The 43,414-nt window shown below is 61.7% G+C and carries 34 protein-coding genes and 1 pseudogene; 18 read left to right on the top strand and 17 right to left on the bottom strand.

Annotated features, from left to right (window positions below):
* From AC1ECN_RS28630 to AC1ECN_RS28600, 7 genes and pseudogenes are all read left to right on the top strand, one after another.
* Positions 1–701: amidohydrolase family protein (locus AC1ECN_RS28630; RefSeq protein WP_477954851.1), on the top strand; the 701-nt coding region annotated here is incomplete at its 5' end.
* A gap of 349 nt (positions 702–1,050) precedes the next feature.
* Positions 1,051–2,529, top strand: coding sequence for an alginate export family protein (locus tag AC1ECN_RS28625; RefSeq protein WP_130674122.1), 1,479 nt, complete (start codon positions 1,051–1,053; stop codon positions 2,527–2,529).
* Positions 2,530–2,784: 255 nt separating this feature from the next.
* Positions 2,785–3,081 (top strand): hypothetical protein, encoded by a 297-nt coding sequence (locus tag AC1ECN_RS28620; RefSeq protein ID WP_130673868.1) that lies wholly within the window; start codon positions 2,785–2,787, stop codon positions 3,079–3,081.
* Positions 3,082–3,290: 209 nt separating this feature from the next.
* Positions 3,291–4,330, top strand: a pseudogene (locus tag AC1ECN_RS28615) (LacI family DNA-binding transcriptional regulator).
* Between the two features lie 81 nt (positions 4,331–4,411).
* A complete protein-coding gene (locus AC1ECN_RS28610) occupies positions 4,412–5,461 on the top strand; it encodes a LacI family DNA-binding transcriptional regulator (RefSeq protein ID WP_130673869.1) in 1,050 nt (349 codons plus the stop codon).
* Between the two features lie 271 nt (positions 5,462–5,732).
* A complete protein-coding gene (gene fdxA, locus AC1ECN_RS28605) occupies positions 5,733–6,059 on the top strand; it encodes a ferredoxin (protein ID WP_003548346.1) in 327 nt (108 codons plus the stop codon).
* Between the two features lie 36 nt (positions 6,060–6,095).
* The gene (locus tag AC1ECN_RS28600; protein WP_130673870.1) at positions 6,096–6,986 is read left to right on the top strand and encodes a dihydrodipicolinate synthase family protein; all 891 of its coding nucleotides are present in this window, start codon (positions 6,096–6,098) and stop codon (positions 6,984–6,986) included.
* A 13-nt stretch (positions 6,987–6,999) separates the two neighbouring features.
* On the opposite strand, the gene AC1ECN_RS28595 is transcribed toward AC1ECN_RS28600, so the two are convergent.
* Genes AC1ECN_RS28595 through AC1ECN_RS28560 form a run of 8 tightly spaced genes read right to left on the bottom strand, consistent with a single transcriptional unit; the run spans position 7,000 to position 15,351 of the window.
* Positions 7,000–8,388, bottom strand: coding sequence for an amidohydrolase family protein (locus AC1ECN_RS28595; protein ID WP_130673871.1), 1,389 nt, complete (start codon positions 8,386–8,388; stop codon positions 7,000–7,002).
* A 5-nt stretch (positions 8,389–8,393) separates the two neighbouring features.
* Positions 8,394–9,317, bottom strand: a complete 924-nt coding sequence (locus tag AC1ECN_RS28590) for a LysR family transcriptional regulator (protein ID WP_130673872.1) — start codon at positions 9,315–9,317, stop codon at positions 8,394–8,396.
* 35 nt (positions 9,318–9,352) lie between these two features.
* On the bottom strand, positions 9,353–10,129 hold the full coding sequence (locus AC1ECN_RS28585; protein ID WP_130673873.1) for an enoyl-CoA hydratase-related protein: 777 nt from the start codon (positions 10,127–10,129) through the stop codon (positions 9,353–9,355).
* Complete coding sequence (locus tag AC1ECN_RS28580; RefSeq protein WP_130673874.1) at positions 10,126–11,283, bottom strand: CaiB/BaiF CoA transferase family protein; 1,158 nt, start codon at positions 11,281–11,283, stop codon at positions 10,126–10,128. The genes AC1ECN_RS28585 and AC1ECN_RS28580 overlap by 4 nt, the downstream gene beginning before the upstream one ends.
* A complete protein-coding gene (locus tag AC1ECN_RS28575; RefSeq protein ID WP_477954848.1) occupies positions 11,280–12,638 on the bottom strand; it encodes an FAD-dependent oxidoreductase in 1,359 nt (452 codons plus the stop codon). Before AC1ECN_RS28575 ends, AC1ECN_RS28580 begins: the two co-directional genes overlap by 4 nt.
* 26 nt (positions 12,639–12,664) lie before the next feature.
* Complete coding sequence (locus tag AC1ECN_RS28570) at positions 12,665–13,501, bottom strand: ABC transporter permease (RefSeq protein WP_130663568.1); 837 nt, start codon at positions 13,499–13,501, stop codon at positions 12,665–12,667.
* Positions 13,498–14,310 (bottom strand): ABC transporter ATP-binding protein, encoded by an 813-nt coding sequence (locus AC1ECN_RS28565; protein WP_017991931.1) that lies wholly within the window; start codon positions 14,308–14,310, stop codon positions 13,498–13,500. Before AC1ECN_RS28565 ends, AC1ECN_RS28570 begins: the two co-directional genes overlap by 4 nt.
* 6 nt (positions 14,311–14,316) lie before the next feature.
* Positions 14,317–15,351 carry an ABC transporter substrate-binding protein gene (locus AC1ECN_RS28560; protein WP_130663566.1) on the bottom strand — a complete coding sequence of 345 codons (1,035 nt, stop codon included), beginning with the start codon at positions 15,349–15,351 and terminating at the stop codon, positions 14,317–14,319.
* Positions 15,352–15,985: 634 nt separating this feature from the next.
* Between AC1ECN_RS28560 and AC1ECN_RS28555 the strand changes: the two genes are divergently transcribed.
* The gene (locus tag AC1ECN_RS28555) at positions 15,986–16,810 is read left to right on the top strand and encodes a type IV toxin-antitoxin system AbiEi family antitoxin domain-containing protein (RefSeq protein ID WP_130673876.1); all 825 of its coding nucleotides are present in this window, start codon (positions 15,986–15,988) and stop codon (positions 16,808–16,810) included.
* Position 16,811: 1 nt separating this feature from the next.
* A complete protein-coding gene (locus AC1ECN_RS28550) occupies positions 16,812–17,693 on the top strand; it encodes a nucleotidyl transferase AbiEii/AbiGii toxin family protein (protein ID WP_477954846.1) in 882 nt (293 codons plus the stop codon).
* Positions 17,694–17,726: 33 nt separating this feature from the next.
* Here AC1ECN_RS28550 and AC1ECN_RS28545 read toward each other — a convergent pair whose 3' ends face one another.
* Together AC1ECN_RS28545 and AC1ECN_RS28540 are read right to left on the bottom strand one after the other, a co-directional pair.
* On the bottom strand, positions 17,727–19,019 hold the full coding sequence (locus AC1ECN_RS28545; protein WP_477954845.1) for an MFS transporter: 1,293 nt from the start codon (positions 19,017–19,019) through the stop codon (positions 17,727–17,729).
* 141 nt (positions 19,020–19,160) lie between these two features.
* Entirely contained in the window at positions 19,161–20,360 is a 1,200-nt protein-coding gene (locus AC1ECN_RS28540; RefSeq protein ID WP_130673878.1) for a multidrug effflux MFS transporter, read from the bottom strand.
* A 272-nt stretch (positions 20,361–20,632) separates the two neighbouring features.
* Here AC1ECN_RS28540 and AC1ECN_RS28535 point away from each other — a divergent pair, with 272 nt between their 5' ends.
* Positions 20,633–21,373 (top strand): TetR/AcrR family transcriptional regulator, encoded by a 741-nt coding sequence (locus AC1ECN_RS28535; RefSeq protein ID WP_130673879.1) that lies wholly within the window; start codon positions 20,633–20,635, stop codon positions 21,371–21,373.
* 53 nt (positions 21,374–21,426) lie between these two features.
* Here AC1ECN_RS28535 and AC1ECN_RS28530 read toward each other — a convergent pair whose 3' ends face one another.
* Together AC1ECN_RS28530 and msrA are read right to left on the bottom strand one after the other, a co-directional pair.
* On the bottom strand, positions 21,427–21,867 hold the full coding sequence (locus tag AC1ECN_RS28530) for a response regulator (protein ID WP_018071572.1): 441 nt from the start codon (positions 21,865–21,867) through the stop codon (positions 21,427–21,429).
* 229 nt (positions 21,868–22,096) lie between these two features.
* Positions 22,097–22,801, bottom strand: a complete 705-nt coding sequence (msrA, locus tag AC1ECN_RS28525; RefSeq protein WP_130673880.1) for a peptide-methionine (S)-S-oxide reductase MsrA — start codon at positions 22,799–22,801, stop codon at positions 22,097–22,099.
* Positions 22,802–22,999: 198 nt separating this feature from the next.
* On the opposite strand from msrA, the gene AC1ECN_RS28520 reads away from it, so the two are divergent.
* From AC1ECN_RS28520 to cueR, 5 genes are all read left to right on the top strand, one after another.
* Positions 23,000–28,465, top strand: a complete 5,466-nt coding sequence (locus AC1ECN_RS28520; RefSeq protein WP_477954842.1) for an MG2 domain-containing protein — start codon at positions 23,000–23,002, stop codon at positions 28,463–28,465.
* Positions 28,465–30,543: a penicillin-binding protein 1C gene (pbpC, locus tag AC1ECN_RS28515; protein ID WP_130673882.1), complete on the top strand. Its 2,079-nt coding sequence runs from the start codon at positions 28,465–28,467 to the stop codon at positions 30,541–30,543. Before AC1ECN_RS28520 ends, pbpC begins: the two co-directional genes overlap by 1 nt.
* Positions 30,544–30,647: 104 nt before the next feature.
* Positions 30,648–33,287 (top strand): malto-oligosyltrehalose synthase, encoded by a 2,640-nt coding sequence (treY, locus tag AC1ECN_RS28510; protein WP_130673883.1) that lies wholly within the window; start codon positions 30,648–30,650, stop codon positions 33,285–33,287.
* A 75-nt stretch (positions 33,288–33,362) separates the two neighbouring features.
* Positions 33,363–35,888: a heavy metal translocating P-type ATPase gene (locus AC1ECN_RS28505; protein ID WP_477954840.1), complete on the top strand. Its 2,526-nt coding sequence runs from the start codon at positions 33,363–33,365 to the stop codon at positions 35,886–35,888.
* 9 nt (positions 35,889–35,897) lie between these two features.
* On the top strand, positions 35,898–36,287 hold the full coding sequence (cueR, locus tag AC1ECN_RS28500) for a Cu(I)-responsive transcriptional regulator (protein WP_018494455.1): 390 nt from the start codon (positions 35,898–35,900) through the stop codon (positions 36,285–36,287).
* Between the two features lie 19 nt (positions 36,288–36,306).
* Here the strand turns inward: cueR and AC1ECN_RS28495 are convergent, their stop codons facing one another.
* Entirely contained in the window at positions 36,307–36,615 is a 309-nt protein-coding gene (locus AC1ECN_RS28495; protein ID WP_018482561.1) for a hypothetical protein, read from the bottom strand.
* A gap of 188 nt (positions 36,616–36,803) precedes the next feature.
* Between AC1ECN_RS28495 and AC1ECN_RS28490 the strand changes: the two genes are divergently transcribed.
* From AC1ECN_RS28490 to AC1ECN_RS28480, 3 genes are read left to right on the top strand one after another with little or no spacing between them, the layout of a single operon-like run.
* A complete protein-coding gene (locus AC1ECN_RS28490; protein WP_130673885.1) occupies positions 36,804–37,343 on the top strand; it encodes a sigma-70 family RNA polymerase sigma factor in 540 nt (179 codons plus the stop codon).
* Positions 37,330–38,097 (top strand): anti-sigma factor family protein, encoded by a 768-nt coding sequence (locus AC1ECN_RS28485; RefSeq protein ID WP_130673886.1) that lies wholly within the window; start codon positions 37,330–37,332, stop codon positions 38,095–38,097. The genes AC1ECN_RS28490 and AC1ECN_RS28485 overlap by 14 nt, the downstream gene beginning before the upstream one ends.
* Positions 38,098–38,117: 20 nt before the next feature.
* On the top strand, positions 38,118–38,828 hold the full coding sequence (locus tag AC1ECN_RS28480) for a Bax inhibitor-1/YccA family protein (protein ID WP_018494459.1): 711 nt from the start codon (positions 38,118–38,120) through the stop codon (positions 38,826–38,828).
* 220 nt (positions 38,829–39,048) lie between these two features.
* Here AC1ECN_RS28480 and AC1ECN_RS28475 read toward each other — a convergent pair whose 3' ends face one another.
* The 4 genes from AC1ECN_RS28475 to repA all read right to left on the bottom strand — a co-directional run.
* Positions 39,049–40,182 (bottom strand): RHE_PE00001 family protein, encoded by a 1,134-nt coding sequence (locus AC1ECN_RS28475; protein ID WP_024321711.1) that lies wholly within the window; start codon positions 40,180–40,182, stop codon positions 39,049–39,051.
* A gap of 180 nt (positions 40,183–40,362) precedes the next feature.
* Positions 40,363–41,577 carry a plasmid replication protein RepC gene (gene repC / locus AC1ECN_RS28470; RefSeq protein ID WP_477954837.1) on the bottom strand — a complete coding sequence of 405 codons (1,215 nt, stop codon included), beginning with the start codon at positions 41,575–41,577 and terminating at the stop codon, positions 40,363–40,365.
* Positions 41,578–41,731: 154 nt separating this feature from the next.
* The gene (gene repB / locus AC1ECN_RS28465; RefSeq protein WP_018071585.1) at positions 41,732–42,727 is read right to left on the bottom strand and encodes a plasmid partitioning protein RepB; all 996 of its coding nucleotides are present in this window, start codon (positions 42,725–42,727) and stop codon (positions 41,732–41,734) included.
* The coding region (gene repA, locus AC1ECN_RS28460; RefSeq protein WP_477954836.1) for a plasmid partitioning protein RepA at positions 42,724–43,414 on the bottom strand (691 nt) is incomplete at its 5' end. The genes repA and repB, both read right to left, overlap by 4 nt.

Genomic DNA, 43,414 nt, shown 5'->3' with positions numbered 1-43,414 from the left:
GGCGTATCCCGTTTCGCATGCACGTCAGCTACAACGAGAACATCTCCCCCTTTCTCGACGCTCTGGAGAAGGTGAACGAAACGACCCCGCTCGATGGCCWGAAATGGAGTCTCGAGCACGCTGAGACCATTAGCCCGCAGAACATTGAGCGGGTGAAAAAGCTGGGTGGCGGAATTGCCCTGGACGCCAAAATGGCGCTGCACGGCGATGGTTTCATCAGGACATACGGCCGCGAGAAGGCGTTGGAGACGCCGCGTCTGCGCATGCTCGTCGATAGCGGCATGCCGCTGGCCATGACCACCGACGCCTTCCGGGCGGCCACGTTCAACCCTTGGGTGGCTGTAAGTTGGATGGTATCTGGCAAGTCTGTGTCCGGATCCGAAATTCTTGCCGAGGACAATCGCCTATCCCGCACCGAGGCGCTGAAACTTTTTACCAATGGTGCAGCGTGGTTCATGAATACAGAATCCGAAATGGGCGTAATCGCCCCCGGATACCTGGCGGACTTTGTTGTGCTCGACAGGGATTACTTCACCGTGTCGGAAGATCAGATCAAATCCATCTCTTCTGTGCTCACTATCATGGACGGAGAGGTCGTGTTTGGTGCGCAGGACTATAGCGCTCTATCGCCAAAACTGCCCGAGATCCTTCCGGCTTGGTCACCCATAAAATACTTCGGCAGCTATCATGGGGAAAAATGAACCCAGCTGACAGGTTCTCCCCGCTTTCCCAACAGTTCCGTTGCAGAAGCCCGTTGGACTCCGGTTTCGCCGCCTGGCCGTACCCTGCTGCGGCGGAAGCACCATCGCCTATATGTGGGAACAGCAGCTGCTCAACACCCGAGTGCCGACGATCACGAGCGCGCACTGATTAAAAGTAGGGTTGATGAGACCTCGGACGAGGCATCTCGAAGAGCCACGTTGGTTCCAGCCTCGTCATCTCGTCTCAAACGCCTCGTGCTTCGCCGTGCCAGTGGCGGACGGCGGCGATCACCCATGAAAAAAAATAACACAGGATGTGGCTATGGGCCGAAGGCTGAATGGCAAGCAGATGATCGACCGACAAAGATGCGTCACCTCGCGTCTTTCAATAGCGCTCAGTCTTCGGTCCGTATCCAAGGCGCGGTCACTCCTGCTTTCGCTTGCCGCTCTTGCCTTTGCTCAATGGGACGACCGGTCAGCCCTGGCAGCGGATGATTTTCTCTTGGAGCAGGAGAGGCCCTCGATAAAAGCCGACCGGTCGCAGGAGGACTGGTCGCTTCTTGCGGATCCGAAACTGCGGACTCAGCCACTGGATAGTCTCAAATACATTCCGTTGTTTCCCTCCAATCCCGACAGCTACATCTCGTTAGGGCTCAATCTACGCGAAATCTTCGAAGTCAGTGATGCGCCGGCTTTCGGAACCGTGCCGGCGAACCCCAGAGATTCCTATTGGTTACAGCGCGCGCAGTTCCACATCGACGCTCACCTGAATGAAAACTGGCAACTGTTCACGCAGTTCGAGGATGTGCGTGCCTTCGACAAGACGGTGGTCGGCCCCAACGACGCAAACCGATTTGACCTTCGGCTGGCATTCATCGGCTACACGCAGGAGACTGACGCGGGAACGTTCAGGGCAAGGGTCGGTCGCCAAGACTTCGCGTTCGACCTGGAGCGGTTCGTATCGGTGCGCGATGGGCCGAATGTCCGCCAGTCTTTCGATGCGGTCTGGGCCGGGTGGGAGACGGATGCATGGCGCTTCTACGGTCTTGCCAGCCAGCCTGTTCAGTATCGGGATGACCACCCTTTCGACGATCGATCAAACGGCGACGTGCTGTTCAGCGGGGTCCGCGTCGAGCGGCAGCTCTCGCCGACGATCGAGGCATCCGCCTATTACGCACTTTATCAGCGCAAGGATGCCACTTTTCTCACCGCGTCGGGGGAGGAGGACAGGCACGTGCTTGATATCCGATCGGCCGGCAAATATGCCGGTTTCGACTGGGATGCGGAAGCGATGGGACAGGTCGGGAAGGTCGGTTCGGCCGATATCTTGGCCTGGGCGCTGGGAGCGAGAACCGGCTATACCTTCCAGAATGTAAGCTGGTCGCCGCGGATCGGTCTGCAGTTCGACGTGGCGTCGGGCGACCGTGATGCGGGCGACGGCACGCTTGGCACCTTCAATCCACTGTTTCCAAACGGGTTCTATTTCTCACTCGGCGGTCATACCGGATACGTCAACCTCATTCACCTCAAACCGTCGATTACCGTTCAGCCGACAGAAGACCTGATCCTGATGGCCGGGGTCGGACTGCTCTGGAGACAGACGACACAGGACGCCGTCTACACCCTGCCAAGCGTTCCCGTCGCTGGCACGGCGGGTAACGGGCCGGCATGGACCGGAGCTTATGGGCAGGTCAAGGCGGACTACCGCTTCAATCCCAATCTCACGGGGTCGCTGGAGGCTGTCCATTACCAGGTCGGCTCGGCGCTTCGCAACGCCGGAGGCCGTGACAGCAACTACTTTCGAGCGGAATTGAAATTCTCATGGTAGCAGATGCACCAATGCCGGCCTTTCGCCTTGCGAAAGAGTCCTGATCCCAGCGCATCGGCCCGAAAATCGGAATCGATGTTCGGAAAGCACGATGCGCGGATTGAAAGTGTTGGAGCGTCCTTTGTGCGTCCAAAAGGACGCACCACGCTCTAATCTCGGGCGTGCATTAATGCCTGTCGCAAAGTTTGAACGAACAAACGCGTTGCTGCCGCATTTCTCTCTTATCCGGGGCGAGTGCCACCTGAGGAGAATGCCATGAAGAGAGTTATTAGCAGCCTGTTGATCGCGACGGCCCTTGTTGGATCGGCTATTCAGCCTGCTGCCGCCCGCGATCACCATCATCACGATAATACCGGCCGAGCCATCGCCGGCGGCGTTGCCGCAGGCGTCGTCGGCGGGCTGATTGGAGGCGCAATCGCCAATAGCGGTCCTCGCTATGTCGATGGCCCTCGCTATGTCGAACCCGCGCCGAGATGCTGGTATGAAGACCGCGATGTCCGTAATCGCTACGACGGCGGTTATCATACCGAAACCGTGCGGGTCTGCGAGTAGCGGGTTCAAACCGGGACCATTTGTGGTCGCCGCTGATTTTCGTCCTTCCACCGAGGCTCCATCCGGCAGCCTCGGTTTTTCTTTGTGACGACCATTGTCCCGCCTCGGGCCATTGCGGTTCGTTCGCAGTCATTCTGCGTAGCAAAATTTCTGACTGCCATGCGGCTGCCTGTCATCCGGCTGTTAGAGACGACCAATAGCTGAAGCCGATGAATGATGGTCCAGTGAATGGCGGCAAGACGCCAAAGAAAGAACGCATGCGCTTCGTCAGCGCCGAGCAGGTGGCGCAATTGGCGGGGTTTCGCGCTCCGCCGTGTCGCGCACCTTCACGCCGGGTGCCAGCGTGGCGCCTGCAACGCGCGAAAAGGTGCTGCAGGCGGCGCAAGAACTCGGCTACCACGTCAACGACCTGGCGCGCGGCGTGCTTGCCAATCAGAGCCGCCTGGTCGGCATCGTCGCGACCCGGCCGGAGGTGGGTTTTCGCGCGCATCTGGCGGCAGCGCTTGCCAAATGCCTGATCAAACGCGGCAGCATCCCGATCCTCATCAATACCGGCCAGACGGAAGCCGAGCTGCTCGCCGCCCAGAAAATGCTGATCGGCCACCGTGCCGAGGCGATCATCATCCTGTCCGGCTCGCCGCCGGCAAGTTTCTTCGAACTCGCGCAGCGAAATGGCCAGCCGCTCGTCGTGATCGGCCGTTCGGAACCCGACGCCGACCATGTGCGCGCCGGCAACTCCGAGGCCTCCCGCAAGGCGGCGACGGCCTTTTACGAAAGCGGCAGACGGCGGCTGGCGGTCATCGGCTCCAACACGGGAACGCCCAGCATCGTCGAGCGCGAAAGCGCCTTCCTGTCGACGGCCGAGTCGCTCGGTGTATCCGTCGTCGTCGGGCGCGGCGGCGATTCCGACTATGATGGCGGCGTTACCGCCGCACGCGCGCTCTTCTCGGAGGCAATAAAGCCCGACGCCGTTTTCTGCGCCAACGACCAGATCGCCTTCGGACTGATGGATGTCTTGCGCCTGGAAACGCAGCTGCGCATCCCTGAGGATGTCGCCGTCATCGGCTTTGACGACGTGCCGGAATCCTCCTGGCTGAGCTACCGGCTGACAACCTTCCGCCAGGATCCGCTGACCATGGCGCAGCGCGCCGTCGAGCTGATGGAACGGCGGCTTGAAAATCCTGATGCGCCTCCAGGTTACGAACGCGTCATTCCGGAGCTCGTCATCCGCCAGAGCTTCAGACCCTAATCCCTCCCCCGGCTTTTCGCAGGCGCCATCCTGTGGCAAGAAAGGATAAACGCGATCCGGTGGGGAGGAAAATCGTCGAACATGAAGGGCATCCGCCAGCTCGCCGAGCATCTCGACATTTCGATCGGAACGGTGTCCCGTGCGCTGAACGGCAAGCCCGACGTCAACGAGGAAACGCGCCGGCGCGTGCTCGCCGCCGCCGAGGAGCTCGGTTACGTCGCCAACCAGTCGGGCCGCAGCCTTCGCCAGGGCACGACCAACGTCATCGGGCTGATGCTCGAGGTGAGCCGCGAGACGGTCGAAAACAGCGACGATTTCTTCCTTGGCGTCACCGACGGGCTGCAGAGGGTCTTTTCCCGCCACAAGCTCGATCTCGTCATGCTGCCCTGCCCCGATGACGAGGACCCGCACGAATATCTGAAGCGCATGGTGGCGCGCCGGCTTGTCGACGCGCTGATCATCTCTGCGACACGACGCACCGATAGGCGCATCGAGCTTCTGGAAAAGGCCCGCATCCCCTTTGTGGCGCTTGGCCGCAGCGCGTCGGGCGGCAGCTACACCTGGATGGATCTCGATTTCGAGGGCGTGGCGACGCGCGGCGTCGACCGGCTGGTCGCCAAAGGCCATCGGCGGATCGCCGTGGCTGTCCCCTCCTCCGACATCAATCTCGGCTACCTCTTCCTCGACGCCTACCGCCAGGCACTGCAACGGCACGGCATCCCCTTCGACCCGGCCCTCGTCATCCGTGTCAAGTCGAGCGAACAGGGCGGTTATCAGGCCGGCCATGAATTGCTGATGATCGAAGAGCGGCCGACCGCGATCATCCTGATCCACGAACTGATGGCGATCGGGCTTTACCGCCGGCTTGCCGAGGCCGGCGTCGTGCCCGGCCGTGACCTCGCCGTCGTCGGTTTCCGCGAGGAGCCGCGCACGCTTTTCCTGCAGCCGACGCTGACCTCCTTCCGCATGTCGCTGCGCGATCTCGGCGCGCAGCTCGGCGAAACCCTGCTCGCCACCATGCCGGCCTATGCCGATCATTATCCGCAGGGCGCCCGCAATAGGATCTGGCCGCTGGAACTCGTTCCAGGCGAAAGCGACGCTTTCACGCTCAATCAAAGAAATCGAGCATGATATCGTCCGAAAACCGTCAAGCATGATCAGCACCGGCGCTACTTACCAGATCCCAATGGATGTATCGCATCCTGCTACCTACGCCGGATACTTAGCCATCACCCCAGCTGCGGCTTGCTGCAAAGGCGACTTCAGCTTCGGGGCGTGCGGCGCTGCTGGTCGCAAGGCTGTCGCGTTGCCTTTTCGGCAATCAAAACATCGAAAATCAGCGCTTTTTCGCAACGCCGTCCTTTGCCATATTCGTCTCAAGCGAAGAGTGAGGTACCGCCGGATGGCCTATGTCATTACCGATCCCTGTATCGACGTTAAGGATGGCGATTGCACGGTCGCCTGTCCCGTGGACTGCATCTACGAAGGCGGACGGATGTTCTACATACACCCAGGCGAGTGCATCAATTGCGGTCTCTGCCTGTCGGTCTGTCCGGTCGATGCAATTTCATGGGACGAGGAAATTCCGCAGGGCCGAGTTCAGTTCAAAGCCGTCAATCAGGACTTTTTCGGCCCCGACGTCACCAACTGGGGCTCGCCCGGCGGATGGGACAAAAACCATACGACCAATCGCGATCACCCGCTCGTCGCCGCCTATGAAAGAGCCTGATCAAGACGGGCCTCGTAATCGAGAACGGAAGTCGACATGACAGCAGCAAAGATCGGTGGCGTCGTCGCAGCCGTACCGACCCCCTTCACCGAAAACAGAACCGTCGACGTGGATGCTTTCCTTGAGCACGGCCGCTGGTGCCTGGCGGAAGGATGCGATCTTCTCAATGTGCTGGGAACGACGGGCGAGGCCAACGCGCTCTCCTCCGTGCAAAGAAGCGCGCTCATGGTCGCCGCCGCAAAGGGCCTCGACGGCGGCAGGATGATGGTGGGCACCGGAACGCCCGATCTTGAAACGACGATCGCCTTGACACGGCAGGCTTATGAGCTGGGTTATGCCGCCGCGCTCGTCCTGCCGCCTTACTACTACAAGCCGGTCCCGGATGAAGGGCTTTTTGCCTGGTTCGATCAGCTCATTCGAGGGACAGCCGAAACGCCTGTTGGCCTCTATCTCTACAATTTCCCGCAGCTGACAGGCATCGAGTTCTCCCCTGCCCTGGCAGCAAAACTCATCCAAATGTTTCCCGAGCGCATCTGCGGCGCAAAGGATAGTTCAGGCAATCTGGACTATGCCCGCAAGCTCGCACGAATTCCCGGCTTTGCCGTCTTCCCGAGCAACGAGGCAGCTCTTGCCGAGGCGGAAAAGGATAATTTCGCCGGCTGCATTTCGGCAACCGTCAATATCGACCCGCAATCCTCGGCACGGCTTTGGAAGAACCAGAGCGATCAGGCGACCCTCGATAGGGTCAGAAACCTCAGACAGGCAATCGCCGCTCACCCGCTCATTCCGGCGGTTAAATATCTCGTCGGCAAACGGACGGGGCATGCGGTATGGGGCAATGTATTGCCACCGAACCTGAAAGTCGCTGAAGCGGCAAGCCTGGACGCGCTGGACACGATCGCCGCCGAGTTGACGAGCGCAGGCTAGGTACCCGACCTTCTCACCACCGCGAGTAGTAGCTTCGGATTGCAGCCGACAGACTCCCGGCAAGCTGCCGTTCGCGCCGGAGGCGGGGCAAATCGGCCCTTGCCTGCTCGCGCAGTTCCCGCCGCGCTCCATCAAAATCGACGGTGGTCAAACGACCGTCCCACATGATCTCGCGCCCATCGACGAATAGCCCCTTGGCCTGGGCTGATGTCATGCGGGTCAACAGCACCTCGGCCTCATCGATATCGTCAAACAGGCTGTCAGCCGTCAGGGCATCATAATCGATCACCACGAAATCCTGGCCGGGCGGTGCGTTGAGCACCTTGGCACCAATGTGAATGGCGGCATCGAAAATCTGGTCGGCGGTGAACCGGCGATTGAGCTCGCGTCCGCCATGCAGAAGGTGGATAAGCCGCATTTCGCGCCAGAGATCCTGATCGTCGTCAAAGCCTGACCCGTCGAGGCCAATGGCAAGAGCCGGCCCTTTCTCTGCCACGAGCGAAATCGGCGCAATGCCGGAGCGCAGGCGCAGATTGGCCGAGGGATTGCTGACGAGCTGCACGCCCCTTTCCGCCAGAAGCTCGCATTCCGCCGGCTGCAACTGCACGCCATGGGCAACCGCCAGCCGCGACGACAGGAAACCGATTTCGTCGAGGTAGCGGACGATGCCTTGCGGAAAGCGGCGATCCAGCCATTGCCGCTGCCGGGGGCTTTCCAGAAGATGCATGTGGATGCGCCGGCCGTTGGCTGCAGATGCTTCGGCGATCGCCTCCAGCAGGGCGTTGGAACACCATTGTGGACCGACCGGCCCGTACTGAATATCGACCATCGGATTGGAATTTGTCGCCGCCACCGCGTCGACGGCGGCGATCTGTTCGGCGACCGGCGCATAGGCCGGGATGCTCGGCGACAGAGCCTGCCAGTCGTCCTCGCTCAGCAATGGCTTCAACTTCTCCGGCCCGCCGCCATAGGCCCAAGGGTCGAAATCGAGCAGCGGGCAGGACAATCCCAGGCGAATGCCGACGTCCCCCGCGGCGCGGATGACGGCGGCTGCTTCATCGCCGAGCCGATTGATATTCAGCGAGTTGTGGCAATGCATCGTCGCGCCCACACCGGTTTGCGCCAGGCGCGCGAACGCCACCAGCGCTTCCAGATAGGCATCGGTTCGCGGCCGCAGGCGCATGCCCGGTATCCAGACCTCGAGAGCATCGTCGACGGCGCCGAAATCGAGCGTGCGGATACCATATCCGTGGTCATGGGCGTTGACGGGCGACGGCATCACCAGGTCGCCCGGGCCGAGCGCGGCAAGCACGCTTTGCGCGACCGGAAACCGTGCGGCCCCATCAAAACGCTCCGCAGGCTGATGGCTGGGGCGAAGCAGCAACCGGGCTGAGGGGGTCATCTTCTCTACCTCTGGATCACGGCATGGATCTTGTCGCTGAACTTCTTCAGCTCGACGCTCATCGACTCGATCACCACCTCGGTTGCATGGGTAAGCTGGCGTTGACGCGGCACGACGATGCCGACCTGCAGATTGTGCAATTGCGAGCCGGCGATGTGCAGGGCAACGACCTCTCCGGCATCGAGCTCGTCCAGAAGACCGAGCGGCGTGAAGAAGGCGACACCCTCGCCTGACAGGATCAGCGGCTTGAGCATCATCTGATTGTTGGTCGCCACCAGCGTACGGCCGACACGGTTGAGCGCACCGAGCTCGACGGCGATCATCGAGCTCATGACCTCATTGTCGAGCTGCAGCAGCAGCTTGAACTGCGCGCATTCCTGCAGCGTCACCGACTTCTGCCGCGCCAGCGGATGATTGCGCGACACCATCGCCATCAGCGGCATCGGAACGCCGTAGACTAGCTTGATGTCATGCGGCCGGGCAAGATCGAAGGTGACGCCGATATCGGCATCGCCGTCGGCCAGAAAATGAAAAATGCTGGTGTAGTTGTCATAGCGGATGCGAAAGTCGACCGCCGGATGCCACCTGTTAAAGCCCATCACGAATTCCGGCAGGAACTGGATGGCGAGACTATCGAGGGAGGCGATATGGACCCGGCCGGCGCACTTGCCCTGGAGGTCGCCGAGATCGGATTTCATGATCTCGTATTTCAGCAGCGTGTCCTTGGCATGCTTCAGCACGATCTCGCCGGCCGCCGTCAATCGCAGGCCGTCGGAGAAACGTTCAAACAGCGGTGCTCCGAGCTCGTCCTCCAGCTTCTTGATCTGCCGGCTGACGGCCGAGGTCGCCACATGCAATTCGTCCGATGCCTTGCGGATCGACCCTGAACGCGCGACTTCAGCGAAATATTTCAAGATACTGGCGTGCATGAGAGCCCCTCGATATGCCGGAAGCTATACCATGCTCATCGTCCCCGCCAAACGGGCGCCCGTTTCTGCTGGAAGGCGGCAACGCCCTCCAGCGCATCCTCGCTTTGCAGCGCCTTGACCAGCGCCGGCGTCCGCAAGGCCTGTGCCTCTGCGGGGCTCAGATGACCGGTCCGGTTCACCGTCTGCTTGATCGCGTGCAGTGACAGCGGCGCGCAGGCAACGATATCGGCAACCCAGCGATCGACGGCCGCATCCAGCTCGGCCGCAGGAACCACCTCGTTGACAACCCCGAACCCCGCCATCTCGGCGGCACTAAACTGCCGGCCGGTCAGCATGACGGCCATCGCCCGGTTGAAGGCGATCTTTCGTTGCAAGAGCACCATGCCGCCATCCAGCGGCATGCGCCCGACGCGGGCTTCCGGCAGGCCGAAACGAGCCGTTTCCGCGGCAATGACGATGTCGCAACCGAGCACCATCTCGAAGCCGCCACCGAGTGCAAAGCCATTGACGCGGGCGATGACAGGCACATCGAGAGACCGGCGAAACGCCAGCCCGCCGAAGCCATTCACCCGGCTCGCCGCCCAATAATCGAGGCCGGAGCTACCGCTCCCGCCCTTCAGATCGGCGCCGGCGCAAAAGGCTCTTTCCCCGGCTCCGGTCAGGACGACGCAGCTGATGTCGTCGCGCGCTTCGATCTCGCGCCAGATCGTCTCCAGCTCCTGCTCCGTCGCGGCATCCACCGCATTCATGCGGTCGGGACGATCCAGGGTGACGCGGGCGACACGATCTCCGACGGAAAACCCGACACTCATGCCGCATTTCCCTGCAACCTGCCGAGAGAGCCGAGGATCTCGTCATTGTGCTGGCCGAGCTGCGGCGGCGAAATGCGCACCGCGACCTCAGCCGCCGACATGTCGATCGGCGAGCCGATGAGGCGGATCGGGCCGGCTGCCGTCTCGCCGGCCTCCAGGATCATCTTGTTGATGATCGTCTGCTCATCCTTCAACGCTTCCGGCAGGGAGCGGACAGGCGCGCAGAGGATGTCGACGTCCTCCAGGCGCTGCAGCCAATGCGCCGTGGTGTTTTTCGCGAAATTGTCGCGGAAGATCGTTTGCAGTTCCGGTCGCCGCGCCATCTGCGCGTCGAAATCCTTGTAATGCGGGTACTGCGACAGATCCTCGATCTCAAGCGCGTTGCAGATGTCCTGAAGCGGGTTCTGCTTGAACGCGCCGACCATGACGATGGCACCGTCAGTGGTTTCGAACACGCCGGTCAGCGGGAAGGCGCCCCAGTTGAGGTCTCTTTGACGCATCAGATGCGTCGTCCCCTCCTGCATCTGCATGGCGAGCATGGAATTATACAGGCTGACGGCGACCTGCTGGCCTTCGCCGGTCTTGTCGCGCTGCAGGAGCGCCAGGAGGATGCCCTGAACCAGATGCATGCCGGCGGAATAATCGGCAAGCGGCGTGGCATAGATCGACGTCGGGTGGCTGCTGTCCGACTTGCGGCGCATGACGCCCGATACAGCCTGCGCCAGCACGTCCTGTCCACCCTTGTGCTGGTAAGGGCCGGTCAGGCCGAAGCCGGTGCCAACCGCATAAATCAGTTTCCTGTTGATCTTCTTCAGGTCCTCGAAGCCGAAGCCCATGCGCTCCATGACGCCAGGACGGAAGTTGTTGACGACGACATCGGCCGTCTCGAGCAATGTGAGCACGGTTTCGCGCGCCTCGGGCTGCTTCAGGTCGAGTGCCAGGCTCTTCTTGTTGCGGTTCAACGAGCAGAAGACCGGGTTGTTCAGGCCATCCGGATCGGAGCCGAGCGACCAACGGGAGAGATCGCCGATACGGACCTTTTCGATCTTGATGACTTCGGCGCCATAGTCGGCCAGCACCTGGGTGCAGGAGGGGCCGAGCATGACTTGCGTGAAATCGATGACGCGAATGCCGTCGAGGGGAAGGATGGTCATTCTGCGGCCTCCAGATAGGTAGCGTTTTCGGATGGTACGTCGCCAGGATCGGCCCCCTGCGCCCGCATCTGTTTCTGAATTGCCTTGGTGTCGGCCTTGCGCACGGTCGTACCGGCATTGAGTGCGACGACAGCGGCAACGCCTGCTGCCTCGCCCATGGCCATGCAGGGCGGAATTTCGCGGCTGGCCTTCTGTGCCTGCGGCGTCGCCGAATAATGACGGCCGGCGACGATCAACTGGTCGATCTCCTTCGGCAGCATTGCCCGATACGGCGTGTAATAATCACGGCCACGGCAGACCGTATCGGCGAAGTGCCGCCGGCTCATGACATCGTCCTTCGTCACGACATAGTCGCCTTCCAGGAGCCGGGTCTGGCGGACGCCGGTCTGCGGGGCGAAATCGACGACATAGGCATTTTCAAAGCCCGGCATTTTTTCACGCGCGAAATCCAGCAAACGGGCGATGCGGGCGCGACCTTCCAGCTCCGCCTGGGTCAGATCCTCCACCTTGAGGCCACTCAGTTTCGGCATATGCGGGCAGTTGAGCCAGACAATGCCGGGCAGCGGCGTCTTCAGCCACCAGAAGGACCAGCACCCGCCGATCAGGCGCTTGGCCTCATGATCGACCAGCTTGAAGGCCTCCGGGTCCTCACGCTCGAACCGCTCGGCTGCGTCGGTATCAACGCCGCCCCAGCGGGAAACCGTCGTCAGGATAAAGTTGGATTCGACATGCGAAGCGCCGGCGCTGGCGGCGACATCGAGATCACCCGTTGTATCGATGACGACATCACCAAGGATTGCTTCCATGCCTGCCTTGGTCTGGCAGATCACGCCCCTGATCGTCTTACCTTCAACGATCGCGGAGGAGAACCAGCTATGGGTTCTGAGTTTGACGCCAGCAAGAGCCAGAATGTCATAAGCGGCACGTTTGAAGGCGTCGGGATCGAAAGCAGCAGAAAAGCAGATCGGATGCGGCATGGACTGCGTGTGAAAATCGAACAGTCCCCAGCGCGCCCAGCGCTGCCAGGCATCCGGCGTATCGCGGAACTCGATCAGACGGTCGCGGTCCGTCGGCGTGACGCACAGACCCCAGAGCTTCATGCGCTCGATCATTTCCATGCAGATGCCGCGCACGGTAATCTCGAGCTCGTTGATCATATCGTCGAGCACCAGCACCATGCCGCCGGCGGCGAGGCCGCCGACATAAGGATAGCGCTCCAGCAAGGTCACGCTCGCGCCATTGCGGGCCGCCGACACTGCCGCCGAGATCCCGGCCGGGCCGCCACCGACCACGACGACGTCGGAACGATCGACCACTTTGATGTCGCGCGCAGGCTGATGGATTGTCTCAATCATTGTCGTTTTCTCCTGGTTGCGCGTGCTCAATGCGATCCGGCTGGCTTCCAGCGCACGACCTTTGCCTCGACGATCGAGACCAGGGCGAAGAGGACCACCGCCAGAAGGGCTGCAATCACAACGGTTGCGTAGAGAAGCGGCGAGCGGAAATTATAGGTGGCCTCGATGATCAGGGCGCCAAGACCGAAACTCGAACCGATCCATTCTGCGACGATCGCCCCCATGACGCTGCTGGTCGCGGCGATCTTCAGGGCGGCAAACAGGAAAGGCAGCGAGCTCGGAAACCGCACTTTCCAGAGGATCTCCGAATTGGTGGCGGACAGAACCCGCATCAGGTCGAGCATGGCGGGACTTGCCGCCCGCAACCCCTGGACCATGTTGACCAGCGTCGGAAAGAAGCAGATCAGACCGGCGATGATGATCTTTGGCGCCAGTCCGTTGCCGAAGATCAGCACGAGGATCGGCGCAAGTGCGATGATGGGGATCGCCTTGATGAAGACGGCGATCGGGTAAAATGCCTTTTCCGCCGTCGTGCTATGCACGAACCAGACCGCCAGCAGGATGGCGACGAGGTTACCGAACAGGAAGCCGAGGGTGGCCTCGAGCAGCGTTGGCAGGAAATTTCGCCACAGCGTTGCGGCATTGTCGCGAAAGGCGAGCACGACGTCGGCGGGGCTCGGCGCCATGAAGGTCGGGATCTTGAAGATCCAGATCACCACTTGCCAGAGCACGACGAGGCCGAGTCCAGCCAGGATCGCCGGCAGATTTTTCGACAGGGTGCCAAGGGTGGCGTCGAGGATCGCGACCTTGCGCGGCGTGGATGCGGGCGCGGCGCGCGCTCCGGAAGAGACCACGTTGCTCATAGGCATTCCTCCAGCAGAGCGCGCAGATGCGCCGTCACCTGAATGAATTCCACCGTGTCTCTCATGGCGAGCGAACGCGGATAGGGAAGATCGACCTTCATGAACTCCTTCACACGGCCTGGATGCGCCTGGAGCATCAGCACATGCTGGCCAAGGAAGGCCGCTTCGGGGATGGAGTGAGTGACAAAGAGGATTGTCGTGCCCGTCTCCTGCCAGAGCCGCAGCAATTCCTCGTTCAGCTTGTCGCGGGTGATCTCGTCGAGTGCACCGAAGGGCTCGTCCATCAGCAGGATGCGCGGGCGTGTGACCAGCGCCCGGGCGATGGCGACCCGCTGGCGCATGCCGCCGGAGAGCTCATGCGGCAAGGCGTTTTCACGCCCCTTGAGCCCGACCATCGCCAGCAGCTCCGCCGGGTCGGCAAAGGAACCTGCTGCATGCTTGCCGACCTCGATCGGCAGGCGGACATTGTCGATGACGCTGCGCCAGGGCAACAGAGTGGCGTCCTGGAAAACGAAGGCGAAATCGCGGCCCTCCCGTGCCTCGCGCGGCGAGCGCCCGAGCACCGAGACCGAACCGCCGTTGATGTGCACGAGATCGGCGATACAGCGAAGCAGGGTCGATTTTCCACACCCTGAAGGGCCGAGCATCGTCACGAACGCCCCCTCGGGAATATTCACCGACACGTTGGAAAGAGCGGTGATCTCGTTGTCCTTATCGCCAAAACGGATGTCCAGATTGGCGACGGATACGGCGAGCGGCGAGCCGGCTGGCAGCGGATCTGGCCGTTTGACGGTGGCGGCGACAGTCATGGCCGTTCACCCGACCTGCTTGCGGATATCGGCCGTCGCATCGAGTATGGCGAAGCTCGCAACGTCATCGATGGTCGGAACCGTCCCGGTGAACTGCTTGAGGTCGGCATAGGCCTTGATCTGAGCTGCCCAGTTTTCCCTGTTCATCGCACCCCAGCCGAATTGCTTGGTGCTGTCGCCGAAGGAGAATTTCGCGATTGGGCCGACGGCTTTGAGTTCGCTTGCCTTATCAAGGTTGGGATAGGTCTCGATCAGCATGTCGACCGCCTCTTCCGGATGGTCGCGGACATAGCCCCAGCCCTTTGCGGCTGCCGTGGTGAAGCGCACCAGCACGTCGGCATGTTTGTCGAGCTGTTCGTCGGTGGTGTAGTACACATTGGCATAGAGCTGCAGCCCGGCGTCCCAGAGCATCATGTCGACGCGGTCGTCACCCAGGACCGAAAGGGCATTGGTGTTGGTGACCCAGCCGGTGACGGCGTCGGCCTGACCGGTCAAAAGCTGGTTCATGTCCGATCCCATATTGACCATCGTCACCTGATCCTCGGCGATGCCGTTCTTGGCAAGTAGGGCGCGAAGCAGGATAAAGGCCGTCGGCTGCGTGGCGATCGTCTTGCCGATCATGTCCTTCGGCTCGCGGATCGGCGCTTTCTTCAGCGAAAAATAGGTGAAGGGATGTTTCTGATAGCCGGCGAGGAAGGCTTTGACGGGGATGCCGGCGGAGCGCGCCAGCATCACCGACGGGCTGGACGAGATTTGGCCAAGCGTCGATTGCCCCGCCGCGACACCGGCAACGCCATCGACATTCGGGCCGCCGGGAACGATCTCCAGCTCGACGCCCTGCTCCTTGAAGAAACCCTTCTTCTGCGCAGCAACTTCACCGATCACGCCGTTGGAGGCCAGCCAGCCCAGCTGCATTTTCACCTGGGCGACGTCTTCGGCAAGGCCGGCACGCACGCCGATCAGGGTCTGTGCTGCGGCCAGGCCGCCCACCGTTGCGACATTGGATATGAAGCGACGGCGGTTCATCATGAAATGAGACATAATAGTTCCCCTATTTGTTCCCCTGGTCCGACTTTATCGTCGTGTACCGAAGCTCATTTGCCGAGTGCCAGGGGAAGATGGGGAATTTTGGCGTTCTAATAAAGAACAATTATTCGCTAGATGAATTGCCAAAAAGGCAACACAGGCGGATAGAACCTGCGGGGACACCGCCCATCGAAGCTCAGAATGCTGTTCGTATTGGAGCTATCAGATGATTACGCGATCTTGGTTTGTCCATTTTGCAGATTGATTCATCGAAATCGTTACGCAATTTTCAGGCCTTCCAAACCAAACTTGGACATCCGCGGCATTTGATTTGGGCATCTTTCCGAGCGGTACACACAAAAGCCCGCCGGAGCGGGCTTTCGAGGACGGATTGAATGGGTTTGGTACGCCCTTCACTCCAGCCACCGCCGATCTTGGTGATAATTTTTGCCGGAAAATCCTCCCGGCAAGAGGATTGCAACGAGAATATTATAATTCTTTCACACAAGAATCGCCACCAGGGGATAAAATACCTGCCAGAATCCTCCTGCTAGGGGGATTTCTCTCGGCATTTTATAACCCTCTATTGCATGCCAGACGAAGAGCGATTATATTTTTGCCAGCCATATCCCCCCAACAGGAGGATTAGATGATGCAAAATATGAAGACTCTGGGCCGGTCGACTGCCTCGCTTCTTACTGCGCTCCATGATGAGAGAAGAACGATCTTCTCTTTGGACGACGCCGTCCGGATTTTGGGCGGCACGAAAAAAGCCGTGTCTAACTTGCTGTCAAAAGCGCAGCAGCGCGGCGTCGTAACCCGACTTAGGCGCGGCACATACATACTCGTGCCGTTCGAGCTGGGTTCGGAGAGCGTCTACGCGGGCGATCCTTGGCTCGTGGCCGACAGGCTCTTCGAGGACAAACAACGCTACCTGTCCCACGGCACGGCAATGGCGATACATGGAATGACCCAGCAACCGCAAATTCTGGTCACGATCACCGTGGCCGATCGGTATCCCGAAACCATTTTCGCTCAGGGAACGGAGATTCGGGTGACCGGGCTTCCGATATCGCAGTTTTTCGGAATTGGGCGAAAATGGCTTGAGCACGGATACGTCATGGTCAGCGATGTCGAGAGAACGATCGTCGACTGTCTAAGGCGGCCAGACCTGTGCGGCGGGTTCTCCGAGATCGCCGCCGGAACATGGATGGTGAAGGAAAAAGTGACGACCAAGAAGCTCGTTGACTACGCCCTTCAGATCAAGACCAAGGCCGTCGTCAACAGAACTGGGTTCCTGATGGCGTCGTGCGACCTGGGTGATGAAGAAGACATGCAGCGCCTTAGGTCGGCATTAACGGATACCTATCATCTTCTCGATCCCACGATGCCGGATGACGGTCGCTTCAACTCCAGGTGGCGGCTTCGAGTCAATGTGAGCGAGGAAGAAACACGCATGGCGAGGGCTAGCTAACGTGATTGCACAACGCGATCTTTCTATGATTTCTAACAAACTTCTCAAACAAAACGGCGGAAGGCGGATACCGGACCAAACCATTGAGCTTGATTATGCCCTATCTTGGTTCCTATCCGAACTGGCGATCCATGACTTTGGGAAGAATATCGCGTTCAAAGGCGGGACCGCGCTTAGAAGGTGCCATTTCGGCGAGTATCGGTTCTCGGAAGACTTGGACTTCACGCTCCTTGAGGATGCCGAATTCGACACCGTGCAGGCGGCTTTCGAGGAAATTGGCTCAGCGGTTGAGGAACAAACCGGAATGCCGATCGTGTTTGGGGGCAAGGACAATCACCAGCACGTCAACAGCCACACGTTCTATATGTCATACACTGGACCTATGCGCCGTGAACGGAACTTCAAAGTCGACATGACACGCACCGAAAAGCTTGTATTCGACCTTGAGGCGAAGCCAATCATCCGGACTTACGATGCTTTCGATTTTCCGGATGGAAGGACGGTACAAACCTACGCGCTCGACGAGGTGGCCACTGAGAAGATACTTGCCCTCACGGACCCCGCCCGAAATCAGCCACGCGATCTGTTCGACATATGGAAATTGAGCGAGGACTTCGACCTGGAGCCGGAACACCTCGCATCGGCCGTTGCGCAGAAGCTCCGGTTCAGAGGTCGCGGCGCTGAGAACCTCATGGAGGCATTTGAGCGGAAAGAGAAGGCGCTCCGCAGCACCTGGAAAACGAGGCTCGACCCTCAAATGGCGGAGACACCCGAATTCGACGACATCTTCCGCGAGGCTAAGCGTCTGTTCCGCCAAAGCAGCGTGTTCGAGTTGACGGAGGCCGCGCTAAAGTYGCTGGCAGCGAAAGGTCCTAAGACCTAGACGTAGCCTTATCCATGACGGAACATCGTCGGCCTAAACCCGGCTTGGAGCCGCCGGATGCTCCCTGTGCGACAGCTGACGCGTGACGACGAAGACCAGCAGGGCGCCGACCGCAAGGCAGGCCGAGAGAAAGAACATCGGCGCGATCGTGCTGCCGCTCTCATCCTTGATCCAGGGCACGACGTTCTGGGCGACGAAACCGCCGAGATTTCCGACCGAATTGATGGCGGCAAGGCCGGCTGCAGCACCCGCGCCCTTGAGAAAACGGGAGGGCAGGCTCCAGAACACCGGTTGGGGGGCGAAGATCCCGGCAGCGGCGACGCAGAGGAAGGCGAATTGCAAGGTGTGGTTAGGGATCAGCGCCGAGAGCAGCAGGCAGGCGGCGCCGATGACAGCGGGAATGACGATATAGGGCGTCTTCGATTGCGACTTGTCGGCCATGGCGGGAACGGCATAAAGCGCGATCGCGACCAGCACCCAGGGAATGATGTTGAGGAACCCGTTCACCGTGTTGCTGACACCGAAAGCCTTGACGATCGTCGGCAGCCAATAGCTCAGCCCGTAGGCCGAAAGCGGAAAGGCGACATAGCAGAGCGCCATCAGCAGGACGCGCGGGTCGATGAGCGCCTTGAAGCCGTTTCCGGCATCCTCGCCCATGCCGGCATTTTCAGAGGCGAGCCTTCGTTCGAGCCAGTCCTTCTCCTCGCTGCTCAGAAAGCTTGCACTTTCAGGCCGGCCGGGAAGATAGAAGAAGGTGACGATGCCGGCGATGACAGCCGGAACACCGGTCGCCAGGAAGACCCACTCCCAGCCGGCAAAGCCGTAGAGACCATCGAGATCGAGCAGTACGCCGCCGAGCGGCGCACCGACGGCATTGGCAATCGCACTGAAGATCATGAACAGTCCGACCATCCTGCCGCGATAGGCCGAGGGAAACCACAGCGTCAGCAGATAGAGGACGCCAGGAAAGAAGCCGGCTTCGCAGACACCGAGCAGGAAGCGCAGGATATAGAACATCGTCGCGTTCTGCGTGAAGGCGAGCGCGATGGTGACGATGCCCCAGGAGACCAGAATGCGGGCGAACCAGACACGGGCGCCGAGCCTGTCGAGGAAGRGGTTGCTTGGCACCTCGAAGAGAAAATAGCCGATGAAGAACAGCGAGGCGCCGAGGCCGTAGGCATATTCGCTCATTGCGAGGGCATCGACCATCTGCAGCTTGGCGAAGCTGACGTTCTGCCGGTCGATATAGGCGATGAGATAAAGGATGCCGAGAAAGGGCATCAGCTTCCAGGTGATTTTCGAGATCAGCCGCTTCTCGTCGACCATAAGTATCCTCCGGTATGACCATGCTTCGTCATGGCGTAGATAGCGCGGCCTGCCGATAATCAATTGCGCGTTGCATTTTCTCGGGGGCCGCGAACGGATCATCAGGTCGCACCCGGACACCGGGTGCGACCAGTCTTCAGATCATTCGGCAGCGGCGACGGCGGCGCGGCGGCCGATCGTTAGCTGCGTCAGCGCGAAGGCTGAGAAGGCGCAGAGCGCGATGCCGGCGGCCATCGGAACGGCTGTGCCGTCGAAGAAGACGCTCGATATGACCATGGCGACGGCGGCGATCACGAAATGCAGCGTGCCCATCAGCGACGAGGCGGTACCGGCGATCTCGCCGTGATCCTCGAGCGCAAGCACTGCGCTTGTCGGGATGACGAGGCCGAGGAAGCCGTAGCCGATGAACAGGAAGGTCGCCAGGACAGGCAGCTGGTTGAAGCCGGACGCCATCACCACCGCCATCACGACCATCGCAAGCGCGTAAGCGCTGACCGCAATCCGCATGACGCGCACCAGCCCGAAACGCTCGCCGAGCCAGCCCGTCGCCTGCGATACCGCGAAGAAAGACACGGCGTTGATCGAGAAGGCGAAGCTGTATTGCGTCGGCGTCAGCCCGTAATGCTGGATCAGCACGAAGGGCGAGTTGGCGAGATAGACGAGGAAGCTCGAAATGCCGAGGCCGCCGATGAAAGTGAGCGTCAGGAAATTGCGGTCGGTCAGCAGAAGGCGGTAAGCCGCCATGGCGCTGCTCAGACCGCTGCCGCTGCGTTCGTTCGCCGAACGGGTTTCGTCAAGCTGGGTGGCGAGCAGGACGAGGCCGATGAAGGCGGCGATCGTCACGGCCCAGAATACCCCGCGCCAGCCGTAGAACTCGATGACGGCGCTGCCTGTCAGCGGCGCCAGGATCGGGGAGATCGAGAAGACCAGCATCAGCAGCGACATCAGGCGGGCAGCCTGTACGCCGGTATGCATGTCGCGAACGATGGCGCGCGGAATGACCATGCCGGCAGCACCGCCGATACCCTGAACGAAACGGAAGGCGATCAGCGTTTCGATGTCGGTCGCCAGCGCACAGCCGATCGAGGCGATGGCGAAGAGGCCGATGCCGAGATAGAGCGGCAGCTTGCGGCCCCACATATCCGACAGCGGACCGTAGACGAGCTGGGCGAGCGCAAAGGAGATGAAGAAGGCGAGAAGGGTAAGCTGGGTGACGTTGTTATCGGCATGCAGGTCCTGGCCGATGGACGGCAGCGCGGGCAGATACATGTCGATGGCGAAAGGCCCGATGGCCGACAGAAGGCCGAGAATGAGGGCAATGCGAAAGAAGGGAGCCGTCATAATGGTGATCTTTCATAAAAGCGCAGCGGAGGTACCGGATTGTCACTCCGCCGCATTGCTCTGAGAGCGCCGTGCGTCCTCTCGGACGCACAAAGGACGCTCTAACACTTTCAATCTCGCATCGTGCTTTCCGAAAATCGGTTCCGATTTTCGGCCCGATGCGCGGGTTCAATGATGATCGTTCGCGCGAAGACGAAGTTGGGAGCTCATATCTTCAGCGGCGGAACCAGGAGTGTCAACAAATTTGGACACAGATGTAAATCTAGACGCCATTGTCTAAAACGTCAAGACGTCTTATCTTCGCTCTCATGAAAGATCGCATGACACCGGCAGCGCGGATGACGGGGCATACGCAGCGCGGACAATGCGCCAAGCGCATGTCGATCCTCGATGCCGCGGCCGATGTATTCTGCCGCCAGGGTTTTGCCGGCGCCAGCATCGACGAGATCGCCGCCGTCGCCTGTGTCTCGCGCCAGACGATCTACAATCACTACCGGGAGAAGGAAACGCTGTTCGTCGCCGTCGTCGAAGACGTCATGAACCGCGCCAACGCCATGCTCTTCTCCGTGCTGTCGACCTTCCCGGATCGTGTCGACAATCTGGAAGACGAGCTGACGGCCTTCGCCGTGCGCCTCAACAAGAACTGCATCTGCAACCACGACGGAAAATTCCTGCGCAAGCTGGTGCAGACCGAGGGCGAGCGATATCCGCACCTCTTCGAAACCTGGCGCCAGCAGGGGCCGGGCAAGCTGACCACGGCACTTTCCGCACTTTTTGCGCGGCTTGCCCACAAGCAAGCGCTCGTCATCGACGATTTCGACGTCGCCGCCCGGCAATTCGTGGCGCTTGGCAATGCCGACCTGCAAATGATGATCCTTCTTGGCGCAACACCCACCGATGAAGAACTGGAAAAGGCGGCGCGCAACGCCGTGCGTACCTTCCTCAAGGCCTATGGCAGTCCGGAGGCCGAAAAGGCCGGCCATCCGCCGCAGCTCGCAGCCATATCAGGCTGATCAGGTCTTTCAGATAAAGCCGGCAGATAAAGCCGGCAGATCAGGCCGGCCGATCAGGCAAAGATCGTCATCTGTGCGGGCACGACCGCGAACATGCCGACGCGGCGCGCGGCCAGATATTTCACCAGCTGCTCGACAACCGAAGGCATGACCGGCTTCTGGACCACGCCGACCGCGCCCTTGACGCCATCGGCGACCACCTCGGGATTGCCGGTCATGAAGACGACGGCAATGCCATGCTCTTCCGCCAGCTGTCGGCCGATCTCAGGCCCGGTCGGGCCGTCGGCGAGATTGACGTCGACGAAAGCGATATCGGCAAGCGGCGCCAGCCGCAGCGCCTGTTCGCGATCATTCGCAAGGCCCGCGACCTGCATGCCCATGCCTTCCACCGTCGCCTCGAGATCGAGCGCGATCAGGAATTCATCTTCGACGATCAATACTCTCTGTTTCATGAGATCATCTCGTTGCCAGCGCCGCACGACATTGGTGGCCATGATACGTCCCCTTGGTTACGCCCATACTTCTAAAGAGGGATCCGCTCCGGCAGCCTATCCCACGCGAAACTCAGGATGGTAACGGGCAACTCAACGATATGTTCCGCGGTGGAACGCCATTTTTTGTATTTAAGATATTGTTAACGTTGATAAATTCTTAAAATGTCAAAAGCTGAAGCAAAAAGGCGGCACCATGGCCGCCTTGATAACGCACGACGGGGAGGATTAATCAGCCCTTGGCCTTCAGCACGAGGACCGGTTTGCCGCGGTAGTCGACCGGAAACAGCGACTTCAGGTTCTCGATTTTCGGCAAGTCGTTGTAGACGATATAGGGATAGGTCGGATTGAGCGTCAGGAAGTCCTGATGATAGGCCTCGGCAGGGTAGAAGCCGGTGGCATCAGAGACCTTGGTGACGATTGGCTGCGAGAAGACATGCGCCTTGTCGAGCTGGCTGATATAGCTCTCGGCGACCTTGCGCTGTTGCGGATCCGAGACGAACAGCGCCGAACGGTACTGCGTTCCCCGGTCCGGACCCTGGAAATTCAGCTGCGTCGGATTGTGTGCCACCGAGAAGAAGATCTGCAGCAATTTGCCGTAGCTCACCTGTTTCGGATCGAACTTCACCTGCACGGATTCGGCGTGACCTGTCGAGCCGGCGCTGACGGTTTCGTACTGCGCCGTTTTGGCGTCGCCGCCGGCATAACCGGAGACGGCACTCTCGACACCCTTCACGTGCTGGAAGACGCCCTGGACGCCCCAGAAACAGCCGCCGGCGAAAATGGCCGTCTCGGTGCCTGGCCCGGCAGCCTCGTCAACGGCCGGCGGCGGGATGACGACGGCATCCTCGGCCGCGCGTGCGGCACACACGCCGAGCGAGAAAATGGTGGCGGCAAGGAGCGCGGCAAGGCTCCTGCGGTGGGAAGACGTGGACATGGCGCTACCTCCTGCGATGGTCCAAATCCTTGCTMATCCTTGCAAAAGTCGCAAATCACAAGGCGGTCACTCACGCCGATGTGACAGCCAGACGAAAGCGCCTGTGCGAACATGAAACAGCGCTCAACTTGAGTTGACAATCTCGCGAGGAGTGAGGAGAGTGCCGCCGGTCAGAGCCAGCATTTCCGGGGGGAACCTATGTCCGTGCGCTCGTTCTTCGCTTTCGCGACAATCGCATTTTCCATGATCGCCATCAGCTTTCCCGCCGCCGCTGCGGACACCAAGCGCGACATCCAGACGATCAAGGACGCCGATTTCTTCGGCTTCGATCTTCGCACCGAACAGAACGTCTCGCTCGATCAGTGCAAAACCTCCTGTATCGGCGACAAGAGCTGCAAGGCCTTCACCTACAATCCCAAGGTGAAATGGTGCTTCCTGAAATCCGATTTCAAGACGATGAACGCCTTCCCCGGCGCCATCGCCGGCAAGATCGTCGAAACGGCCGGCCAGCACGAGCCGGATATCGGGGCTGCGCCGCGCCTCACCTTCCTGACCAGCGACCTCATCCAGCAGGCCCATGATTTCAAGGACAATCTCGAACTCCCTGACGACCAGCAGGGCCAGGGCGTCGACAGCCTGACGGCCAATGCCCGCATCGACCTCACTGCCAACAACCTGGCCGACGCGCTGAAGTCCTTCCACGGTGCGCTGTCGATCACGCCCGACGATGCCGATCTTTGGCTCGAAACCGCCCGCGCCGCAGCGTCGCTTGGCAGCGGCGAAAGCAACACGACCGGCCAGGCCGTGCTCGACGCGCTGAACGGCTACGCGCTGACGCGCACCACCGCCAAACGCGCCGAGGCGCTGGCCGTGCTCGCCACTGCGCTGGAGCGGAATGCCAACTACCGCCCGGCGCTCGACGCCTATAAGGCGAGCCTGGCGCTTGTCGGCGCCAAGGATGTGCAGGCGGCCTACCTGCAGCTGAAATCGACGCAGGGCTTCCGCATCACCGAACACACTGTCGATGCCGACAGCGCTACGCCACGTGCCTGCGTCACCTTCTCCGAGGCGCTGGTCAAAACCACCGACTACACGCCCTTCGTGACGCTGAACGGCGAAGCACCAAAGGCGCTCGAAACCAAGGACAAGCAGATCTGCGTCGAGGGGCTGACGCATGGCGAGACCTACAAAATCGCCTTCCGGACCGGCCTGCCATCCGCCGTCGATGAAGTTCTGGAAGCGCCTGTCAGCGTCGACGTCTACATCAAGGACCGCAGCCAGATGGTGCGGTTCACCGGTGACAGCTTCGTGCTGCCCTCGACGGCGCGCCGCGGCATCCCGATCGTTTCCGTCAACATGACGTCGGCGAACCTCAAACTCTACCGCATCGGCGATCGCGCCATCGCGCCGCTGCTGACCAATTCGCAGTTCCTGACCCAGCTCGACGGCTACAGCGCCCAGAACATTGAGGACCAGAGCGGCGAACTCGTCTGGCAGGGCTCGATCGAGATCGCCAACGAGCTCAACAAGGACATCGTCACCAGTTTTCCGGTCGATGAGGCGCTGCCCGAGCGCAAGCCCGGCATTTACGTGATGACCGCAACGGCTGCAAACGGCCCCGCGCAGGACTGGGATTCGCAGGCGACGCAATGGTTCCTGGTCTCCGATATCGGTGTCACCACCTATGCCGGCACGGACGGGCTCAACGTCTTCACTCGCTCGCTCGCCTCGGCAAAGCCGATATCAGGCGTCGAACTGCAGCTGCTCGCCAAGAACAATGAGGTGCTCGGCACTGCGACGACCGACGCTGACGGCCGCGCCACCTTCACCGCCGGCCTGATCCGCGGCACGGCGGCGCTGACGCCGGCCGTCATCACCGCCAAAAACGGCACGTCGGACTATGTCTTCCTCGACATGACGCGCGCCGGCTTCGACCTCTCCGACCGAGGCGTGACGGGCCGTGCCGCACCCGGCGCGATCGACGTGCTGACGTTTACCGAACGCGGCATCTACCGCGCCGGCGAGACGGTGCATGCCCAGGCACTTGCCCGCGACACCGGCGGCAACGCCATCGACAACCTGCCGCTCACCTTCATCTTCAGCCGTCCAGATGGTGTCGAAGATCGGCGGATCGTCAGCCAGACCAGCAATCTCGGCGGCTATACCATCGATTTCCCGACCCAGGAAAACGCCATGCGCGGCACTTGGACGATGAACATCTATACCGATCCCAAAGGCAGCGCGATCGCCACCAAGAGTTTCCTCGTCGATGATTTCGTCCCCGATCGCACCGACATGGAGATCAAGACCGAGGCCAAGGAAGTCGGTCCGGACACGCCTGCGACGATTACGGTTTCGGGCAAATATCTCTACGGCGCCCCGGCCGCCGGCCTGACGCTCGAAGGCGACGTCGTCGTCAAGCCGACGCGCGAGAGTGCGGCCTACAAGGGCTTCCTCTTCGGCCTCGCCGACGAAGAAGCGAGCGAGGATTCGCGCCTGCCGATCGACGGCCTGCCGGAACTCGACGAGAACGGCGAAGCCTCGACCGACCTGACCATCAGCGACCTGCCGGCAACGACACAGTTGCTCAACGCCACCGTCTATATGCGCATGCAGGAGGCGGGTGGCCGCGCCATCGAGCGCTCCTTGACCATTCCGGTGAAGAACCAGGGCGCTTCGATCGGCATCAAGCCGGAATTTTCCGACGATCTGCCGGAGAACGCGATCGCCAACTTCACGGTGATCAGCGTCAAGGCCGATGGACAGAAGCAGGAGACGAAGGGCCTGCGCTGGAAATTCTATAGCCTCAACCGCGAATATCAGTGGTATCGCGAGGGAACGGCCTGGAAATACGAGCCTGTTTACACCGCCGAGCAGGTCTCCAACGGCAGCGTCGACGCGACGATGGACGGCGGCAAGATCTCCGTGCCGGTGACCTGGGGCCGCTATCGTCTCGAAGTGGAAAGCCCCGATGCCGACGGCCCGACTTCCAGCGTCGAATTCGACGCCGGCTGGTTCGTGACCTCGACCTCGACCGAAACGCCCGACGGGCTGGAAATCGCCCTCGACAAGGACAGCTACAAGATCGGCGAAACCGCCAAGCTCAAAGTCACCTCGCGCTATGGCGGCGAGCTGATGGTGACGGCCGGAACCGAAAAGCTGGTCGCCGTACAGAACGCCACGATCGGCGAGACCGGCGGCGAGGTCGACATCCCCGTTACATCAGACTGGGGTGCCGGCGCTTATGTCACGGCCACGCTCTTCCGCCCCGGCGACGCGCAGGACAGCCACATGCCGATGCGCTCGATCGGCATCAAATGGCTGAAAGTCGATCCTGAACAGCGGGCGCTGCAGGTGACGCTCGCAACACCCGAAAAGATGCTGCCGCGCGGACCGTTGAATATCGGCCTGCAGGTGGCGGGCGCCGGCGCCAACGAGGATGCCTATGTGACGGTTGCCGCCGTCGATGTCGGCATTCTCAACCTGACGCGCTACGAACCGCCGAATCCCGAGGACTGGTATTTCGGCCAGCGCCAGCTCGGCCTTGAAATCCGCGACCTCTATGGCCGCCTGATCGACGGGTCGCTGGGCGCCACCGGCAAGCTCCGGACCGGCGGCGATGGCGGTGCCGTGGCACTGCAGGCAAGCCCGCCGACGCAGAAGCTCGTCGCCTTCTTCTCCGGGCCGGTGAAGCTCGACGCCGAAGGCAAGGCCAATGTCTCCTTCGACATTCCCCAGTTCAACGGCACGGCGCGCGTCATGGCGGTCGCCTGGTCGAAATCAGGCGTCGGCCATGGCGTCAAGGATGTCATCATCCGCGATCCTGTCGTGGTGACCGCAAGCCTGCCGAAGTTCCTCGCCCCCGGCGACAAGGCCAATCTGCGCCTCGACATCGCCAACACCGATGCGCCGGCCGGCGATTACAAACTGCAGCTGACCGGCAATGACGCGGTCGGCATCGATGAAGCGTCCGCCTCGCAGACAATCCGTCTCGAGGCCGGCGCGAAATCCGAGCTGACGCTTTCGCTCATCGGCAAACAGCCGGGCGCCGGCAGCGTCTCGATCAAGCTTTCCGACGCTTCCGGCCTTTCGCTCGACCAGACGGTCGACGTGCCGGTGCGCCCGGCCTCCTTGCCGATTACCGAACGCAGGGTGCTGGCGCTGAAGCCAGGGGCAAAGCTCACCGTCGACAAGAACCTGCTCGCCGACAGCGTGCTGCCCGGCGCCTCGATCAGCGTCAGCGTCACCCGTTCGGCCGCCTTCGATATTCCAGCACTGCTGATGACGCTCGACCGCTATCCCTTCGGCTGCGCCGAGCAGACCACCAGCCGGGCGCTGCCGCTGCTCTACCTCGCCGAAGTGGCGAAGCAGGCGGGCATGGAAAACGACGACGATGTGAAGAAGCGCGTGCAGGATGCGATCTACCGCGTGCTCTCCTATCAGGCCTCGGCCGGCAGCTTCGGTCTCTGGGGACCGGATTCGGGCGATGTCTGGCTCGATTCCTACGTCACCGATTTCCTGACGCGGGCCCGCGAAATGAAATACGACGTGCCGGAAAGGGCTTTCGTGCAGGCGCTCGAAAACCTGCAGAACACGTTGTCCTACACCACCGACATCAAGGGCCAGGGCGACCAGATCGCCTATGCCGTCTACGTCCTTGCCCGCAACAAGAAGGCTGCGATCAKCGATCTGCGCTACTATGCCGATACGATGATCAACGACTTTCCGACGCCACTCGCCAAGGCGCATATCGCCGCGGCACTCGCGCTCTACGGCGATGCGCAGCGTTCAAAGACCATCTTCCTCGATGCGCTGCAGATGTCGGAGCAGTCGACGGTGTCACGCGTGAACCTGTCGCGCACCGACTACGGCACGATCCTGCGCGACGGGGCGGCGATCCTGGCGCTCGCGGCCGAAAGCCGGCCGGTGCCGCCTGTCATCCCGGAGCTTGCCAAGGCCGTCACCAAGGAATGGGGTCGCAGCAAATATAAGAGCACCCAGGAAGAGGCCTGGATGCTGCTTGCCGCCCGCGCCATCCAGGGCGGTGACGACGGCCTCAAGGTCGATGTCAACGGCGCGCCGCATACCGGTGCCTATATGGCGAAGATATCCGGCGATGCGCTGAGCGACCATCCGCTGACGCTGACCAACCAGACGGGTGACGCGGTTTCGGCCGTCGTCACCACGGTTGCCGCGCCCACCGTGCCGTTGCCGGCCGGCGGCGACGGCTTCACCATCGAGCGCACCTATTACACACTCGACGGCGAAGAGGCGAATGTCAGCGAGGCGAAGCAGAACGAGCGCTACGTCGTCGTCATCCATGTGCGCGAAACCAACGCCTGGCCTTCGCGCATCGTCATCACCGATCTTCTGCCGGCCGGCTTCGAGATCGACAATCCGAACCTCGTCGACAGCGCGCAGATGACGAATTTCGACTGGATCGGAGAGATCTCCGCTGCCCATACCGAATTCCGCTACGATCGCTTCGTTGCCGCCTTCAACCGCGCAGAAGGCGACGAGCGCGAATTCAACGTCGCCTATGTCGTGCGCGCGGTTACCCCTGGCAGCTACGACCATCCGGCCGCAAACGTCGAGGACATGTACCGGCCGGAGCTTTCGGCCCGCACGGCAACCGGCAAGATGGAGGTCGTGACGGCGCAATAATGAGGCGGTGGCACAAGTTTGCGATCGGGTCCGCAGCCGGCATCGTTCTTGCCGGCGCGGCTCTCTTTGCGCTCGATGCCGCCGACAAGGCCTTTCCGCCGCCGCTCGACAGGGCAAATGCGGTGTCCGCCGAGGTGCTCGATGCCGACGGACAATTGTTGCGCGCGTTTGCGACGTCGGAAGGCCGCTGGCGGCTGACGACGGCGGTCTCCGACGTCGATCCGCAATTCCTGCGCATGCTGATCGCCTATGAGGACCAGCGTTTCTACGAACACGGCGGCGTCGACCTCTGGGCGCTCGGGCGCGCTGCCGTGCAACTGGCCAGCAACGGCCGTATCGTCTCCGGCGCCTCGACGCTTTCGATGCAGGTGGCGCGGCTAATCGAGCCGCGCGAAGGACGCTCGCTTTCGGCAAAACTGCTGCAACTGGTGCGCGCCGTGCAGATCGAACGCCGGCTGTCGAAGGAAGAGATCCTCGACCTCTATCTGACGCACGCGCCCTATGGCGGCAATCTGGAAGGCGTGCGCGCCGCAAGCCTTGCCTATTTCGGCAAGGAACCGCGGCGCCTGACGGTCGCCGAGGCAGCCCTGCTCGTCGCCCTGCCGCAATTGCCGGAACGGCGCCGGCCGGATCGCAATCTCAAGGCAGCCGAGGCCGCACGCAAGCGTGTGCTCGACCGGGTGGCGGTCGCCAGAGCCGTTGGTGACGGCGAAGCGGAACGGGCCGAAGGCGTCGCGGTCCCGCCCCAGCGCATACAATTGCCGGCACTTGCCGCCCATGTCGCCGAAGCAGCACTGCGCAAGGAGCCGACGGTCCTCAAGCACCAGACGACACTGAAGAAGCAGGTGCAGCAGGGGCTGGAGGCGGTTGCGCGGGCAGCGGCATTCAAGCTCGGGCCGAAGCTTTCGCTTGCCATGGTGATGGCGGATGCGCAGACGGGCGCGATCGTCGGCGAGGTCGGCTCGGCCGATTATTTCGACGCCAGCCGCTCCGGCTGGATCGACATGACGCGCGTCAACCGCTCGCCGGGCTCGACGCTGAAGCCCTTCATCTATGGGCTGGCCTTCGAGCAGGGCCTGGTGTCCCAGGAGACGATCATCGAAGACCGGCCCGCCGATTTCTTCGGCTACCGGCCGCGCAATTTCGACATGAGCTACCAGGGCGACGTCACCGTGCGCGAGGCGCTGCAGCTTTCGCTGAATGTGCCGGCCGTCAAGCTGCTCGATGCCGTCGGGCCGTCACGGCTGATGGGGCGCTTCCGCCGCGCCGAGGTACGCCCGGTCCTGCCGCCGAATGAGACGCCGGGGCTTGCGATCGGGCTTGGCGGCGTCGGCATCACCCTGAAGGATCTGGTGCAGCTCTATACGGCGCTCGCCAATCGCGGCCAACCGGCAAGGCTCGGCGACGGCGTCACCGGCGCACCGGGCAAGCTCGACGGCGAACCGCTGCTGGAGCCGGTCGCAGTCTGGAACGTCGCCGATATTCTCTCCGGCGTCATTCCCCCCGCCGGCGCGCCGCAACGCGGCATCGCCTACAAGACGGGCACGAGCTATGGCTATCGCGACGCCTGGTCGGTCGGCTATGACGGGCGCTATGTGCTCGGCGTCTGGGTCGGACGACCTGACAATAGCGCCGTGCCGGGATTGACGGGCTATGGTACCGCCGCGCCCATCCTCTTTGAAGGGTTCGCCAAGTCAGGCATCGCGACGACGCCGCTGCCCCGCCCGCCTGCAGGCGCCGTACGCATCGCCCAGTCCGAGCTGCCGATCAGCCAGCGGCGTTTCGCCCTCAATGCCAGCGGCCTGCTCACCTCCGGCCGCGAGGCCGCACCGCAGATCATCTATCCGCCCGAGGGCGCGCATGTCGATCTCGGCGCTGGGCAAGGCAACCTGTCACCGCTGATGCTGAAGCTCCAGGGCGGCCGCGCCCCCTTCCGCTGGCTTGCCAACGGCAAGCCGCTGCCCGACCTCTCCCGCCGGCGCATCCAGCAATGGCTGCCTGATGGCGGCGGCTACTCGAAACTGACCGTTATCGACTCGGCCGGACGCGCCGCAAGCGTCGGCGTTTTCATCGAGTGAAGCATCGTTCATTGCGCGCCTGAAAAGACACGCGGGCGCAGTAAGGGAACAAAAGCCGCGCTGCAACCGTTGGGGACAATCTCCTTCCAACGTCAGAAGGCCCCATGACACTTCCGACAGCGACCTACCGGATACAATTCCGCAACGGCATGACCTTTGATCGCGCCCGCGGGCTCGTCCCCTATCTCAAGACACTCGGCATCAGCCACCTCTATGCCTCGCCGATCTTCACCGCCGTCAGTGGCTCGACCCACGGCTATGACGTCACCGACGCCAACGAAATCGACCCGGTGCTCGGCGGCCGGGCCGGATTCGACCGGCTGACGGAAAGTCTTCCCTCGGCGGGCATGGGGCTGATCCTCGACATCGTGCCGAACCACATGGCAGCCTCGCCGGAAAACGGCTGGTGGCGTGACGTGCTGACATTCGGCCGGCAGAGCGCCTATTTCCGCCACTTCGACATCGACTGGAGCGAGCCGCTGACCCTGCCGCAGCTCGGCCAGGATTTCGATCGCGCGCTGGCCGACGGCGAGCTGCGCATCGCACTCGACGAAACGCTTGGCAACTTCGTGTTCCGTTATTTCGAGACGCTGCTGCCGCTGAAACCCGGGAGTTACGGAGCGATTGCCAACCGGCTCGACGATCCGGTGGCAATGAGGATGGCGGAGGCGGCGGCCGTGACCTCCGGCGACAACTTCAACCGTGCGATGCGAGACATCCTCTTCGAAGGCGGCGATCGGGCAGTCCTTGAGCAAAAACTCGATGACGTCTCGGCAGATCGCGATTTCATGAGAAGCCTGCATGAGGCACAGCATTGGCGGCTGACGCACTGGAAGGCGGCGGCACGACATCTGAGCTATCGCCGTTTTTTCGAGGTGACCGGACTGGTCGGCACACGCGTCGAAGATCCCGCCGTGTTCGAGGACATGCATCGGCTGGTGATCGAGCTGGTGCGCCATGGCAAGGTCCAGGGCCTGCGCATCGACCATGTCGACGGGCTCGCCGAACCTAAGGCCTATCTCGACAGGCTGCGGGAGGCGGCCGGACCGGACACCTATATCGTCGTCGAAAAGATCCTGGGAGCCGGTGAGGTCCTGCCAGAAAGCTGGCCGATCGCCGGCACCACGGGATATGAATTCATCGCTGCCCTGAGCGAGCTGTTCATCGACGGCGGCGGCCTGCGCATATTGGACGATGCCTATCGCAGCATCGCCGCCGACACGGGTGATCTCGAGGAGGGCCGGCGAATTGCCAAGCGACTGATGGTCGAACGCAATTTCGCTGGCGAGACCGACAGGCTGGTGTCGATCGCTGCAGGCATCTTTCCCGAGTTAAAAAGAGACGAGATCGCCACCGCCCTCAGTGAACTGCTGATCACCTTTCCCGTCTACCGCACCTATGGCGACGGCGGCCCGCTTTCCTGGCAGGATTCAGCAGTGCTTGCCGTCACGGCATCGCAAGCCATGGCGCGGCTCGACGATCGGCGTGCATGCGACCATGTGCTGAAGCTTCTCGAAGGCAAGGTCGAAGGTGACGCGGCCCACGAGTTCCGTATCCGCTTCCAGCAATTGAGCGGGCCGGTGATGGCGAAAGCGACAGAGGATACGCTGTTTTATCGCTATAACAGGCTGCTTGCCGCAAACGAAGTCGGCGGCGAACCGGGCAAGGCGCCTGGCGGCCCGGAGGAATTCCACCGCCGCATGGCCGAGCGGGCGCGGCTGCAGCCGCATGGGCTTTCGGCAAGCGCCACCCACGACACCAAACGCGGCGAGGATGCGCGGGCAAGGCTTTATGCGCTGAGCGAGGGCGCGGATGTATTTGCACAGGCGGTCGAGCGTTGGCGCGAGATGAACCGGCCGTGGCTGAAGGATCTGCCCGAGGGTGCCGCGCCGGAACCAAATGTCGAATGGATGCTCTATCAGGCGCTGGCCGGGATCTGGCCGGAGGATTTCGACAGAGGACAGACAGAAGAACTCCGCGAACGCTTCACCGATTACGCGCTCAAGGCGGTACGAGAGGCGAAACTGCGCAGCGACTGGACAGAGCAGGATACCGCCTACGAGGAAGCGGTCACCACCTATGCCGCGGCGCTGGTCTCGCCTGACAATGACGTCTTTCTCGAGGATTTCGAAAGGGTGCTGCAGCCTTTCATCGCGGCGGGTTACCTCAACAGCCTGTCGCAGACGCTGCTCAAGCTGACGGCCCCCGGCATTCCCGATATCTACCAAGGTGCGGAGGGTTTCGATTTCAGCCTCGTCGATCCCGACAACCGCCGGCCCGTCGATCATGAGCGGCTGACGGCCTGGCTCGATGAAGCCGGGCCGATCGCCAAGCTGCAGGCGGCGGCGCTGAAGCAGCGCCTCGTCGGGATCGGCCTGCAGCTGCGTCAGCGGCAGGCGGAACTCTTTGCCAGAGGCGACTATCTGCCGCTGAAGGTGACGGGCGCCCGACGCGACCATGTGCTTGCTTTTGCCCGGGTGCATAAGGATGACTCCGCAATCATCGCGGCGCCCCGGCTGATGTTCGGCTGGCTTGACCCCGGCGTGCTCTTTGCCGGCCCGGAATTCTGGGAGGATACGGCAATTGCCGTCCCCTCCCCGCTTCACGGTCTGAAGGCCGATCTGCTGACCGGAAAGACGGTCGAGCCCGGGGGCAGCATTTCGGTCGCCACCCTGCTCGGGAGCCAGCCGGTCGGGCTGATCACCCCGACTGAGGGTCAGCCGACGCAAAGATCATATCCATGAAAATAGTGCTTGACCTTCCAGTCGCTGGAAGGTGGATAAGCCTATCCAACGGCCCTCCGGGCCCAGGAGATAGTCATGGATATCAAGCACGAACACGATCACCCTCACGGCCACCCCGACGGCGACGATCATTGCCACTGCGGCCATGAACAGGAGAAGGCTGTCAGCGCCATGATCCGTGATCCTGTCTGCGGCATGACTGTCGATCCACGGGCGGGCAAGCCCTCGCTCGATCATGACGGCCGCACCTATCATTTCTGCTCCGAGGGCTGCCGGACGAAGTTTGCGGCGGCACCTGAGGATTACCTGAGTGCGAAGGATCCCGTCTGCGGCATGACCGTCGATCGCTCGACGGCGAAACACTTTCTGAAACACGAGGGCGAAAAATTCTATTTCTGCTCGGCCGCTTGCCAAGCGAAGTTCGAAGCCGACCCCGCAGCCTATCGCGACGGCAGCCGCCCGCCGGCAAAGCCGGCGCCAAAGGGCACACTCTATACCTGCCCGATGCACCCTGAGGTCGTCAGCGATCGTCCGGGCGACTGCCCGAAATGCGGCATGGCGCTGGAGCCGATKGGCATTCCGCCTGATGACGAAGGCCCGAACCCGGAACTCGTCGATTTCGTGAGGCGGCTCTGGGTCAGCGCCATTCTCGCCATACCGTTGCTGGCGCTCAGCATGGGGCCGATGCTCGGCCTGCCGCTCCGGGAAGCGATCGGCGAGCCGCAGGCGACCTACATCGAACTGCTGCTGGCAACGCCGGTGGTGCTCTGGGCGGCCCTGCCCTTCTTCCGCCGCGCATGGGCGTCTGTCGTCAACCGCAGCCCGAATATGTGGACGCTGATCGGTCTCGGCGTCGGCACCGCCTATGTCTACAGCGTCGTCGCCACGCTTTTACCAGGCATCTTCCCGATGAGCTTCCATGGCCATGGCGCGGCCGTGCCTGTCTATTTCGAGGCGGCGGCCGTCATCGTCGCGCTCGTCTTCGTCGGTCAGGTGCTGGAATTGAAAGCGCGCGAGCGCACCGGCTCGGCAATCCGCGCCTTGCTCGACCTTGCGCCGAAGACGGCAAGGCGCATCGATGCCGGTGATCGCGAGAGCGACGTGCCGGTGGACGATATCCAGCCTGGTGACCGGCTGCGCGTTCGCCCCGGCGAGCGGGTGCCGGTGGACGGCTCCGTTCTCGAAGGCCAGTCGACGGTCGATGAATCGATGATATCAGGTGAGCCCCTGCCGCTGGAGAAGTCGAAGGGCGACCCGCTGACCGGCGGCACGATCAACAAGAACGGCACCTTCGTCATGACCGCAGAGAAGGTCGGCGCAGACACGGTGCTGTCGCGTATCRTCGACATGGTCGCCAAGGCGCAACGCTCGCGAGCGCCGATCCAGGGGGCGGTCGACCGGGTGTCGGCCATCTTCGTGCCGGCGGTGGTCGCCGCCGCCATCCTCGCCTTCCTCGTCTGGGCCGCGATCGGTCCGGAACCGCGCATGGCGAATGGTCTGCTTGCCGCCGTTGCCGTTCTGATCATCGCCTGTCCTTGTGCGCTCGGCCTTGCAACGCCGATGTCGATCATGATCGCGACGGGGCGCGGGGCGCAGGAAGGTGTGCTGATCAAGGACGCCGAAGCCCTGGAGCGCTTTTCCAAAGTCGACACGCTGATCGTCGACAAGACCGGTACGCTGACTGAGGGAAAGCCGAAGCTTACCGACATCGTCAGCTTCGGAGGGGTCGGGGAAAATCGGCTGCTGTCGCTGGCGGCAAGCCTGGAGCGCGGCTCCGAACATCCGCTGGCCGAAGCGATCGTTTCCGGCGCCGAGGAGCGCGGTGTCCCCTTCGTCGAGGTCACCGGTTTCGAGGCAAAGACCGGCAAGGGCGTTCAGGGCCGTGCCGGCGGCACGACGGTGGCGCTCGGCAATGCGGCGATGCTTACCGATCTCGGCATCGATCCAGCGGTCCTTGCCGAGAAGACCGAAGCCCTGCGCGGCGACGGCAAGACGGTGATGTTCGTGGTGTTCGACGGCGCACTTGCCGGTCTCGTCGCCGTTGCCGACCGCATCAAGCCGACAACGGCAGCCGCCATCAAGGCACTGCACGAGAGCGGTCTGAAGATCATCATGGCGACCGGCGACAACGAGCGCACGGCGCGCGCGGTGGCAAAAAGTCTCGGCATTGATGAGGTCCGCGCCGATGTGCTTCCGGAAGGCAAGAAGGCGCTGATCGACGAGTTGCGGGCCAAGGGCGCCATCATCGCTATGGCCGGCGATGGCGTCAACGACGCACCGGCGCTCGCCGCCGCCGATGTCGGCATCGCCATGGGTACCGGCGCCGACGTCGCGATGGAAAGCGCCGGCATCACATTGGTGAAGGGCGACCTGAACGGCATCGTCAGGGCACGACGGTTGGCGGAGGCGACGATGCAAAATATCCGGCAGAATCTCGGCTTCGCCTTCGGCTACAATGCGCTCGGCGTGCCGATCGCGGCCGGCGTACTCTACCCGATCTTCGGGCTGCTGCTTTCGCCGATGATCGCCGCGGCGGCGATGAGCCTCTCGTCCGTCTCGGTGATATCAAATGCGCTGAGACTGCGCTTTGCAAAACTATAGGAGATGGCGATGAATATCGGCGAAGCATCGGAACGAACCGGCCTGCCTTCGAAGACCATCCGCTACTACGAGGATATCGGCCTCATCCGCCCCGAAAGGGGCGGAAACGGCTATCGCGACTATGCCGCAACCGACGTCCACAAGCTGCGCTTCCTGCAGCGTTCGCGCGGTCTCGGCTTTTCCGTCGAGGAATGCCGGCAATTGCTGGCGCTCTATGAGGACAAGGACCGGGCGAGCATCGATGTCAAGGATATCGCTCAGACCAAGCTTGCCGAGATCGACCGAAAGATCCGCGAACTGACGGAACTGCGCCGGACGCTGGAGCACCTGGTGCATGCCTGCCACGGCAACGACAGGCCGGACTGTCCGATCCTCGAAGAGCTGTCGGACGGCGGCTGACCACTTCAGGCGACCTGCATCAGGAAAGCTGCGGCATGTTCTGGTTGGCTGCCTGCGAGGGTTGAGCCCGCTCGTCGGGTTCCTCGTCTTCGCCGTCGTCCAGCACGCCGTCATCCAGCCGATGCTTGATCGCCAGCGCATAGATCACGTCGAGAATATTGCGGTCTCTGAGATGAGGATCCATCAGGGCGAGAAGCGAGGCCCGGACGATCTTCTTGCTGGTGGCCTTCGGACAACGCGCCTTGACGAAATCATAGAGCGCCTCATCCGTCAGCCCTTCCATGGCGCCGTCCACGAGTGCTTCGTAGACCCGCTTCTTTTCCTTCATTTCTTGATGTTCCCCTGCAAATCAGCGGCGTCATGATCTGTCATGTAATTGTCATAAACAATCGCGGATTTGAGGCTTTCCTCCGCCGGGGAAGGATTTGACGTCTATCCGGCGACGGTCTTCCGCCCGCCCTGACTTTTTTTAGTTCCGTCGGGAATAAAACCCGCCGCACGCGCGTATACTCAATCATGGAACGCAAAGAACGCCCCTTCGACGTCATCGGACAGCTTGCAGCGCTGAGGCGCTACGCTCGCTCGCTGGTGCGCAATTCGGACGAGGCGGAGGATCTGGTGCACGATGCGCTGGTGCGCGCCTTCGAGAAGCGAAAGAGCTTCCGCAGCGGCGGCAACCTGCGCACCTGGCTGCTCTCCATCCTGCACAATGCCCATATCGATCGTCTTCGCCGGAACCGGTCGCTGACGCGCCGCCACGATGAAGCAGCTGTCGAAGCCGAGCAATCGCTGCCGGCCGGCCAGGAACATGCCGTGCGCCTGCAGCAGGTGCGCGACGCCTTCTTCGCCCTGCCGGAGGAACAGCGCGAGGCACTGCATCTCGTCGCGATCGAAGACCTTTCCTACCAGGAAGCCGCCCAGGCGCTCGGCATTCCTGTGGGGACGCTGATGTCGCGCATCTCCCGCGCGCGCGCGCAACTGCGCGAATTCGAGGAGAAGACGCCGCGGGTTTCGCATCTGAGACTAATCGGAGGGAACGGCAATGAAAGCAGTTGATCCGATCATCGATGCCGACCTTAACGCCTATGTGGATGGCGAGCTCGATGTCGCCCGTCGCATCCAGGTGGAATCCTATCTTTCCGAGAATCCGGCGATTGCCGCCAAGGTCATGGCCGACCTCAGCGTGAGGGGCGAACTGCGTCTGGCACTGGCCGGCGAAAGTGCCTTTGGCCGCCCCGAGACCCGCGATGCCGCCCGTCGGCTGGAACGTGGCCTTTCCTATGGCCGCATCTTCCATTCCATGCAGCGCGTTGCCGCCGTCGGCATTCTGATCGCCGCCGGCTGGGTGGCGCACAATTCCTTCGGCGCCTTTTCGGCGACCGAGGTGGCGGCATCCGTTCCGGCACCCGCCTATGTCGAGGATGCCGTCCGCGCCTATCAGACGGCGGCTCTGCGCCAATCGATGCCTCCGCAGACGCCGGCCACCTATAGCGCCGACGATATTCGCGCCGCCACCGCGATCGTGATGCCCGAACTGCCCAAGGATTGGAAGGTTGCCGACGTGCAGATCTTCCCGTCCGAATTCGGCCCCAGCGTCGAGATGGCGATCGAACAAGCAGATGGAAAGCAACTGTCGCTTTTTGCCGTCCGTCCGGGCGCCTTCGAGGTCAAGCCGGTCAGTCATCTCACGCTGGAAAAAGCAGAAGCCGCCTATTGGCAGATCGGCGAGGTCGCTTATGCGCTGATCGCCGACGATCGCGGTCTCAATCTCGACCAGGCGGCCGAACGGCTCGCCCGCTCGCTCTATTAATTCAAACCGAGGAGATCAGCATGAACCCGATCAATCCCCGCTATGGCGCCGTCGTCGGCTCCCAGGCCCTCTTCGACGAAGGCCTGCGCCAGCATATGCTGCGCGTCTACAACTATATGGCTCTCGGCCTCGTCATAACGGGCCTCGTCGCCTTTGTCGTCGGCTCGACGCCGGCACTCTACGTCCCGATCTTCGGCTCGCCGCTGAAGTGGGTGGTGATGCTTGCCCCGCTCGCCTTCGTCTTCTTCTTCTCGTTCAAGATCCAGACGATGTCGGCCAGCACCGCTCAGATCACCTTCTGGGCCTTCTGCGCGGTGATGGGCCTGTCGCTCGCTTCCGTCTTCCTGGTCTTCACCGGGATGAGCATCGCGCGGACCTTCTTCATCACCGCGACGATGTTCGGCGCCACCAGCCTCTACGGCTATGCGACGAAGCGTGATCTCTCGCGCATGGGCTCGTTCCTGATGATGGGCCTCTTCGGCGTCATCATCGCCTCGGTCGTCAATATCTTCCTGGGTTCGAGCGCGCTGCAGTTTGCGATCTCGGTGATCGGCATCGTCGTCTTCGTCGGTCTGACCGCTTACGACACGCAGAACATCAAGGAACAGTATTCGGAAAACTTTGATCAGGAATCGAACCAGAAGCTTGCCGTCTTTGGTGCGCTCTCGCTCTACCTGAACTTCGTCAACATCTTCCAGCTTCTGCTCAACTTCACCGGCGAGCGGGAATAGGACCGCGCTTCTGGGGGCAAAGGAAGCGCAGAGCGCCCGGTCTGCAATCTGTGACAGGATGGCAGATCGGGTGTTCACCTAAACGAGACGGCCGGGTCAACGCCCGGCCGTTTTCGTTTAAAGCGCATCGCGTCAAATGGGAATCATGCGACGCGCTTTAAGTCTTTGTTTTATGCATGTCGTTGTCCCAAAACCGCTGCACCCTTTTGGGCAACATGCATTAGATGATGCCCCAGGCGCGATAGCGGCCTCGGCCGGTGATTTCACGAATGCCGATCTCATTGACGAGGTTCAGCGCTCCGCGCGGTGTGATGCGCAGATGACGGGCGATCATCGCCGCCGAGACCATTGGCCGCGACAGAATGAAATCGGCAAGTTCCGGCAGGCTGCTGTTTGAACGGCGGCCGCGAAAGCGCAGCTCCATCTGCGTGCGTGCCAAGGACAAACGATCGATTTCCTTGAGGCCGGCCACAGCACCCAGATGCACCGCCTCCAGAAAGGCTTGCAGCCGCGTGGCGCGATCGCGCGCCCGACGGCGCTCATGGCGCACCAGCTTCAGCCCGCCGTAAAAAGAAAAGAGATGCGAGGCGACCTTGCCGCGGGCGCGTAGATGGCTTGCGACCAGAAGTCCGCCGAGCCAGTGCTGACGCCGCAATGGCTCGATCCTTTCCCAGGCTTCGAAGAGGATGACGGCGCCGAGAACCGGCGGCAAGCTGTCGGCCAACGGCTGGACGCTCCGCCACTCCGCAAGCCGCTGTTCCTCGTCCCACTCGTCGTCACCGAGCAAGCCGAGGGGATCTTCGTTGCGCCTTGCCGGGACAATGGCGGCCGTCTCGCTTGCCGGCGTTTTCCCTGTGTGGATATCGAGCAGCTTCTGCGAGCGGGCAAGAAGCGCATCGATCTCGGCCATCTCCGCAACGAGCGGCCCGTCTTCATGCTCGCCCTCCTCGTCGGTCTCGACCGGACCTGCGGGGCTCTTCGCGTCCGGCACTTTCCCCTCCCCTTCCCCGCCGGTCGCAGTCAGCGTCGCAAGACCCGCGACACCGAGTGCCCAGGAGGGTTCGCCGGTCCAGATGCGCCGACGCGCCCGCAGCACGGAATGGGCGATCGTCAGTTCGTGGGTGGGAGCGCGGCTATCCATATGCGCATCGTGCAAAACGAGATCCTCGACATGCACGAGTTCGCCGGCCACCCAGAGCGCGCCGGCGGCGTCGAAGAAATGGCTGCGTTCGGCAAATCCCTCACCGACCGGCGAGCGCAGCACGCGTTCGTCCAGCCGCGCCACCGCATCCTCCGCCGCGGCAATGGCTGGAAGCAAGGTTTGAAGCATCGCACCGTCAATATCGTAGCGCATTGTTAAGCTTTACAGTTTTTCACAAATGGAAGCAAAACGAATGTTTCCTTCCGCCATGTATGACATGGTTAACAGTGTTTTTCAACAAAACTGCGGGAAAGGAAGCCGTCAAGACGCCTGATCTGCCGGCCGCATATGCTTCTAACCGTCGCAGCTGGCGCGAAGCTTTTTCATAGCCGTTCATCCGGTTTTCCTCGTCGTCGGACCATTTGCCCGCATCAGCGCCATCAGCATCGGTCCGAGCGAGAATTCGCCACGCTCCGCCCGCCGCGTCAGGTCACGCAGGTAGCCGCCGGCAGAGTTGATATGTCCGCCCCTTTCCAGAATGCAGGCGATCACCGTGGCGGCGTTTTCCGGCCCCATGACATCGCAGGCCAGCTGATAGGCGCTCGGGCTGACGCCAAGCGTGGAACGGACGATGACGGCCGCGGCCATCAGATCCCGCCAGCTGCCAATGCCGCCGCCCGGGCCATAAGCGACGATCTCCGGGCAGGACTGCAGAACCATGGCAAGGGGGAAGGATTTCGGCGGCTCCCGCCACGGCTGCGATTCTTCCTCCGGCTTTGCGCCCTGCTTCGTTTCGAAGCTTGGTTCAAGTTCAGATATTAGGTGTGGGTTTGAATTATGTATGTGCCGACCGTTTTGGTTATCATTGGCGTCTGTTTTTTCTGCTTTCGACTTCGATTCCAGCGTCTTGACGATCAATTGCCGAAAAGCTTCGAGATCAGCCAGCAGGCTTTCCATCTCGGCGGTCGACGGGCGGCGCGGCAGGCTTGCGGAAAGCAGGTTGGAATGCTTCTGCATCTCGATCCATTCGCCGGCAATTTCCTCCTCCAGCGCGATCTCGATGAGCTTGGTGATGTCACGCCGGCAAAGTGTCAGGCGCTCTCTCAGGCGCTTCCATTCGAGTTTGGCGGCCATTACCTGAGCCGCCTGCGCCTCGATCTCGCGAGCGCGTACCAGGAGCGGCGCCAGGCTGAAGCCAAAGGCCTCACCAAGCCCGCCCTCGCCATTGCGGCGGGCAAAACGTTTCCCGTTCGGGCTATCCCGCCGGATGATCAGGCCGGCTTCCACCAGCATCGCCAGGTTTCGCCGCAGCGTCGTGCCGGCCATGCCATGCGTGCGCAGCGACAGCTGCTCATTCGATGGGAAGACGACGAAACCGTTGGCCTCGGCAATCTCGTTCTTCGGGTAGAAGGTCAACAGCGCGTTGAGAACAGCCAGGGCACGGTCGGATACGCCGATCATGTCCTTTGCTTCGCACAGCGCACGWAAGATCTTCCACTTGTCGACCGATGCGTCCGGATCGACCTTGCTGGCGCTTTCCTGGCTTGCCAGCATGCCAAGCGTCATCGATCGCCGCCCAAAGGGCGTCGATACATATTGAGGCTCCATGTCCCTCACCTTTTTTCAAGGCAAAAGAAACCTACCACCCAAAAGGATGCCGAAGACGCTTGACAGTGATTCGAGGAAGTGCGATTCTCAGATTGTCCAGATATGAGAAAGGCTTCCGCGGCGGCAACGTTCGGAGGCTTTTTTCTTTTGCGGCCTATTCTCCTGCTTGCAACTTGCCGGCCCGATAGGCTTCATAAAGCTCATCGAGACGGCGTGAAATGTAAGCGCCGAAATCCGGCGCATCGCCGGTCTTCAACGCGATCGTGAAGGAATTGCCGGCGCTCTTGATTCGGCCGGCAATCTTGCCGCCGCTCTTCGGCTTCCAGTCAAATTCCGTGGTTTCGGGCTTCGCCTCTTTCTTGGCGAGCTCGGCAACCAAAAGCTCGAAACGGCGGTCGCTCTCTTCCGCCATGAAACCTCCCGAGGCAATGAGCTTGGCAAGCCGGGCGGCCGTCATCCCATTCCAATCCTGGGCTAGCGCCATCCACCGGCGTCGCCCGATGCCGGGTGCGGCTCCGACCGACCTGACGATCTCGGCGGGAATAGCTTTTGCAACGGATATCAGCTTCGATAGCTCCGTCTTGTCCGTCGACAGCGCTTTCATGATCACCGGGCGCTCAAAACCCTTGAGCTCGAGATTGAGGGCAAAGACCGCGCGCTCGATATAGGAAAGGTTCCGACGCGCCGAATTCTCGATGCCCTGCGCGATGACGACATCGGTATCGTCGAGCTTACGGACGATCGCCTGCACCTTGAGACCGAGCAGCTTGACGGCCTGCAGACGGCGATGGCCGTAGGCGATCTGGTAGCGATCCTCATCATTGGGATGGCGGCGAACGAGGATCGGCACTTCCTGGCCGTTCTCGGCAATCGACTGCACCAACTCGTCCTCAATATCGAGCGGCTGGTCGACAAGGCGGTCGCGGACGAAGGAGGAATCGATCAGATCAGGATCGAGCTCGACGATGCGTTCACCGGAGAGCAAAGCCTCCTGCATCGCCCTGCTCTCTTCCTCCATGCGGCCAAGGGTCAGCGCCATCGTCCGAACCGGCCCGGCCGATCCGCGCGAAGATGGTTCCTCGTAGTTGGCCGCGGCCAACTCCTGCGCCGTATCGTCGAAAAGACCTTTCAGGCGATCGCGTCTGCTCATGCTCGACCCCAGGCTTTGTGAATACCGGCGAGAACCTCGCTGTTGGCGGCATTGACCGATTCCAGCGCCCGGTCATAGGTCGAGCGGCGCACCTGCCCCTTCTCGATCTCGTAGAGCGTCTGCTTGGTCAGGCCGACATCGGCGATCGCCGTCGACTTGAGAATGGTCGCCGTCAACACGTCGTCGCTGAAGAGGCTGCGCAACAGCGCGACGATCTGCGACTGCGGCGCATCGAAAGGTTCGTGACGAGTGACGACATATTTGATGAAATCGTGCTGCAGATCGCCGCCGGCCTTGCGAACGACGGAAAGCAGATCCGAAGTCATCAGCAGGAACTGCGACATGGAAGCGACGTCGACCATCTGCGGATGGATGGTGATCAAAAGAGACGTGGCGGCACAAACGGCGCCAAGCGTGAGGTAACCAAGCTGCGGCGGGCAGTCGATCACCACGATGTCGTAGTCGGCCTCGACCTCGGCAATGGCAACGCCAACGCGACGGAAGAACAGCTCGGCGGGCCGCTGCCGGTCGTTCAGTGCCCGTGGCGTCTCATGCTCGAACTCCATCAGTTCGAGATTGCCCGGCACCAGATCCAGCCCGTCGAAATAGGTCTTGCGGACGATCTCCTTCAGTGGCTTGCGGCCCTCATCATAGCGAATTGCGCCATAGAGCGTATCGCCTTCGGAA

The sequence above is a fragment of the Rhizobium sp. 01N447_2 genome, assembly GCF_056399245.1.
This window is presented reverse-complemented; position numbering and strand designations above follow the sequence as displayed.

Coding starts and splice junctions, on each gene's coding strand:
- AC1ECN_RS28625 (WP_130674122.1), top strand. CDS start 1,051: ATGATCGACCGACAAAGATGCGTCACCTCGCGTCTTTCAATAGCGCTC.
- AC1ECN_RS28620 (WP_130673868.1), top strand. CDS start 2,785: ATGAAGAGAGTTATTAGCAGCCTGTTGATCGCGACGGCCCTTGTTGGA.
- AC1ECN_RS28610 (WP_130673869.1), top strand. CDS start 4,412: ATGAAGGGCATCCGCCAGCTCGCCGAGCATCTCGACATTTCGATCGGA.
- fdxA (WP_003548346.1), top strand. CDS start 5,733: ATGGCCTATGTCATTACCGATCCCTGTATCGACGTTAAGGATGGCGAT.
- AC1ECN_RS28600 (WP_130673870.1), top strand. CDS start 6,096: ATGACAGCAGCAAAGATCGGTGGCGTCGTCGCAGCCGTACCGACCCCC.
- AC1ECN_RS28595 (WP_130673871.1), bottom strand. CDS start 8,388: ATGACCCCCTCAGCCCGGTTGCTGCTTCGCCCCAGCCATCAGCCTGCG.
- AC1ECN_RS28590 (WP_130673872.1), bottom strand. CDS start 9,317: ATGCACGCCAGTATCTTGAAATATTTCGCTGAAGTCGCGCGTTCAGGG.
- AC1ECN_RS28585 (WP_130673873.1), bottom strand. CDS start 10,129: ATGAGTGTCGGGTTTTCCGTCGGAGATCGTGTCGCCCGCGTCACCCTG.
- AC1ECN_RS28580 (WP_130673874.1), bottom strand. CDS start 11,283: ATGACCATCCTTCCCCTCGACGGCATTCGCGTCATCGATTTCACGCAA.
- AC1ECN_RS28575 (WP_477954848.1), bottom strand. CDS start 12,638: ATGATTGAGACAATCCATCAGCCTGCGCGCGACATCAAAGTGGTCGAT.
- AC1ECN_RS28570 (WP_130663568.1), bottom strand. CDS start 13,501: ATGAGCAACGTGGTCTCTTCCGGAGCGCGCGCCGCGCCCGCATCCACG.
- AC1ECN_RS28565 (WP_017991931.1), bottom strand. CDS start 14,310: ATGACTGTCGCCGCCACCGTCAAACGGCCAGATCCGCTGCCAGCCGGC.
- AC1ECN_RS28560 (WP_130663566.1), bottom strand. CDS start 15,351: ATGTCTCATTTCATGATGAACCGCCGTCGCTTCATATCCAATGTCGCA.
- AC1ECN_RS28555 (WP_130673876.1), top strand. CDS start 15,986: ATGATGCAAAATATGAAGACTCTGGGCCGGTCGACTGCCTCGCTTCTT.
- AC1ECN_RS28540 (WP_130673878.1), bottom strand. CDS start 20,360: ATGACGGCTCCCTTCTTTCGCATTGCCCTCATTCTCGGCCTTCTGTCG.
- AC1ECN_RS28530 (WP_018071572.1), bottom strand. CDS start 21,867: ATGGCCACCAATGTCGTGCGGCGCTGGCAACGAGATGATCTCATGAAA.
- msrA (WP_130673880.1), bottom strand. CDS start 22,801: ATGTCCACGTCTTCCCACCGCAGGAGCCTTGCCGCGCTCCTTGCCGCC.
- pbpC (WP_130673882.1), top strand. CDS start 28,465: ATGAGGCGGTGGCACAAGTTTGCGATCGGGTCCGCAGCCGGCATCGTT.
- treY (WP_130673883.1), top strand. CDS start 30,648: ATGACACTTCCGACAGCGACCTACCGGATACAATTCCGCAACGGCATG.
- cueR (WP_018494455.1), top strand. CDS start 35,898: ATGAATATCGGCGAAGCATCGGAACGAACCGGCCTGCCTTCGAAGACC.
- AC1ECN_RS28495 (WP_018482561.1), bottom strand. CDS start 36,615: ATGAAGGAAAAGAAGCGGGTCTACGAAGCACTCGTGGACGGCGCCATG.
- AC1ECN_RS28490 (WP_130673885.1), top strand. CDS start 36,804: ATGGAACGCAAAGAACGCCCCTTCGACGTCATCGGACAGCTTGCAGCG.
- AC1ECN_RS28485 (WP_130673886.1), top strand. CDS start 37,330: ATGAAAGCAGTTGATCCGATCATCGATGCCGACCTTAACGCCTATGTG.
- AC1ECN_RS28480 (WP_018494459.1), top strand. CDS start 38,118: ATGAACCCGATCAATCCCCGCTATGGCGCCGTCGTCGGCTCCCAGGCC.
- AC1ECN_RS28475 (WP_024321711.1), bottom strand. CDS start 40,182: ATGCGCTACGATATTGACGGTGCGATGCTTCAAACCTTGCTTCCAGCC.
- repB (WP_018071585.1), bottom strand. CDS start 42,727: ATGAGCAGACGCGATCGCCTGAAAGGTCTTTTCGACGATACGGCGCAG.